Below are 57,671 nucleotides of genomic sequence, written 5' to 3'. Positions count from 1 at the left end.
TCGCGGTCGGCGCGGTGGTCGGTGTGGCAGCGGCCCGGCTGCGCGGCCCCTATCTGGCCGGGGTCACCCTCGCGGTGGCCGTGGTGGTGCCGGCGCTGGCGGTCACCTTCGACGGCGTGTTCAACGGCGAGCAGGGGCTGTCGGTGCCGGTGGAACCGCCGCCGCTGTCGCTCGGCCCGTACTTCCCCTACGAGCGGTGGCAGCTCTGGGTCACCGGCGCGGCCACCCTGCTCGCGTTGCTGCTGCTGGCGAACCTGATCCGCAGCCGGTACGGGCGGACCTTCCGGGCGGTCCGCGACGACGAGGTGGCGGCCCGCCTCGCCGGCATCCACGTGGCCCGCACCCAGGTTCTCGCCTTCGTGGTCAGCGCCGCCACCGCCGGGCTCGGCGGCGCGCTGCTGGCGGTGCTCGCGCAGAGCGTCTCACCCGGCGCGTTCTCGCTGACCCTGTCGCTGTTCCTGCTGATGGCCGTGGTGATCGGTGGCCTGGGTCGACTGACCGGCGCGCTCTGGGGGGCGGTCCTGCTGGTCGCCCTGCCCGATCTCACCCACTCGCTGACCGGGATGCTCACGCTCTCGCCCGCGGTGGCGCAGCGGATGGAGGGCAATCTCCCCCTGGCGATCTTCGGACTCACCCTGATCGTCGTCATGATCGCCGCCCCCGGCGGTGTGCAGGGTCTGCTGTCGCGTCTCGGCCGGGCGTTGCTGGCCAGGCGGCCGACCCGGCGTTCCTGAGCTGTCCTCGGTCCGGCCTCGGCCGGGCGCCCCACCACCACACCGTTCCCCAGAAAACCGGACCGAGAAAGGTCGGTGTCTCCCATGCACCGTAAAGCGCATCGCGGCCTCGCGATCGCCAGCACCCTTGCCCTGCTCATCACCGCTGCCGGCTGTAGCGGCGACGACGGCCCCGGCTCCGGCGGGGCGTCGGTGCCGGGCGTCACCGGCACCGAGATCGTCGTCGGCACCCACATGCCGCTGACCGGGCCGGCCTCGGCCGGCTACTCGAAGATCGCCCCGGCGACGAAGGCGTACTTCGACTACGTCAACGCCAACGGTGGCGTGCACGGCCGCAAGATCACGTACAAGATCATGGACGACGGCTACAACCCGGCGAACACCCAGCAGGTGGTCCGCCAGCTCGTCCTCCAGGACAAGGTCTTCGCCATCCTCAATGGTCTGGGCACGCCGACGCACACCGGTGTGCTCGACTTCCTCAAGAGCAACCGGGTGCCCGACCTCTTCGTCGCCTCCGGCAGCCGCAGCTGGGACCAACCGGACAAGTATCCGGGCACGTTCGGGTTCAACCCGGACTACACGGTCGAGGGCAAGATCCTGGCCAACTACGCGAAGGCGAACCTGGCCGGCCAGAAGGTCTGCTTCCTCGGGCAGGACGACGACTTCGGCCGGGACAGCCTGGCCGGCGTGGAGAAGGTGCTCGGCGCCGGTGCCGTGGCGGCCAAGCAGACGTACGTCACCAGCAACACCAACGTGGCGCCGCAGATCGGCGCGTTCAAGGCGGCCGGCTGCCAGGTCGTCGTGCTCGCCACAGTGCCCGGCTTCACCGCGCTCTCCGTCGGCACGGCGGCGCGGCTGGGCTTCAAGCCGCAGTGGTTGGTCTCCAACGTCGGCGCCGACCACCCGACCCTGGCCAAGCAGCTCGGCGCGGCGGCGCCACTGCTGGAGGGCATGGTCGGCACCAACTACCTGCCGATGCAGAACGACTCCGCCAACCCGTGGATCCAGCTCTTTACGAAGGTCAACAAGGAGCACAACGGGGACGCGCCGTTCGACGGCAACACCGTCTACGGGATGTCGGTCGGCTATCTCTTCGTGCAGACGCTGCTCGCCGCCGGCAAGGACCTCACCCGGGAGAAGGTCCTCGACGCCGTGCAGAAGGGCGGCTTCCAGGGCCCCGGGCTGGTGCCGCTGCGCTTCTCCGCCACTGACCACTCCGGGTACGGCGGCCAGCGGTTGAGCCGGGTGAGCGGGGGAGTGCAGAGCTACTTCGGGCCGGCGTACGAGACGGACGAGGCGGACGGGGCGGTCAACGAGTACACCGTCACTCCGGCTGCGCCCCCGGCGAACGGGGTGCCGACCGTCTCCTGAGGCTCCGCAGCCCCGACGTCCGACCGGGCGTGGTCCCGCCTGACCACGCCCGGTCGGACGGCTGCGCGCGTGCTGCCGGCGCGGCCTGCCGGCCGACCGTCGAAGGCGTTGACCGATACCGATCGATGCTCCTACTATCTGCACCGTGAATGCATATTCGGGCCGGCTCGCGGGCCGGGTCGCCATCGTCACCGGCGCCAGTCGCGGGATCGGTCTGGCCATCGCCCAACGCCTCGTCGCCGAAGGCGCCCGGGTGGGCCTGACCGCCCGCCGCCCCGAAGGGCTGGCCGAGGCGGTCGCCACCCTTGACGGTCCGGCACACGCCCTCGCGGTGCCGGGCCGGGCCGACGATCCCGAGCATCGGGCCGCCGCGGTGCGTGCGGTGACCTCGGCGTTCGGGCCGGTGGATCTGCTGGTCAACAACACCGGCATCAACCCGGTGCACGGCCCGCTGGTCGAGCTGGACCTGGCCGCGGCCCGCAAGATCCTCGACGTGAACGTGGTCGCCGCGCTCGGCTGGGTGCAGGAGGTCTGCGCCGCCGGCATGAGCGAGCGCGGCGGCTGCGTCGTCAACGTCTCGTCGATCGCCGGGCTCGGTCCGGCGTCCGGCATCGCCTGCTACGGGGTCAGCAAGGCCGCGCTCAACCACCTCACCGCCAGCCTCGCCGTGGAGCTGGGCCCCACGGTCAGGGTCAACGCGGTCGCTCCCGGCGTGGTGAAGACCCGCTTCGCCGCCGCCCTCTACGACGGACGGGAGGCCGAGGTCGCCGCGCGGTACCCGCTCGGGCGCCTCGGTCTGCCGTCTGACGTGGCCGGCGCGGTCGCCTTCCTGGCCTCCGACGACGCCAGTTGGATCACCGGGCAGACCATCGTCTGCGACGGCGGCGTCTCGCTGACCGGCCGGGCCGGATGACGGCGTCGGCGGAGCGTCCGGAGCCGCTGATCAACGGCTGTCTAGACTCGGCGGTGCGTCGGGGGACGCCGTGGCGGTGAGGGGGCGAGGGCGGATGGACGCAGTCGATGTGGCGGGTCGGGTCGACGGGCGTACCGCCCGCGCCGAGCGCACCCGCGCCGCCATCGTCGAGGCGCATCTCGCGCTCATCTCCGAGGGCGACCTCCGCCCGACCGGGGAGCGCATCTCCGAGCGGGCCGGCATCTCGCTGCGCACCCTCTGGACCAACTTCAAGGACATGGAGACGCTCTTCGAGGCCAGCGGCGCGGAGGTGCTCCGCCAGCAGGACGCCGCCCACCGGCCGATCTCACCCGGGCTGCCCTTGGCGAAGCGGGTCGACGCGTACTGCCGGCAGCGGGCCCGGCTGCTCCAGCTCATCGCGCCGTCGGCGCGGGCCGCCCAGATGCGTGAGCCGGTCTCCGAACAGCTGCACCGCAACCGTCTCAAGCACATCGAACGGGTCCGCGACGAGGTCGAGGAACTCTTCGCCGTCGAGTTGGCCGAGGCCGGGGCGGGGCGGGAGCAGTTGCTCAACGCCCTGGTCGTGGCGAGCACCTGGCAGGCCTGGTCGATGCTGCGCTACGGGCTCGGTCTCGGCGTGGACCAGGCCCGCGCGGTGATGGCCCGGACCGTGGGCGCTCTGCTGGCCGAGGTCGCGCCCGACTGATTCCGGCCCGGCCCGATATCGCCCCCTCTTTCCATTCGGTTTCCGATGGGTAACACTGACAGGCATGGTTACTGCATCAAGAGTGCAACTAACCGTGCTGCGTGGCCGGGACGACGAGTGCCGGGCTGTCCGGAGCCTGCTCGACGGCATGACCAACGCCGGCGGTGCCCTGCTGTTGCGCGGGGAGCCCGGATCGGGCCGGACGGCGCTTCTCGGCTACGCCCATCGACACGCCGAGGGTGGCTGCACAGTGCTCGCCGGCAGCGGGCTCGCCGAGGAGGCTGCCCTGCCGTACGCCGGCCTGCAACGTCTGGTCGACCCGGTGCTCGACCGGGCCGCCGCGCTCCCTTATGAGCAGCGCCATCTGCTGCGGAGCGCGCTGGCCGGGGAGAGCTGCCCGGCCGACCGGCAGTTGACCCTGTCGATGGCGGTGCTCGGGCTGCTCAGCGCCGCCGCCCGGGACCGGCCGTTGCTCGCCACGATGGACGACATCGACCGAGGTGACCCGCAGACCGCGCAGGTGCTGGCGTTCGTGGCCCGCCGACTGCGGCACCTGCCGCTCGCCGTCCTGCTCACCGCCGACGTCACCGCCAACCTCGACGGGATACCGGCACACCGACTGCGCGCGCTGACCGAGCACGAGAGCCGCGCCGTCCTCACCGATCGACTCGATCGGCTGGCCGCGCGCGAGAGCGCCGACCGGCTTCCCGACCGGCCGGCCGGGTCGGCACTGACCGCGTTGGCCACGGTCGGCGGCGGCAACCCGCAGGCCCTGGTGGACCTCGCCGAGGTCCTCACCGCCGGGCAGTGGCGGGGCGAGGAGTCGCTGCCCGCCGCGCCACCGGCGGACGGAGCGCTGGGTCGCGCGTACCGCGCCCGGCTGGACCGGCTGCCCCCGGAGACCCGACGGGTGCTGTTGCTCGCCGCGCTCGACGAGGACGGCGAGCCGGGCACCCTGATCCGGGCCACGGCGGCGGCGGGCGCCGAGGTCGAGGCGCTCGCCCCGGCGGAGGTCGCCGGCCTGGTCCGCGTCGAGCAACGCGGCGTCACCTTCCCGCAGCCGCTGGTGCGCACGATGATCGCGGCCAGCGCGCCGCTCGCGGAACGCCGCGCGGCGCACCGACTGCTCGCCGAGGTGCTGGTCGCGGACGGGCAACGGCTGCGCCGGGCGATGCACCTCGCCGCCGCGGCCGCGGGTGCCGATCCGGCCCTCGCCGCCGAGTTGGAGCAGGCGGCGGTCGGCGGGTCCGACGGCTGGGCCGCCGCCTCGATGGCCCTGCGGTGGGCCGCCGAACTGAGCGACCAGCCGAGGCTGAAGGCCAGCCGTCTGCTGACCGCAGCCCGGTACGCCTGGGCCGGGGGACAACCCGACGAGGCCCGGTTGCTGCTCGACCGCCTCCGCGCGGTGGGCGTCGACCCGGTCGTTCGGGGCCGCGCCGACCTGCTCCGCGGCGAGCTGGAACTGCGCTGCGGCACCGCCTCGAGTGCGTCGGCCGCGCTGCTGGCTGCCACCGCGGCGGTGGACGGCACCGACCGTGCCCTGGCGTTGACCGGGCTGGTACGCGCCGGCGAGGCGGTCTGCTTCACCGGCGACCAGTACCGCTACGCCGAGGTCGGACGGCGGGCGTTGGCGTTGCGGCGCCCAGGCGACCCGCCGGCCCTGGAGGTCATGGGCTGTCTGATCGCCGGGGTGGCGGCGACCCTGCGGGGCGACCACGAGCGGGCCGGGCCCGCGCTGCGCCGCGCCGTGGTGCTGGGCGACCGGCTGACCGGTTGGGCGTTGACCCCCACCGCGCTCAGCTGTGCCGCGGCGGCCGGTCTGCTGGTGGCCGTGGACGGCGCTGCCCACCGGCTCGCCGAACGCGCGGTCGAGCTGGCCCGGGAACGGGGGGAGCTGTCCATGCTGTCGCGGGCGTTGGAGCTGCGGGCGGTCGCCGAGTACTGGCTGGGTCGACACGAGGCGGCGGCGGAGACCTCCCGCGACGGGCTGCGCGTCGCCCGGGCCACCGGGCAGGTCAACTGCGCCAACGTCCACCTGGGCATGCTCGCCGTCCTCGCCGCGATCCGGGCCGATCGGGAGACCAGCCTGCGGCGGATCCGTGAGATCGGCGAGTCGCCGACGCCGGGCAGCCGCCCGCACGCGCTCGCCGCGTGGGCCCTGGCGGTGCTCGACCTGGTGGACGGCCGGCACGCCGAGGCGGCGGACCGGTTGGCGTCGCTGTCCCGGTTCGGTACGCGCCGAAGTCAGGTCCTCGTGCAGGTGATGGCCACCCCGTACCTGGTGGAGGCGGCGGCGCACCTGGCGCACCGGCCGGCGGCGACGGCCGCGCTCGCCGCGTTCGACAGATGGGCCAGCAGCACCGCGAGCCCGTTGCGCCGGGCCCTGTCCGCGCGGTGCCACGCACTGCTTGCCCCTCGGGGCGGCACCGACGCGGAACGGGACTTCCAGGCGGCGCTGCGCCTGCACCCCACCGAGGCCGGCACGTTCGAGCGGGCCCGCACCGAACTGCTCTTCGGTCAGGAGTTGCGCCGCAGTCGACGCCCTCGCGACGCGCGGACACACCTGCACCAGGCCCGCGAGATGTTCAGCCTGCTCGGGGTGGAGTGCTGGGCCGAGCAGGCCACCACGGAGCTGCGGGCGGCCGGGGAGTCGATCGGTCCGCCGGACCTGCCCGCGGCGCGGTTGTTGACCGGCCAGCAACTGCGGATCGCCGAGTTGGTCGCCGAGGGCTCCACCAACCGGGAGATCGCCGCCCGGATGTTCCTCTCCACCCGTACGGTCGACCACCACCTGCGCAACGTGTTCCACCGGCTGGGTATCCGTTCGCGGACCGAGCTGGCCCGCGCGTTCACGGCCGAACGGCACGTCGGTCTGAGCTCCGACCGGTGAAGGCCCGGTCTGGACGCGTTTAACTATCACCGCTAGTTTGTGCGTCATGGACCTCACCCTCTCCGCCGAGCAGGCGGCGGTCCGCCAGTTGGCCGCCGAGTTCGCCGACCGCGAGCTGCTACCGCACGCAGCCGCCTGGGACCGCCGCGAATCGGTCGACCCCGCCATCGTCGGCATGCTCGGTGACCTGGGCTTCCTGGGGCTGACCATCGCCGAGGCCGACGGCGGTTCCGGCGGCGACCACCTCGCGTACTGCCTGGTCCTGGAAGAACTGGGCCGGGGAGACTCGGCGGTGCGTGGCATCGTCTCGGTCTCCCTCGGCCTGGTCGCGAAGTCGATCGCCGCGCACGGGAGCGCGGAGCAGCGGGCCGAGTGGTTACCAGGGCTCTGCGCCGGCACCGCACTCGGCTGCTTCGCGCTGACCGAGCCGGACAGCGGCTCGGACGCGGCCGCACTGCGCACCCGTGCGGTCCGCGATGGCACCGACTGGTTGCTCACCGGCACGAAGATGTTCATCACCAACGGCACCACCGCCGACGTCGCGCTGGTCTTCGCCCGCACCGGCGGCCCCGGGCACCGAGGAATCACCGCGTTCCTGGTGCCCACCGACAGCCCGGGGCTGACCCGGCGGGAGATCCACGGCAAGCTCGGTCTGCGCGGTCAGGCCACCGGCGAGCTGGGCTTCGACGAGGTGCGCGTGCCCGACGCGGCCCGCCTCGGTGCCGAAGGTGCCGGATTCCGGCTGGCCCTGGCCACCCTCGCCAAGGGCCGGATGTCGGTGGCCGCCGGGTGCGTCGGTATCGCGCAGGGCTGCCTCGACGCGGCGGTCGGTTACGCCGGGCAGCGCACCCAGTTCGGCAAGCCGATCGCGGGGCACCAGCTCGTCCAACAACTGCTCGCCGCCATCGCTGTGGACACCGCCGCCGCCCGGCTGCTGGTGTGGCAGGTGGCCGACCTGATCGACCGTGACCAGCCGTTCGCCACCGAGGCGTCGACGGCCAAGCTCTTCGCCAGTGAGGCCGCCGTCCGCGCGGCCAACAACGCGGTCCAGGTCTTCGGTGGGTACGGCTACATCGACGAGTATCCGGTCGGCAAGTATCTGCGCGACGCCCGGGTGGCCACGCTCTACGAGGGCACCAGCCAGATTCAGCAACTCCTCATCGGACGCGCGCTCACCGGCGTCAACGCCTTCTAGCACCTGTAGGGAGATCCGGCATGAGAGTGTTCACCTCGTTCGAGGAGCTGGCCGCCGCGACCGGCGAGAGCCTCGGGCCCGGTCCGTGGCAGCGCATCGAGCAGAGCCGCGTCGACCTCTTCGCCGACGCCACCGACGACCACCAGTGGATCCATCTCGACCCGGTCCGAGCCGCGGCGGGGCCGTTCGGCGGGACGATCGCCCACGGGTACCTCACCCTGTCGCTGTTGCCGGCGTTGGCGGGCGGGCTCTACCGGGTCGAGGGGGTGGCGATGGGCGTCAACTACGGGTTGAACCGGGTGCGTTTCCCCGCGCCGCTGCGGGTCGGTGCCGCCGTACGGGCCACCGCCACCATCGCCGACGTGTCGCCGGTCAGCGGCGGTGTGCAGCTGGTCGTGACGGTCACCGTGGAGAGCGACAGCGGCGGCAAACCCGTCTGCGTGGCCGAGACCGTGAGCCGGCTCTACGGCGCTGCGCAGCAGTGACCGCTCGACCCCGCGTCGGTCATCGTCCGCGCGGTGCCGAGCCGGTGTGACCCGGCACCGCGACGGTTGGTGTCAGGCGAGCGTGCAGGCGGTGCCGTTGAGGGTGAATGCGGCCGGCCGACCGGTGCCACCCGTGTGGGTGGCCTGGAAGCCGATGTCGACCGAGGTGTTCGGCGCGATCGTCGCGTTGTAGGAGACGTTTCGGGCGGTCACCGCTCCGCTGGACGGGGAGTAGGTGGCGTTCCACCCGCTGGTGATGCTCTGCCCACTGGGCAGCGTGAACGCCAGACTCCAACCGTTCACCGGCGTGCTGCTGGTGTTGGTCACCGAGACCGACGCGGTGAGACCGCTGTTCCAGGCGTTGATCGTGTACGAGACGCGGCAGTCACCGGACGGCGGCGGCGTGGTCGGCGGGGGAGTGGTCGGCGGGGGCGTGGTCGGAGGCGTGTCGCCCCCGATGCTGCCGGGCACCATACGGAGAGCGTCGTACCAGGCGGCGGCCATCTTGCGGTAGCCGGTGGCGTTCGGGTGCACCCCGTCGGCCAGGTCGCTGAGCGTCAGTGCGCGGTACATGTCGACCAGGTGTACGCGTTTGCCGGCGGCGGCCCGGCTCTGCACGATCCCGGGGATCGCGGCGTTGTAGCCCCGGACCTGGTTGTCCGCGCCGGACTTCGGGATGATCGTCGCGACGAACACGTCGGCGTTCGGGGCGGTGTTGGTGATCCGGTCGACGAGAGTGGCCAGCCGGGACGGGGCCCCGGACGTGTCGCCGTACATGTCGTTGGTGCCGATGTGCAGCAGCACGGTCCGCGGATTCGTGGCCCGCAACCAGTTCACCACGTTGGCGTCGATCTGGGCGATCGTCCAGCCGGAGTGGCCCTGGTGGTCGTGGTCGCCGAGGCTGGCTGGTCCGTTGAACTGGGAGCCGACGAAGTCGATCCGGTAACCACCGGACGTGAACCGCTGCCACAACTCGATCCGGTAACCGCCGGGGACGTTGAATCCGTCGGTGATCGAGTCGCCGAGCGGCATCACGCGGACGCCGCCGTTGGACTCCGCGTTGGCGGGAGTGGTCGCGATCGGCACGGCGGCGACAATGGCGGCGACGGCGGCCAGGGCCGTCCACCATCGACGAGCCCGCCGGGGCCTCGACGTCGGTGCGTTGCCGGTCGGTGCGAGAGGGACGGGTTGCACGAGCGTTGGACTGCGCATGGGACTTCCTCTGGTGGGGGTGCGCGACATCAGCGGCCACCGGGGAGACGGCTGCCGTCATGACGCGGTACGCGGAGGTGGGGTGCGCGGCACGACCAACAACCCGGACGTCTGCACTGGCGGTCGTGGCGGTGTACGGCGGGCACCGGCCGTCGAGGATCTGGCGGGTCGGACCGGGAAGCCGTGGCGGAGGTGTGCCCTGCACCTCGCCTGACGCACCATAGCGTGTTATCGCTAACACCGGCAACGCATCAGCATCCGACGATGCCTCAGGCCTTCAGGCCCGCGCTGGCTGGAGGACCGCGCCCAGCCAGCGCAGCTGACGCCGCACGTGCACGGCCTCGCCGCCCTCATGGCCGTTGAACGGGTAGACGTGCATCTCCCGCTCGGGCGGGACCGGCCTCCCGTTCGCGGTGCCGTAGTGGTTGTAGGCGGCGAAGGCGGTTCGCGGTGGGCAGACGGTGTCGCGTCCGCCGACGCCGAAGTGCGCCGGCGCAGTCGCCCGACGCGCGAAGTTCACCCCGTCGACATAGGACAGCGTGCGCCACACCGCCTCCTGGGCCTCCCGGTTCACCGCCAGGTACCGGGCTATCTCGCCGTACGGCGCGAGGTCGGTGAGCGCGACGGCCCGGCGCATGTCGCACAGGAACGGGGCGGTGGTCAGCACCGCGCTGAGATCTTCGACGAGACCCGCCACCGCCAGGGCGATACCGCCACCCTGGCTGTTGCCGACCACGGTGACCCGGTCACCCTCGACCCCCGGCAGCGAGCGGACCGCCTCGACCGCCCGCACCGCGTCGGTTATCAGGCGGCGGTAGTGGTAGGTGCGCGGATCGAGGATCCCCCAGGTGGCCGGCCAGGGCCCGCCGGGCGCGCCGTGCGGGTCGCTGGTGTCCCCGGCGCCGTGCTGCCCCGCCTGTCCCCGGTTGTCCATCAGCAGGTGCGCGTACCCGGCCACCGCCCAGGTCGGGCGTTCGTGGGGCAGACCGCGTCCGCGCCCGTAGCCGGCGTACTCGACCACGGCCGGCAGCGGTTCGCTGACCCCGGCCGGGCGGGTGTACCAGGCGCGGACCGGGTCACCAGCGAAGCCGGCGAACGTGACGTCCCAGGAGTCGAGCAGCCGCAGGTCGGTGGGTTCGGGGCGGACGTCGACGAGCACCGGTACGGCTGCCGCCCCGGTGAGCGTGTCCCGCCAGAACTCGTCGAAGTCGTCGGGTTCGGCGACCTCGGGTGCGTACCGCTGGAGGTCGTCGACGGTGGAGGCGGTGTGGGGCACGGGTCCTCGCAGGGGCCGGGGTCAGTGCGGATGGCCGGGGGGCGCGGTGCTCTCCCGGAGGACCAACTCGGTCACCAGGTCGATCCGGCTGGTCGCCGGCTCGTTCCCCCTGGTCAGGTCGAGCAACATCTGGGTGGCGATGCCGGCCATGTCGCGCAACGGCTGGTTGATCGTGGTGAGCGCCGGGTCGGTCCAGGCGGAGACCGGCAGGTTGTCGTACCCGATCACCGAGAGGTCCTCGGGCACTCGCAGGCCGCACTGACGGGCGGCCCGGAGCACCCCCATGGCCTGGATGTCCGACCCGGCGAAGATCGCCGTGGGTCGGTCCGGCCGCTGGAGCAGTTGCAGCCCGTGGGCGTGCCCCGCTCCGGCGGAGAAACTGCCGTAGCGGATCAGCTCGCGATCGACCACGATCCCGGCTTCGTCGTGGGCCGACTGGAAGCCGGCCGCGCGGGCTCGACTGCACAGCACGTCGGGTGGCCCGGAGATGATGGCGATCCGTCGGTGCCCCAGCTCCAGCAGGTGCCGGGCGGCGAGCAGGCCGCCGTTCCAGTTATTCGACCCGACGGTCGGCACTGAGGCCGAGGTGGCGCTGTCGATGTCGACGACGACGAACGGAATGCCCTGCCGGCGCAGGTGCTGCTGTTGGGCCTCGGCCAGGTGGGAGAGGACGAACACCACGCCCAGAGGGCGGTCGGCGAGTAACGCCTCCAACCATCGTGCCGGCGGGCGGTGCGCGCCGTCGAGCTGGGCGATCGACAGCCCGATGCCGGCCGCGGAGGTCACCGCCTCGACGCCCCGCAGGATCTCCATCGCCCAACCCGTGTCGAACTCGTGGAACACGAGGTCCACCCGGCCGCCGCTGGTCGCCTGTCGCCGGGCGCGGCGCTGGTACTGGTGGCGGTCGAGGCTCGCCTCCACCCGGGCTCTGGTGCCGGGGGCGACATCGCCGCGTCCGTTGAGGACCTTGGACACGGTCGCGACCGAGACGCCGACATCGTTGGCGATGGTCGCGATGGTGGTGGAGGCGGGTGGGTCGAGCGGGCGGTGCTCTGTCATCGCGGCCTCATACAACATCCGAAAGTTTCGGGCGACCTTAACATGATGGGACATTCACGCCAGTAGTTGCCGCACTCGGACTGCGCATTGGCCGGACATCGCGCGGCTCGTCGGCAACGGAACGCCGATCGTGGGCTCACCGTGTGCAGGAAACATCCCCTGGTAGTCCGATTGGGACACTTGACAGGCATCGATGGGGCACTTAGGTTGCCGAAAAGGTTACGCAGGTTTCCGGAAAGTTTCGGATCGTGAGAAACGTCCGCCACGGAACTGGTTCCACCAGGGCACGGGGATGTGGCCGGAGCTAAGGGGTCAGGGCATGAGAAGTCAGTCGCTCGGAGACGGCGGCGCCGCGCCGTGGCGTGATCAGCGGCTGTCGCCGACCGAGCGTGCCGACGCGCTCCTGCCGAAGATGTCCCTCGAAGAGAAGATCGCCCAGCTCGTCGGGGTCTGGGTCGGCGCCGACGCCAGCGGCGAGGGCGTCGCACCGCACCAGTCGGACATGATCAGCGAGTTGCCGCCGTGGAGCACCGTCATCCAGTACGGGTTGGGCCAGCTGACCCGTCCGTTCGGCACCGCCCCGGTCGACCCGGTGTTCGGCGCCCGGTCACTGGCGGCCTCGCAGGCGCAGATCGTGGCCGCCAGTCGGTTCGGCATTCCGGCGCAGGTGCACGAGGAGTGCCTCACCGGGTTCGCGGCGTGGCGGGCCACCGTCTACCCGACTCCGCTGAGCTGGGGCGCGTCCTTCGACCCCGAACTGGTCGAGGCGATGGCCGACCGGATCGGGCGGTCGATGCGGGCCGCCGGTGTGCACCAGGGCCTCGCCCCGGTGCTGGACGTCACCCGGGACTACCGCTGGGGTCGTACCGAGGAGACCATCGGCGAGGACCCCTACCTGGTCGGGACGACAGGTGCCGCCTACGTGCGGGGCCTGGAGCGGGCCGGTGTGGTGGCCACGCTGAAACACTTCGCCGGCTACTCCGCCTCCCGAGGCGGACGCAACCTCGCGCCGGTGCCGATGGGTCGCCGCGAGCTGGCCGACGTCATCCTGCCGCCGTTCGAGATGGCGCTGCGTCTCGGCGGCGCCCGCTCGGTGATGAACTCCTACGCCGAGATCGACGGCCTGCCCGTCGCGGCCGACCGTGGGCTGCTGACCGGGTTGTTGCGGGACGAGTGGGGCTTCACCGGCACAGTGGTGGCCGACTACTTCGCCGTACGGTTCCTGCAGACCCTGCACGGAGTCGCCGAGGATGCCGCCGAGGCGGCCCGGCTCGCCCTGCGGGCCGGGATCGACGTCGAGCTGCCCACAGTGGACGCCTTCGGCGAACCGTTGGTCGAGGCGGCTCGCCGCGGCGAGGTCGACGAGGCGCTGATCGACTGCGCGCTGCGTCGGGTGCTGATCCAGAAGATCGAGCTCGGTCTGCTCGACGAGGGCTGGCAGGAGCTGCCCGACGACGTGGCGTCCCTGCGCTTCGACGACGAGGCCAGCCAGGACATCGCCCTTCGCCTGGCCCGGGAGTCAGTCGTCCTGGTGCGCAACACCGGCGTCCTCCCGCTGGCCGTGGCAAGCCGGGTCGCCCTGGTCGGCCCGGTCGCCGACGACCCGATGGGCATGCTCGGCTGCTATTCGTTCCCCAACCACGTGGGCGTCAACCACAGCGACTTCGGGCTCGGCCTGGCCATCCCCACACTGCGCGACGAGTTGGCCCGGCGCGTCCCGATGCTCACCCACGAGCCGGGGTGCACCGTCACCGGTGACGACACCTCGGGCATCCCGGCCGCGGTCGCTGCTGCCGCCGCCGCCGACGTGTGCGTGCTGGCCGTCGGCGACCGGGCGGGAATGTTCGGCCGGGGCACCTCCGGTGAGGGCTGCGACGCCGTCGACCTGCGACTACCCGGCGTGCAGAGCGACCTCGTCCGCGCCGTCCTCGCCACCGGCACCCCTGTCGTCCTGGTCCTGATGACCGGCCGCCCGTACGCGCTCGGCCCGGAGTTCGACGACGCGGCGGCCGTGGTGCAGGCGTTCTTTCTCGGCCAGCTCGGTGGGCAGGCACTCGCCGAGGTGCTCACCGGCGCGGTCAACCCCTCCGGACGGTTGCCGGTCAGCGTGCCCCGCGACGCCGGCGGGCTGCCGAGCACCTACCTCGCGCCACCGCTCGGCCGGCGCAACAAGGTCTCCTCGATCGACCCGACCCCGGCGTACCCGTTCGGCCACGGGCTGAGCTACACCACCTTCGATTGGTCCGACGCCACAGTGGTCGAACCGCGTGAAGATCCGACTGCCTGGCCGGTCGACGGCGAGGTACGGGTGCGGATCACCGTCGCCAACACCGGTGAGCGGGCCGGCACCGAGGTCGTGCAGCTCTACCTGCACGACCCGGTCGCGCAGACCACCCGTCCGGTGGTCCGGCTGATCGGTTACACCCGGCTGCCGCTGGCGGCCGGCGAGGTGGCGCACGTGACGTTCGGCGTACCTGCCGACGTGGCGTCGTTCACCGGGCTGACCGGCAGACGGATCGTCGAGCCCGGCGACGTCGAGCTGCGGTTCGGCCTATCCAGCGGCGAGGTGGCGGCGGCCCTGCCGCTGCGACTGGTCGGCACCGAACGCCAGGTCGGTTTCGAGCGGGAACTGCTCACCTCGGTGTGGATCGAGCCCCTCGTGGCCGTTGCGCAGTCGGCATAGGAGGCCACGGATGACATCCACCCTGCGGCCACCGCCGCCGGCGCCGCCGAGTCCTCCGCAGCGGGCGCAGAGCCCTGCCCCGCGCTCGCCACGACGCCGTCGCAGTTGGCGGCAGGCACTGCGCCGGGACTGGCAGCTCTACTCCCTCGCCATTCTGCCGCTGCTGTTCTTCCTGGTGTTCCGGTATCTGCCGATGATCGGCAACATCATCGCGTTCCGTCGGTTCAAGCCGGGCGGCAGCATCTTCGGTGAGTACTGGGTCGGGCTGCGCTACTTCCGGATGTTCCTCAGCGACCCGACGTTCTGGGAGGTGTTCACCAACACTCTGGTGCTCGGGGCGCTGACCCTGCTGTTCTGCTTCCCGCTGCCCATCGTGCTGGCACTGCTGCTCAACGAGGTCCGGGCCCGCCGCTTCAAGCGCTTCGTCCAGTCCGTCTCCTACCTGCCACACTTCCTGTCGATCGTGATCGTGGCGGCGATGGTCATGCAGCTGACCTCGATCGAGGGCACGGCCAACCAACTCGTCAGCCTGTTCGGCGGCGACCCGGTGGCATTCCTGCAGAGACCGGAGTGGTTCCGCACCATCTACGTCTCGTCCGAGGTCTGGCAGACGGTCGGCTGGGGCACGATCCTCTACCTCGCCGCCCTCACCACCATCGACGAGGACCTGTACGAGGCCGCCCGGATCGACGGCTCCGGCCGGCTGCGCCAAACCTGGCACATCACGTTGCCCGGCATCCGCCCGACGATGATGACCTTGCTGATCCTCAACATCGGCAGCTTCCTGGCCGTCGGGTTCGAGAAGATCCTGCTGCTCTACAACCCGTTGACGTACCCGACCGCCGACGTGGTCTCCACCTACCTCTTCCGGATGGGCTTCCAGTCGAGCAACTTCAGCTACGCGGCGGCCATCGGCCTCTTCGAGGCGGTGATCGGGCTGATCCTCGTCCTGTCGGCGAACGTCATCTCCCGTCGCACTGTCGGGACGAGCCTGTGGTGACCTTCGGTACGAAGATCGACGCTCCGAAGACGCGCGGGCCGGACGACAGCCGGGGTTACCGGATCTTCCGCGTCGTCAACACTGTCGTCCTGCTCGGCGTCGTGGTCGTGACGCTGTACCCGTTCCTCAACATCGTGGCCCGCTCGCTCAGCGAAGAGGCGTACATCATCGCCGGCAAGGTCACCTTCTTCCCGCGCGGGTTCGACCTGACCGCGTACAAGCTGGTGATGTCCGACTCGATGTTCTGGACGAACTACCGCAACACTGTGGTGTACACGGTGGTCGCGACGCTCATCTCGATCGTGCTGACCACCTGTTACGCGTACGTGCTGTCGAAGCCGCAGCTCAAGGGGCGCGGAGTGCTCATCGGGGTCGCGCTGTTCACCATGTTCTTCTCCGGTGGTCTGATCCCCAACTACGTGCTGGTCACCAGTCTGGGGATGAAGAACACCATCTGGGCCGTGGTGGTCCCCAACGCCATCAGCGTGTTCAACCTGCTGGTGATGAAGGCGTTCTTCGAGAGCCTGCCGAGCGAGCTGGAGGAGGCCGCGGCCGTCGACGGGCTGAACACGTACGGCATCCTGCTGCGGATCGTGCTGCCGCTGTCGAAGGCGATCATCGCGACGATGGTGCTCTTCTACGCGGTCTCCTTCTGGAACTCGTGGTTCACCGCGTTCCTCTACATCGACCGGCAGGACCTGCTGCCGGTCACCGTCTACCTGCGCAACCTGATCGCGGGTGCCACCGACGCACAGCAGTCAGGCGCGGCCGAGGCCGACGTCGTGCAGGCCGCGGCCACACTCCAGGCCGTGACGATCGTGCTCACCACCCTGCCGATCCTGGCGGTCTACCCCTTCGTCCAGCGGTACTTCGTCCGCGGCGTGATGCTCGGCGCGGTCAAGGGATGACGGCGAGCGCGCGGCACCTCCGACCCCCACCATTGAAAGGACGAGCCATGCTCCACAAGACGTGGCGCCGCGTGGCGGTAGCCACAGCGGGTCTGCTAGCGCTCTCCCTCACCACCGCCTGTTCCGAGGACCCCGGTGAGTCGACCGACCTCTCCGAGAACCGGGTCGGCGCGATGGCCAACTACGGCATCGGCGACCAGTTCAAGGCCACCGAGGCTCTCTCGTTCTCCACCCTCTACAACAACCACACGTTCTACCCGCTCAAGGAAGACTGGCTGTTCTGGTCGGAGCTCACCAAGCGGACCAATGTCACGATCGATCCGGTGGCCGTGCCGCTGAGCGACTACGAGCAGAAGCGCAGCCTGCTGATCGGCGCCGGCGATGCCCCGCTGATCATCCCGAAGACGTACCACCCGCAGGAGAACGCCTTCGTGTCCTCCGGGGCGATCCTCCCGGTGAGCGACTACCTGGACCTGATGCCCAACCTCAAGGACAAGATCACCAAGTGGAACCTCCAGCCGGAGATCGACAACCTGCGGCAGTCCGACGGTAAGTTCTACCTGCTGCCCGGCCTGCACGAGAAGCCCACGCAGGACTACACGGTGCTGGTGCGCACCGACATCATGCAGGAGCTCAACCTGGCGGTCCCGAAGACCTGGGACGAGCTGTACACGGTGCTCAAGGCGATGAAGGCCAAGTACCCGAACGTCTACCCGTACTCCGACCTCTTCAGCAAGCCCAACCCGACCGGCGCGTTGCTGAACATCCTCGGCTCGGCCCACGGCACCCAGGCGGGCTGGGACTACCAGCACGCGACCTGGGACCCGGCGGCGAAGAAGTTCAGCTACACCGGCGCGTCCGAGCAGTACAAGCAGATGGTCACCTACCTGCACAAGCTCGTCGCCGAGGGCCTGCTCGACCCGGAAAGCTTCACCCAGACCGACGACCAGGCCCGCCAGAAGCTCGCCAACGGCAAGTCCTTCGTGGTCACCGGCAACGCGCAGACCCTGGTCAACAACCACCGCCCCGATCTGGCCAAGACCCTGCCGAACGCCAAGATGGCCAAGATCCCGCTGCCGATCGGCCCGGCTGGCGAGATCAACCCGTTCCCCCGGTTGGAGAACGGCATCATGATCTCCACGAAGGCTCGGGAGAGCAAGAACTTCGTGGCCATGATGCAGTTCATCGACTGGTTGTGGTATTCGGACGCAGGCCTGGAGTTTGCCCGCTGGGGCGTCGAGGGCACGACCTTCACCAAGGACGCGTCCGGCAAGCGCACGCTCAACCCCGGGGTCGACTTCCTCGGGCTCAACCCGAAGGCGCCCAAGCACCTGCAGAAGGACTTCGGCTTCCACAACGGCGTCTTCGCCTACGGCGGCACTCCCGACCTGGTTCGTGGGTTCTTCTCGCCGGAGGAGCTGGAGTTCCAGAAGGTGATGGACGCCCGCAAGCCGAGGGTGGTGCCCCCGCCGGCCCCGTTGAGCGACGAGGAGCGCGAGCAGGTGTCGCTCTGGGAGACGCCACTGAAGGACTTCGTCACCCAGAACACGCTGAAGTTCGCCCTCGGTCAGCGTCCGCTCAGTGAGTGGGACGCGTACGTGGCCGAGCTGAAGGCCAAGAACTCCGACCAGTACATCGACCTGGTCAACAAGGCGTACGAGCGGTTCCAGAAGAACAACGGCTGATCGGCGGGAGTCCGGTCGGGTCGCCCCTGGCGCGGCCCGGCCGGACCCCCGGTGACCACGGATCAGCTGAGTCGACCGGAGGGAGCGAGCGTGAGTGGCGCGACTCAGACCCGGCGACAGCTCGGCGACGGGCCACTGTCGCGGATCACCTCGCGCGTCTACATCCTGCTCGTGGTCGAGCTGCTCCTGCTGCTCACCACGTTGCCCGCCCTGCTTCCGCTGCTGGTGCTGGGCCGCGATCCGAGCAACCTGCCGCTGGCCGCGCTCCTGCTGGTACCGGTCGGCCCGGCGATCTCCGCCGCCCTGTACGCCCTGCGCCACCAGCGAACCGACCTGACCGACCTGCGCCCGGCCACCCTGTTCTGGCACGGCTACCGGGCCAACGTGCTCGGCGTGCTGCGCGTCTGGGTGCCGACGCTGCTGTGGTTGACAGTGCTCGCCGTGAACCTCGCCTACCGCGACGCTGCCGGCCTGTCGAGCTGGTGGGCGGTGCCGCTGGTGCTGATCGGAGTGGGCGTGACGCTTGGCGCGGCCAACGCCCTGGTGATCACCTCGCTGTTCGACTTCCGCACCCGCGACGTGCTCCGGCTGGCCGTGCACTTCCTCGTGCGTACCCCCGGTGTTCCCGTCGGCAACGCCCTGCTGCTGGCCGCTGCGGCCGGGATCACCGCGGTCTTCTCCGAAGCGGTGCTGATGCTGCTGGCGTCGATCGCGGTGCTGGCGTACCTGCGCGTCGGCGACCCGATGATCCACCTGATCCGGGAGGATTTCACCAGATGAGCCTGCCCCTCAGCGCCAAGGTGCCCTTCGGGGGCGACTACAACCCGGAACAGTGGCCCGAGGACGTGTGGAAGCAGGACTACCGTCTCTTCGACACGGCACGGATCGACCTCGTCACCCTCGGGGTGTTCGACTGGGCGCTCACCCAACCCGCCGAGGGCACCTACGACTTCGCGTTGCTGGACAGGATCGTCGAGCGGGCCAGTGCCGAGGGACGCGGGATCTGCCTGGCCACCGGCACCGGAGCCCACCCACCATGGTTGGCGAAGGCGTACCCCGAGGTGACCCGGACCGACTTCGAGGGCCGCAAGCACCGCTTCGGCCAGCGACACAACTCCTGCCCCAACTCGCCGATCTTCCGCCGGCTCTCGACGGAGCTGGCCCGCCGGGTCGCCCGTCGCTACGCTGACACCCCGGCGGTGCTCGCCTGGCACGTCGGCAACGAGTACGGCGGCGCCTGTTACTGCGCCCTGTGCGCGGCCGGCTTCCGGAACTGGCTGCGTCTCCGCTACGGCACCCTCGACGAGCTGAACGGGGCCTGGTACACCACCTTCTGGTCGCACACCTTCACCGACTGGGACGAGATCGAGCCGCCCTCGGCGCTGACCGAGCACTGGCGCGGCCCGGACCACACCGCGTTCCCGGGCATCACACTGGACTACCTGCGGTTCACCTCCGACGCGAAGCTGACGAACTTCCGCGACGAGAAGGCGGCCATCCGGGAGTCCAGCCCGGCACTGCCGGTGACCACGAACTTCATGGGCATGTACCGCCCGATCGACTACCACCGCTGGGCACCTCATCTGGACTTCGTCTCCTGGGACAACTACCCGCCCGACGACGCGTCGGCGGCCAGGATGGCGCTGACCCACGACCTGATGCGCGGGCTCAAGGACGGCCAGCCGTTCTGGCTGATGGAACAGACCCCGAGCTTCACCGCGTGCCGCGACGTCAACCCGTTGAAGCGCCCCGGTCTGATGCGGCTGTGGAGCTGGCAGGCCGTGGCGCACGGCGCTGACGCGGTCCTCTTCTTCCAGCTGCGTGCCTCCCGTGGGGCCAGCGAGAAGTACCACGGTGCCGTCATCGGCCACGCCGGTCGCTCCGACACCCGCGTGTTCCGGGAGGTCGCCGAGCTGGGCGCCGAACTGGAACGGCTCGGCCCGGCGTCACTGGGCGCGCGGACCCCGGCCCGGGTGGCGCTGCTGTTCGACTGGGACAGCTGGTGGGCGTTGGAGCTGTCCGACGGCCCGTCCCGGCTGGTCCGCTACCAGCAGGTCGTGCTCGCGTACCACCGGGCCCTCTGGGACGCCGGTGTGGACCTGGACGTCGTCGCGGTGACCGCCGACCTGTCCGGCTACGACGTGGTCGTGGCCCCGGCCCTGCACCTGCTCAAGGGTGACCTGCCGCAGCGGCTGGAGGCGGTGGCGACGCGCGGCGGGTCGGTGTTGACCACCTACCTGTCCGGCCGGGTGGACGAGAACGACCAGGCGTTCCTGATGGACGTGCCGGGCCCGCTCGGTCAGCTCATGGGCGTCCGGGTCGACGAGTGGGACGCCCGCGGCCCGGAGGTGGTCAACACGGTCCGCCTCGGCGACGGCGCGGATCAGGTCGACGTCGACGCGAGCCTGCTGTTCGAGCTGGTGATTCCGCAGGGCGCGCAGGTCGTCGGCACGTACCAGGCCGACTTCTACGCGGGCACCCCCGCGGTGACCCGTAACTCCTTCGGCGCCGGCGACGGATGGTACGTGGCCACCGGGCTGGACCAGTCCGGGGTGTCCTGGGTCGTTCGGCGGGTGCTCGCCCGGCACTACCTGCTCGGGCCCTACCCGGACGTGCCGGACCTGGAATCCGCCGTGCGGGTCGCGGCGGACGGGTCGCGGCTGCTGTTTCTGCTGAACCACCGCGCCGAGCCGGTCGAGGTGACCGCCCGGACCGGCGGCGTCGACCTGCTCACCGGCGACCGTACGGCGGCCGGCGGCGCCCTGCGGCTGCCGGCGTACGGGGTTGTCGTGCTGGAGGAGGACCGGTGAACGCCGAAGAGTCGGTGGAGTTGGAGCAGCTGATGTTCGTCGAGGAGTCGATGGACGGTGACGAACCGCGCGTCCACCCGGCCTGGCTGCCGCCGGAGGCGTTCCGGTCGCTCGGCGCGCGTCGCATCCTCCTGCACGGCGAGGGGCTGCTCGTCGACACCGTCCTCAACGAGGTCTCGCGCGCCTGCGCCCGTTACGGCGGACGGGTGTGGCACTCCCCGTCCTGGGACGTCGACGTCGACCTGGTGCTCGCCCTGCGCGATGCCGCCGAGCTGCCCAATCCGGCGGTGGAGGCGGCCCGCGCCGCCGGCGAGGCGGCGCTGGTCGAGCTGGGCGACGGCGGGACGCTCGGCGACGAGGGTTTCGTGTTGGCGCGGGCCGGCGACGTGACGGCGGTGCTGGCCGACGCACCCGCCGGCCTGCTGTACGGGCTCTTCCAGGTGGTCCGGCTCTGCGCGGCGGCCTTCGACCCGGCCCGACCCCCGGAGCGGCACCGGCCGGCGCTGCGCCGACGAATGCTGAACCACTGGGACAACGTGGCAGTGCACCCGGTGATGGGCCAGGTCGAACGGGGGTACGCGGGCGGCTCGATCTTCTGGCAGGACGGCCGTCCGCGCGGCGACCTGGCCCGGGTGCGGGAGTACGGGCGGCTACTGGCCTCCTGTGGGATCAATGCGATATCGGTGAACAACGTCAATGTGGCCCGTACCGAGGCGCTGCTGCTCACCGAGCGGCTCGGTGACGTGGCCGAGATCGCGGACGCGCTGCGCCCGTACGGCATCCGGGTGCACCTGTCGGTCAGCTTCGCCGCGCCGGTGCTCCTCGGTGGCCTGCCGACCGCCGACCCCCTGGACGAGAACGTACGCGTCTGGTGGGCCGGCACCACCAGACGCCTGTACGACCGGATCCCGGACTTCGGCGGCTACCTGGTGAAGGCAGACTCGGAGGGGCAACCCGGCCCGTTCACGTACGGCCGTGACCACGCCGACGGGGCGAACCTGCTGGCCGAGGCCCTCGCCCCGCACGGGGGAGTGGTGCACTGGCGGGCGTTCGTCTACAACCACCACCAGGACTGGCGGGACCGGTCCACCGACCGGGCTCGGGCCGCGTACGACCACTTCGCCCCGCTCGACGGGCGGTTCCGCACCAACGTGGTCGTCCAGGTGAAGTTCGGCCCGGTGGACTTCCAGCCGCGCGAGCCGGTGTCACCGGTGTTCGCCGCGATGCCGGCGACCCGGCTGGCGGTGGAGTTGCAGGTCACCCAGGAGTACACGGGCCAACAGCGGCACGTCTGCCACCTCGGCCCGTGGTGGAGTGAGGTGCTCGGCTTCGCTCCCTGGGGGCCGGACGGGCGGACGATCGCCGACGTGGTCACGGGGGAGTCGGCGGCGGGCGGCGGGATGGTCGCCGTCGCCAACGTCGGCGACGACATCTTCTGGACCGGGCACCCGTTGGCGCAGGCCAATCTGTACGCGTTCGGCCGGCTGGCCTGGGACCCTCGGCGGGACCCGACGGCGATCCTCGACGAGTGGATCACGTTGACCTTTCCGCCGTCGGCGACCGCCGACGCGGAGCTGGTGCGGCGGGTCCTGCACGAGATCATGGACGACTCGTGGCGCACGTACGAGCGCTACACCGCCCCGCTGGGTGTCGGTTTCATGGTCAACCCCGGCGACCACTACGGTCCCGGCGTCGACGGGTACGAGTACACCCGGTGGGGCACCTACCACTTCGCCGACCGCGACGGCGTCGGCGTGGACCGCAGCCGAGCGTCCGGCACCGGCTTCGCCGGCCAGTACCCGCCGTACTGGGCGCAGGTGTACGAGTCACCCGAGACCTGCCCCGACGAGCTGCTGCTCTTCTTCCACCACGTGCCGTACGGGCACGTGCTGCACAGTGGCTCGACGGTCATCCAGCACATCTACGACACCCACTTTGCCGGGGTCGAGGAGGTGACGGCGATGCGACGCAGGTGGCAGACGCTGACCGGGATGATCGACCCGAGCGTGTACGAGCGGGTCGCCGAACGCCTCGACGAGCAGGTGCGCTGCGCCACCGAGTGGCGCGACCAGATCAACACGTACTTCTACCGCAAGTCCGGGGTGCCGGACGAGCGAGGGCGCGACATCTACTGAGCGGCGGTGCGGGCGGCCGGGTCATCCGGTCGGGTCGCCGTTGTGCCGTGTGCCCAGCGGCAGCCTGGCAGGTTCCGAAAACCTGCCGATAATTCATCGCCACCCACCGGCTCTGAAGAAGCCCGTCGATGCCCATTGTCGCGCAGGTGGCCGCCAGAACCGTTGCGGCGAAAGGTTTCCGGAAGTCTTGACAATCGAGTGGGCTCGATTGAAGCTGACATGGTCACGCGAGCCGCGGTCAAGGTCGGGCGAAGGGCAGTCCTCGACTTAAGTCCCCTTCCACGCGCCTTTTTCCGCAAAGGATCGCGACGATGACACTGAAGACGAGAATGCTTGGCGTCGTCATGGCGGCCGTGACACTGGCCGCCGCCGCATTGACGTTCGCCGCTCCCGCGTCGGCGGCGACGCTCACGCAGGTGACCAACTTCGGCACCAACCCCACCAACCTGCAGATGCACCTGTACGTCCCGGACCGGGTAGCCACCCGACCGGCGATCCTCCTGGCCATGCACTACTGCACCGGGACGGGCCCCGCGTTCCACTCGGGCACCCAGTACGCCTCCCTCGCGGACCGCTACGGGTTCATCGTGATCTACCCGTCGGCAACCCGCAGCAGCAAGTGCTGGGACGTCTACTCACCGCAGGCGTTGCGCCGTGGCGGCGGCAGCGACCCGGTCGGGCTCATGTCGATGGTCGACTACGTGAAGCAGCGCTACTCCGCCGACCCCGCGCGGATCTTCGCCACCGGCACCTCGTCCGGCGCGATGATGACCAACGTCATGCTGGGCGTCTACCCGGACGTGTTCGCGGCGGGCGCCTCGTTCGCCGGGGTGCCGTTCGCCTGCTTCGCCACCGGCGGCACCTCGGAATGGAACAGCCAGTGCGCCAACGGGCAACTCATCCGGACCGCGCAGCAGTGGGGTGACCTGGTCCGGGAGGCGTACCCCGGCTACACCGGCCAGCGACCCCGGATGCAGATCTGGCACGGCACCAACGACGAGACGCTGCGCTATCCGAACTTCGGCGAGCAGGTCAAGCAGTGGACCAATGTGCACGGGTTGAGCCAGACCCCGACGTACACCGACTCCCCGCAGTCCGGCCACACCCGCACCCGGTACGGCAGCAGCGGCCCGATGGCGCCGGTCGAGGCGATCAGCATGCAGGGTGTCACGCACAACCTGCCGGTCGACGCCGCGCAGGTGATCCGCTTCTTCGGGCTGGACGGCACCGCGCCGCCGACGACCCCGCCCCCGACCACCCCGCCGCCGACGACTCCGCCCCCGACGACTCCGCCCCCGACGACTCCGCCGCCGACGACTCCGCCCCCGACCACGCCGCCGCCGACCGAGGGCGCCTGCCGGGTCGGCTACACGGTCAACGCCTGGAACAGCGGCTTCACCGCGAGCGTGGTCATCACCAACACCGGTGCCACCGCCGTGAACGGCTGGGCGCTGACCTTCACGCTGCCCAGCGGACAGCGCATCACCAGCGGCTGGAACGCCCAGTACGCCCCGGTGAGCGGCGCGGTGACCGCCCGCAATGTCTCCTACAACAACACCATCGCCCCGAACGCGTCGGTCGAGATCGGCTTCCAGGCCACGCACGAGGGCGGCACCGGCAAGCCCACCTCGTTCGCGCTCAACGGTGCCGCCTGTTCGGTGTCCTGATCTCCCCTTCCCACCCCACCACCCTCAAAGGAGTCACACGATGAGAAGTCCGAGATGGAAGGCGGCATCCAGAGCCGCCGTCGCGCTGGCCGGCGCGGGTGCCCTCGCCGCCGGCATGGCGCTGTTCGCGACGGCGCCCGCCTCCGCCGGGACGACGCTCGGCGCGTCCGCCGCCGAGAAGGGTCGCTACTTCGGTACGGCGGTGGCCGGCTTCAAGCTCTCCGACAGCGCGTACACCACGATTTTGAACCGTGAGTTCAACATGGTGACCGCCGAGAACGAAATGAAGATGAACGCCACCGAGCCGCAGCAGAACCAGTTCAGCTACGGGGCGGCGGACCAGATCGTCAACCACGCCCGCAGCCGCGGGATGAGCGTGCGGGGTCACACCCTGGCGTGGCATTCGCAGCAGCCCGGCTGGATGGAGAGCATGAGCGGCAGCGCGCTGCGGCAGGCGATGCTCAACCACGTCACGCAGGTGGCCACCTACTTCCGTGGCAAGGTCGTGGCGTGGGACGTGGTGAACGAGGCGTTCGCCGACGGCAGCTCCGGAGGCCGTCGCGACTCCAACCTCCAGCGCACCGGCAACGACTGGATCGAGGCGGCGTTCCGGGCGGCGCGTGCCGCGGACCCGGGCGCGAAGCTCTGCTACAACGACTACAACACCGACAACTGGACGCACGCCAAGACCCAGGGCGTCTACAACATGGTGCGCGACTTCAAGGCCCGTGGCGTGCCGATCGACTGCGTCGGGTTCCAGTCGCACTTCAACAACGACTCACCGTACGTGAGCAACTACCGCACCACCCTGTCGAGCTTCGCGGCGCTCGGTGTGGACGTGCAGATCACCGAGCTGGACATCCAGGGCGCTTCGGCGAACACGTACCGCAGCGTCGTCGAGGACTGCCTGGCCGTTGCCCGCTGCAACGGCATCACGGTGTGGGGCATCCGCGACAGTGACTCGTGGCGCGCTTCGCAGACCCCGCTGCTGTTCAACAGCAACGGCTCGAAGAAGCCTGCGTACGACGCTGTTCTCGCCGCGCTGAACAACGGCACCACGCCCACGGACCCGCCGACCGACCCGCCCACCGACCCGCCGACCGACCCGCCCACCACGCCGCCGCCGGGCACGGGTGGCTGCACCGCCACGGTGTCGGTGAACCAGTGGAACGGTGGCTTCGTGGCGAACGTGCGGGTGACCGCGGGCTCGTCGGCGCTCAACGGGTGGACGGTGTCGATCGGACTGCCGTCCGGTGCCACGGTCACCAACGCCTGGAGCGCCAACCGCAGTGGTAACACCGGCACGACGAACTGGACCAACGTCGCCTACAACGGTCAGGTCGGCGCCGGGCAGTCCACCGAGTTCGGGTTCCAGGCCAACGGCACCGCCGGCAGCCTGAGCCCCACCTGCTCCGCAGGCTGACGCACCCACCGGCCGGTGCGGGGGGCAGGGCCCCGCACCGGCCCCACCCTCTCCTGCCTCGTTGATCAAGAGGTTTCCGTCAGGACACGCCAGACCGGATGACGGAAACCTCTTGATCAACAAGGAGGCTAGCCGTCGATGCGGGTGATGTTGCGGATCTTGTTGGACGCGTCCAGGGCGGCGACCTTGTACGCCTCGGCCAGCGTCGGGTAGTTGAACACCGCGTCGACGAGATAGTTGATCGTGCCCCCGCAGCCCATCACCGCCTGACCGATGTGGACGATCTCGGTGGCGGCGGTGCCGAACACGTGCACCCCGAGCAGTCGACCGTCGTCGGGGGAGACGAGCAGCTTCAGCATGCCGTACGAGTCGCCCACGATCTGACCCCGCGCCAACTCCCGGTAGCGGGCGATGCCCACCTCGAACGGTGTCGAGCTTTCGGTGAGCTGCGCCTCGGTCTGCCCGACGAAGCTGATCTCCGGAATCGTGTAGATGCCGATCGGTTGCAGGCCGTGCATCTCCCGGATCGGCTCGCCGCAGGCGTGCTGCGCGGCCAGCCGACCCTGCTCCATCGAGGTGGACGCGAGCGCGGGAAAGCCGATCACGTCGCCGACGGCGTAGATGTTCTCCACCGCGGTGCGGTAGTTGGCGTCGACGGTGATCCGGCCGCGTCGGTCCGCCTCCAACCCGGCCGCCTCCAGCGCCAGGTCGTCGGTCTGGCCCTGCCGGCCGGCCGAGTACATCACCGTGTCGGCGACGATCTTCTTGCCGCTCTTGAGGATGCACAGCGCCGCCGTCTGGTGCTTCTCCACGGCGGCGACCTCCTCGCCGAAGCGGAACGCCACGGACAGGTCGCGCAGGTGGTACTTGAGTGACTCGATGATCTCGTCGTCGCAGAAATCCAGCATCCGGTCGCGGCGTTCCACCACCGTCACCTTGGTGCCGAGCGCGGCGAACATCGAGGCGTACTCCATGCCGATAACGCCGGCGCCGACCACGACCATGCTGCGGGGTACGGCCTGGAGGTTGATGACGCCGTCGGAGTCCACGATCGTCCGGTCGTCGAAGTCGACGCTGTCCGGGCGGGCCGGGCGGGTGCCCGCGGCGATGACGCTCTTGTCGAAGGTCACCTTGGACTCGCGGCCGGAGCCGCCGTCGACCCAGATCGAGTGCGCGTCGGCGAAACGCCCGGTGCCGGTGATCATCGTGACGCGGTTGCGGGACAGTTGGTTGCGGATGACGTCGGTCTGCCGGGTGATGACGTGCTGGGTCCGGGCCGCCAGGTCGCTGACGGTGATGTCCTCCTTGACCCGGTAGCTGCTGCCGTACAGGTCGCGCTGGCTCAGGCCGGTCAGGTAGAGCACGGCCTCGCGCAGGGTCTTGGAGGGCACGGTGCCGGTGTTGATGCACACCCCACCGATCATGTCGCGGCGGTCCACGATGGCGACCCGCCTGCCGAGTTTGGCGGCGGCGATCGCGGCCTTCTGACCGCTGGGCCCGGAGCCCAGCACCAACAGGTCGTAGTCATACACAGGCGCTAGCGTCGCAAGATGTCGCGGCGCACGCCAGACCCCGGCGCCGAGCGTTACTCGTCTGCCACCGTGCACAGGCCGCCGTTCAGCGTGATTTCCTCCGGTAGTTGCGTGCCGGTGGCGACCAGCCCCACCGACACGGTGCCGCCGGGCGGGATCAGCTTGTCGTGGCGCACGTTGCGCACCCGCAGGTAGCTGCTGTCGCGGTCGACCACCTCCGCGCCCCACAGGCTGCGCAGCTGCTGGCCGGCGTAGAACCGCCACCTCATCGTCCACCCGTCGATCGCCGTCGGGCCGGTGTTCGTGACCGCCAGCCGCGCCACGAACGCGTCGGGCCACTGCCCCACGATCGACCGGACCGCGCAGCTCGGCGGCGGCGGCAGGGTGGTGACGGTGACTGGTGCGGACAGCGCGGACAGCAGTCCGACCTCGTCGCGGGCCCGCACCACGAAGGTGTACGTGGTGTTCGGCGCCAACCCGTTGATCGTGGCACTGTTGACCGGCGGGTACTGGGAAACGTCGCGGACCAGCGTGAGAGCGCCGCCGGCGTCCACCCGGAACACCTCGTACCGTTCGAGCGCCGCGTTCTCCACCGAGTGCGCCCAGCGCAGCCGGACCGCCGTGGCGGTGACGTCGAACGCCACCGGTTGACCCGGCGCGCCCGGCGGTTGGTCGTCCCCCGGTGGCATCGTCAACCGCAGGCTCGGGTTCGACGCTGAGCCGTTGCCGGCCGCGTCCAGCGCCGACACGAAGAAGGTGTACGTGCGCGACGGCCGCAGGCCGGTGATCCGAATACTGTTGGTGTCGGTCGACCAGGTCAGACCGTTGTCCTCGAACTGCGCGGAAACCGGGTAACGGACCACCCCCACGTTGTCGGTCGAGGCAGCCCAGGTCAGCTCGACCCAGGTGGTGTCGATGGCGGCGACAGTGATCGGGCCGGGGGCGGTGGGGGGCTCGGTGTCGTCAGCGGCCGCGTACGCCGGGGTCGCGCCCGTCGCCACCAGGACTGCCGTGAGCGTGCAGGCGGTCAGTGCGGCGGCCCTGGACCGGGCGCCGCGCCTCGGATGATCGCGCATGGTTGATCGCCTCGCCTTCGAGTGACCGCAGCGGACCAGTCATCGACTGATGACGATGATAGGTCGGCGGTGGTCAGGGCGTTGTCCCGTCAGCCGACGAGGCGGCGTTCCCAGGCCCAGGCGGCGATCTCGACCCGGTTGCGGGCAGTGAGCTTCATCTGCACGCTCGCCAGGTGGGTCTTGACCGTGCCCACGGCGATGAAGAGCTGGGTGGCGATCTCGGCGTTGGTCAGGCCCCGGGCGACGAGCTTCACGACGTCGAGTTCCCGTGGCGACAGGCCGCCGTCGTCGCGCGCCGGGGCCGGCGAGCTGAGGTGCTCCAACAGCCGTACCGTGATCGAGGGGCTGATCAGCGCGTCTCCGGACACGGCCGCGCGGACGGCCTCCACCAGCAGGGCCGGGCCGGAGTCCTTGAGCAGGAAGCCGCACGCGCCGTTGGACAGCGCCGTGTGCACGTACTCGTCGAGGTCGAAGGTCGTCACGACGACCACCCGGATCGGGTCGGCGACGCCCGGCCCCGCGAGCAGCCGCAGTGCCTCCAGACCGTCGAGGCGGGGCATCCGGATGTCCAGCAGCACCACGTCCGGACGCAGTCGTCGGGCCAGCTCGACGGCCTGGACACCGTCTGCGGCCTCGCCGACCACCTCCAGGTCCGACTGGGCGCCAATGATCATGCCGAAGCCGGTCCGGACCATGGCCTGGTCATCGGCGATCAGCACCCGGATCACCGGGCCACCGCCACGTGGAGCGGGAACGCCGCGTCGAGCACCCAGCCACCGGCGACGCCAGGCCCGGCGGTGATCGTGCCGCCGAGGGCGCGTACCCGCTCGGTGAGGCCGATCAGGCCGAAGCCGTGCCCCCGGGCCGGCGCGGTTCGCGGCGACGCGCCGTCGTCGGCGACCCGGACCAGCAACCAGTCCGGGGTACGCCGCACGGCCACGGCCACGGACCGCGCGTCCGGCGCGTGCTGGCGGGTGTTGGTCAGCCCCTCCATCACCACCCGGTACGCCGACGTCGAGACCTCCACCGGCAGTCCGTCCAGGTCGCCGTCGACGTGCAGTCGGGCCGGCGCGTTCGCCGCGCCGTTGAACCCGGTCAGCAGCGGTTCCAGCTCGGTCACCCCGGCCAGTGGCGCCAGCGGCGCGTCCGGCGGGGCCTCCGGGTTGCGCAGGATGCCGACCATCCGCCGCATCGAGGCCATCGTCTCCGCGCCGGCCCGCTCGATCTGCTCCAGGGCGACGATCACCCGCTGCGGGTCCTGCTCGGCGACGAACCGGGCGCCCTGTGCCTGCACCACGATGCCGGTGACGTGGTGGGCGATGAAGTCGTGCAGGTCCCGGGCGAACTCCGCACGCTGCTCGGCCCGCACCAGGGCGATGGCCCGCTCCCGTCCGGCGGCCACGACGCGCAGGTAGAGCCCCACCCCGGCGGCGCCGGCAGCGGCGATCACCTGAAGCAGGCCGAAGATCACCAGGAGGCTGTCGGCGCCGGAACGCAGCGGCAGCGCGGCGACGGCGAGCCCGGCGACCACCGCCGCCGCTGGGGCGAGTCGAGGCGCGCCCCAGCGCGTCACCACGAACACCACCCCGATCAGCCCGGCCGACTCGGCGAGCCCCCAGCTGCCGCCACCGAGCCCGTAGCGGCCGTCGGGAATGATCACGATCGCCGCGGTCACGACCAGTGACGCCGAGGCGAGTATCAGCGCGGCCAACGGCAGCCGGCGGGAGCCCGGTCGGTGCACCGGCAGCCAGAGCGGGACCGTCGCCACCGCCAGCCCCACCCGTACCAGCAGGAGCAGCAGGGCGGCCAGGCCCGTGGGCGAGCTGTACCGCAGGTCGAAGAGGGCGAGCAGCCCCATGGCCACCAGCCCGGCGGTCTGGGCCAGGCGTACCCACCATCGTCGAAGATCCGGCGTGCTCATGGTGACCCAGCGTAGCCAGCCGGACGGAGGTGCCGGATCGGCCAAAAGGCAGACCCGGCACCGGCGATACCCGGCCCCGGGCCGATGCGCCGGCCCGCCGGTCGCGGCGAGGCTTTCCCGGTCACCACGCAGCCACTGGAGGAACGATGACAACCCACGCCCCGCCGGAGACCAGCCACGCCGCGGTAGCCGCGGTCGACCTGGTGAAGGTGTACGGCAGCGGCGACACGGCCGTCCGTGCCCTGGACGGGGTCTCGGTCGGCTTCGGCCGGGCCGAGTTCACCGCCATCATGGGCGCGTCCGGATCCGGCAAGTCGACCCTGATGCACTGCCTCGCCGGCCTCGACACGGCCACCTCCGGTCGCGTCCTGCTCGGCGGCACGGAGCTGACCGGCCAGTCGGACCGGACGCTGACCCGGGTACGGCGGGAACGGATCGGGTTCGTCTTCCAGTCATTCAACCTGCTGCCACAGCTCACCGCCGCGCAGAACATCACCCTGCCGCTGGACCTCGCCGGTCGGCAGCCCGACGCCGAACTCCTCGCGCACCTGGTGCGGATGCTGGGCCTCGGCGACCGCCTGAACCACCGGCCCAGCGAGCTGTCCGGCGGTCAGCAGCAGCGGGTCGCGCTTGCCCGGGCGCTCGTGGCGCGCCCCGAGGTGGTCTTCGCCGACGAACCGACCGGCAACCTCGACTCCCGCTCCGGCGCGGAGGTGCTCACCATCCTGCGCGACTCGGTACGCGACCTCGGCCAGACTGTCGTCATGGTCACCCATGACCCGATCGCCGCCGCGTACGCCGACCGGGTGGTGCTGCTCGCCGACGGGCGGCTGGCCGGTGAGATTGACAAGCCGAACCAGGTGTCGGTCACCGACGCCCTGCGTGACCTGGCGGCCCGCCGATGAGGGCGACAGTGCTGCGTACCCAGACGACCGCCGCCGCCCGGCGGCCCGGCCGGCTGATCCTGACCGGCCTGGCGATCCTGGTCGCGTCGTTCGTCGTCTTCGGCACCGTGCTGGTGCAACAGATCACCGAACGGACCGTGCGGGACAACCTCAGCGGCACCCCGGCCGTCACCGACCTGGTGATCGGCAGCGTCGACGTGCCGCCACCCACAGTGCGGGACGTGCAGCAGATCCGGGCCGTGCCCGGGGTGGCCGAGGCGGTCGCCCGGGTCTCGACCGGGGTCTCCATCGGCGAGGGATACCTCAACCTGCAGTCCGATCCGGGCGCCGGCCCGCTGAGCACGGTCCGGGTCGTCGAGGGCAGGTACCCCGACGCCCCGGGCCAGATCGCGATCACCCCGCGCACCGCCGAGCGGCTCGGACTGTCGGTCGGCACCACCACCAGCGGTACCGGCGGCGAACTCAGCGCGCCCGCTCCGCTCACCGTGACCGCCATGGTGGAAACCACCGCCGACGCCGGCTACGACGCGTACGCCCCGGAGAGCGCCGTGATCGGCTGGGCGCGACTGACGGCAGTGGATCGAGTGGACGTGCGGGTCGCGCCCGGCACCGAAGCCGACGCGGTCCGCCAACGGGTGACCGCCGTGGTCGCCGCCCAGCCGATCCGCTCCGGTGTCGAGGTACGCGACGCCGAGGCCAACGCGGTGGCCGAGCAGGTCGGGAAACTCTTCATCCTGGTCGGCATGTTCGTCTCCATCGCGGTCGCCGCCGCCGCGCTGGTGGTCACCTCGACCTTCCGCATCGTCTTCGCCCAGCGGATGCGGCAGCTTGCGCTGCTGCGGGCGGTCGGCGCGAGTCGGGCCACCCTGGTGGGGGCCCTGACCGCCGAGGGCGCGCTGACCGGGCTGGTCGCCGGCGTCGTCGGGGTCGCCGCCGCACTCACCCTCGGGTACGCGCTGCCGCCGGTCCTGCGCGCCGCCGGCCACCAGGTCTCCACGCCGGGCCTGCCGCTGGCGGCGGCGGTCACGGTCGTGATCGGCGCTGTCGTGATCACCGTGCTGGCCGTGCTGGCACCGGCGCTCTCCGCCGCCCGGGTCTCCCCGCTGGAGGCCCTACGGTCGGCGAGCACCACCGCCGGCCGCCGCGGCATCGGCGTGCTGCGTCTGGCCTTCGGGCTGCTCCTTGCCGTCGGCGCGATCCTGGCGGCGGTCGGGACGATCAGCCGGTTGCCGAAGCCGGAGCAGTCGAACTACGACGCGTCGATGCCACTGCTCCTGCTGATCGGGTCCGGCACGTTGGCGTTCTTCGCGCTGGTGGCCCTCGGCCCGCTGCTGGTGCGCCCGGTGCTGGCCGTGGTGGGTTGGCCGCTGCGCCAGCTCGGGCCGATCGGGCGGATGTCGGTCGGCGGGATCGGCGGTGCCCCACGCCGCGCCGCTGCGGTCTCCGTCGTGGTCGCCCTCGGCGTGACCCTGATCTCCGGGGTGGTCATCGGCGGCGCGTCGTTGCAGATCCTTGCCGACCGCGAGATGGCGCTGTCGGCTCCGACCGACTTCGAGGTCACGACCAACGGTGGGACCCTGCCGCCGGCCGTGGTGACCCGGGCCGAGGCGGCGCGCGGTGCGCTGGCCCGGGTGGTGCCGTACCGGAGAGTCGACGACGCCCGGCTGCTGCGCGGCGCGGACAAGCTCGGCGACGTCGAGGCCGGTTATCCGACCAGCGACCTGGACCTGGCTGCGTTGCCGAGCACCAAGGCCCTGGACGTGGCCCAGGGCGCCCTGACCGATCGTGGCCCCGGCCGGATCGCGGTCAACAGCTGGGTCGCGCGGGACGCGGGCCTGCGGGCCGGCGACACGGTCACGCTCGCCGTCGCCACCGCCCGGGTCGACGTGCGAGTGGCGGCGGTCCTGCCCGGTGACGGGCCGCTGCACGCGGGCATCCTCGCCGATCCGGCGGACCTGGACCGGCTCGGTGTGCCGGCCGCGTACACCGGTCTGCTGGCCGACGCGGCCGGGGCCGGCGAGGACGGTCGCACCGCCGGGGTGCGGGCGCTGCGGCAGGCGATCGGCGGCAGCGACGGGGTGGGCCTCGCGGTGCTCGCCGACGAACGGGACCGCAACGACGCGTTGGTGCGAACCCTGGTCTGGATCGCGGTCGGTCTGGTCAGCCTGACCGTGCTGATCGCTGTCGTCGGCGTGGGCTCCACGACAGCGCTGTCGGTGGTGGAGCGGGTCCGCGAGTCCGGTCTGCTCAGGGCGATCGGGCTGTCCCGGACCGGTCTGCGCACCATGCTGACCGTCGAGTCGGGCCTGTACGGGGTGATCGGCGCGACCATCGGCCTGGTGCTCGGCATTCCGTACGCCTGGTTGGCCGTCCAGACCCTCGGGATCGAGGCACCGCTGACCGCGCCGCTGCTGCCGCTGGCCGGACTCTTCGTGGTGCTGGTCGGGCTGACCGCGCTGGCCGGGGTGCTGCCGGCCCGTCGGGCGTCGCGGGTCAGCCCGGTGGAGGCGCTGGGGGCCGAGAACTGAGCACCGCCGTGGGGGGGGGGCGGGGCGGGGGCGCCCCCCCCCCCCCCCCGGGGGGGGGGGGGGGCTCCCGGGGGGGGGGGGGGGGCGGCCGGCGGGGGGGGGGGGGGGGCCCCGCGGGGGGGGGGGGGGGGGGCCCTACACGGCCCCCGGGGGGGGGGGGGGGGGGGGGCGGGGGCCCCCCCCCCACGACGACCTGGTCAGTTGGGGTTGTTGGCGTGGGTCAGCGTCTCCCAGGCGACGAAGAGGTTGTTCGTCCCGGCCGGACGTTGTTGCAGCGTGAGGGTCTGGGTGTTGGTCATGACGTTGCCCAACCGGGTGCTCATCGCGTTGAAGCCAACCTCGGTGATCGGCCCGAGGCCCCGGGTGAGGCTGCCACCGCAGAGCCAGGAGGGCGGCGCTTCGCCGAGCTGGTAGCGCGAGTGGAAGCCCAGCGCCTGGCGCAGCCGCTCACCGACCTGCGGGTACAGGTCCCGTCCCTGGATCCGGGAGGTTTCCGCGACGTGCGAGATGGCGGAGATCCCGTACCCGGTGTGGACGAAGTCGCGGCAGGTCTCCTGGGCGAGGCCGGCGACGAAGGTGGACTGGCCCTGCCAGTAGCCGATGATCTCCGCGCTGGTGTCCAGGCCGCTGCCGGGCATCGTGTACGGCAACGCGCCGTCGCTGGGCAGGTAGATGAAGGCCCGGGTGCGGTTGAGGAAGCGGGTGACCGCCGCGTCGTAGGCGCTCCGGTCGTCCAGGAAGACGGCGATGCCGACTGCGGCCTCCATCATGGTCAGTTCCCAGTTGCCGTTGCTGTTCGAGCCGTTGCGCACCACCGGCAGGTAGACGTTGCGCAGCATGGTGGCGAAGCGGTTGGCGTTGGGCCAACTCGTGTACGTGTACTTGATGATCTCGGCCGCCCGGGGCCAGACCGAGGCGGCCCAGCCGGTCTGCAGGGGACCGTTGCTGCCGGTGTGTGCGGTGATCGTCGCCGACCAGGCATCCATGATCTGGATCGACTTCTGCGCATACCGTGCGTCCCCGGTGACGTACCAGGCGAGTGCGTCGGTGTACGCCGCGATCGCGTCCTCCCGCTCGTCGGTGCAGCCGTTGTTCGGGTTGGAGTAGGAACCACACTCGACCACCGAGCGGGGCGCCGGGGTGCGCGACAGGGAGGCGTACCGGCTGCCCATCATCTGGCTGTAGGCCGACGCCCACGGCTGCGCGCCGGCCTGCACCCGGCCGCGGACGAAGTCGAGCTGACCCCGGCTGACCAGCACACCGGGGTGCGTGAAACCACCGGAAGGGGGTGGTGTGGTGCCGCCGCCGGTGGGCAGCGTCCAGGTCTGGTTGGCGGTGCCGGTGCAACTCCAGATCTGCAGCGGGGTGCCGTCGGCGGAACTCTGGCCGGTCGCGTCGAGGCACTTGCCCGAGGTCGGGTTGACCAGTTGCCCGGCGTTGGGCGACCACTGCTGCGCCCCGGTGCCGTTGCAGTCGTAGATCTGCACCCGGGCACCGTTGGCGGTGCTGGCGGCGGCGATGTCCAGGCACTTGCCCAGCGCCCGGATCGTGCCGTCGTCGCCGACCGTCCACTGTTGCGCGGTGGAGCCGTTGCAGGTGAAGAGCTGAACCGGTGTGCTGTTGGCCGAGCTCGCGGCGGCCACGTCGACGCACTTGCCGCCGTAGCCGGTGATGCTGCCCGTCGCGGCCGCCACGGCGGGCGATGCGCCGACGACCAGGCCGGTCGGTACGGCGAGCAGGGTCGCGGCGAGCGCGGAGATCAGTCTGATGCGGGGGTGGCGGGGCGTGAGCCCGGCCGATCGTCGCGCCATGTGGGGGTCCTTCCGGGGCGGCGAAACAACTGTAAAGTGTGTTAATCATTACAGTCATACAGGCCGATATCAATGTCTTCGTCGCCACGGATGCCATTACGGGTGCATGGACGCACCCTTGAGCACCTTGTCCACCACGTTGCGCGGCGCGTGCAACGCCAGGCCCACCAGGTCGAGCTTCTCCCGTCCGACTGCCTGGACGGCGGCCCGGTTGTCCCGGTCGTTACCGGTGGCGAACAGCTCGGAGGTGAAGATCGCCAGCCGCAGGCCACGAGCGAGGCCGCGCGAGTGCGCGCCGACCAACGTCGCCCCGTCCCCGGCGAAGACCAGCACCGGCTGACCGAACATCGGCAGGTAGCCGGTGCCGTCCGCGTCGCGGTACTCCTCGCCGACCAGCTCCGGCAGCGTGCTCGCGATGCCGCTGACCAGGAAGGCGGTGACGTTCAGCCGTTGCCAGCCCGCCAGGTCGTTGCGGAGCAGCACGGCGATCTTGGTGGGAAAGCGGATCGGTTCGGTCATGGCGACGAGCCTGCCCGCCGAACACCTACCGGTCTTGTACGTTCTTAGCGTGGACACCCGCCCGGCGGGCTCGCACGTCAGCGCGTGGCGACCCGCGGTAGCCGGGGTCGCCGAGGTCTTCCACGCCCATTTCGTCGACCACGCCTACCCCCGGCACATCCACGAGGTGTGGACGCTGTTGATCGTCGACGACGGCGCGGTCCGCTTCGACCTGGACCGGCACCGGCACGGCGCGCTGCGCACGTCGGTCACCCTTCTGCCGCCGTACGTGCCGCACGACGGCAGATCCGCCACACCCGACGGCTTCCGCAAGCGCGTCCTGTACCTCGACACCTCGGCGCTCGACGCCGAGCTGGTCGGGCGGGCCGTCGACGAGCCGGACCTTGCCGATCCGCGGCTGCGCGACCGGGTCCACCACCTGCACCAGGTGCTCGCCACACCTGGCGACGAGTTCGAGGCCGAGAGCCGGCTCGCGTTCATCCTGGACCGGGTCCGCCGCCAGCTCCGCCAGCGCTGCCCGGTCGGTGTCCAGCCGGCCGGACACGGCCTCGCGGTGCGCCTACGAGAGCTGCTGGACGCCCGGACCGTCGAGGGCGTCACCCTTCGGGAGGCCGCGGAGCTGCTGCACGCCCACCCGACCCACCTGGTCCGGGCGTTCACCCAGGCGCACGGTGTGCCACCGCACACGTACCTGACCGGCCGTCGGGTCGAGCGGGCCCGTCGCCTGCTCCTCGCCGGGCAGCGGCCCGCCGAGACCGCCGTCGCGGCCGGTTTCTTCGACCAGGCGCACCTGACCCGCCACTTTCGGCGCTACCTGGGGGTCAGCCCGGCCCGCTACCCGCATCCGAGCTGATCGCGTTCAGACGACCTGGCCACCGATGACGGCGAGCAGGCGCAGCTTCTCGTCGCTCGGCGACCCGGGTACGGCGGTGAAGACCAACAGTGTCTGTGACTGGTCGGGATCCACGAGCGTCTGGCAGTGCAGCTCCAACGCCCCGACCTCCGGGTGCAGGAAGTGCTTGGGCGGGCAGTAGCCGGCGGGCACCGGGTGCTCCCGCCAGAGCTGCGCGAACTCCGGGCTCCTGGCCAGCAGGCCGTCGACGAGCGCGGCGGCTCGTGAGCCGCGCCCGTCACGGGTGTACGCCGCGTGCAGGTGCGCCACGAGCAGGCGACTCTGTGTCTGGTGATCCTGCGCCGGGTGCAGCTGCCGTGCCGTCGGGTCGGTGAACCAGCGGTGGTGCGCGCTGCGCGCCAACCCGGTGTACCGGGTCTCGTCACCGAGCAGGGCGACGGCCGGCGCGGTCTGCGCCAGGGTCTCGCCGAGGTGGTTCACCACCTGGGCCGGGGTGTCGTGCATCCGGTCGAGGATGCGCATCATCCCCGGGTTCACGTGGTCGGCCCGCACCGCGCGGCGCGGAACGGCGTGACCGGCGAGCTGGAACAGGTGGTCCCGTTCGGCGAGGGAGAGCCGCAGGCCCCGGGCCAGGGCGGCGAGCATCTGCTCCGAGGGGTGCGGCCCGCGCTGCTGCTCCAACCGGCTGTAGTAGTCGGTGGACATCCCGCTCAACGTGGCGACTTCCTCACGCCGCAGCCCTCCGGTGCGCCGACGGGGCCCCCGGGGCAACCCCACGTCCTCGGGCTGCAGGGCCTCCCGGCGGGTACGCAGGAAGCTCGCGAGTTGGGCGCGGTCCACGGGTGTCTCCGTTCGGTGGGTGCCGGCGAATCGACCGGCACATCGAGTGCAACAGACCAGCCCCGCCCCGCTGTTCCACCCCACCCCAAGATCGCACTCCCGGCCCGCGCCCTGCGCCCTGCGCCTGCGCCTGCGCCCAAGATCGCACTAAATCCTGGTTGTAGTGGTGTGCGGGGCGATCGAGGCCACTACATCCACGATCTAGCACGATCTTGGGGCGGGGCGGGGCGGGGCGGGGCGGGGCGGGGCGGGGCGGGTGTCCGGGTCCCGACTTCGACCGACAGGTGTGGGTCGGGGCCGTCTGGGGCGGTCAGCGTTGGATGGACTTGGTCTCCAGGAACTCCTCCAGCCCAAAGCGGCCGAACTCGCGGCCGTTGCCGGAGTGCTTGTAGCCGCCGAAGGGGGCGAGCGGATTCCAGTGGCCGTCGTTCACGTCGACCTGGCCCACGCGCAGCCGCCGGGCGATCGCCAGCGCGTGCTCCGGCTCACCGAAGACGCCGCTGGTCAGGCCGTACAGCGTGCCGTTGGCGATGGCAACGGCCTCCTCCTCGTCGGCGTAGGGGATGATCGTCAGCACCGGGCCGAAGATCTCCTCCTGGGCGATCGCGGAGGCCGGGTCGACGTCAGCGAAGATCGTCGGCTGGACGTAGGCCCCGACGGTCAGCCCCTCGGGCCGCTGCGGGCCGCCGAACACGAGCCGAGCGCCGTCGGTGGTACCCCGCTCGATGTAGCCGACGACCTTCTGCCGGTGGGCCTCGGACGCCATTGGGCCGATCCGGGTGGCCTCGTCGCCCGGGTCGCCGACGGTGTACTGCTTCGCGGCCTCGACGGCCAACGCCACGACCTCGTCCTGACGGGAGGCGGGCACCAGCATCCGTGGCCACGCGCCGCAGACCTGACCGCCGTTGCTGAACGCCATCATCACGCCCCGCTCGACAGCGGTGGGCAGGTCGGCGTCGTCGAGGATGATGTTCGCGCCCTTGCCGCCCAGCTCCAGCGCGACCCGCTTGACGGTCGCCGCGGCCACCGCGGAGATCCGCTGTCCGGCCCGGGTGGAGCCGGTGAACGAGATCATGTCGATGTCCGGGTGGGCGGAGATCGCCTCGCCGACGGTCGCGCCGGTGCCGTAGACCACGTTGAAAACACCCGACGGTACGCCGGCCTCGGCGGCGACCTCGGCGAGGATGCGCGCGGTCAGCGGGGCGTTCTCGGACGGCTTGAAGACCATCGTGTTGCCGGCGAGCAGAGCCGGTGCCAGCTTGGAGACGATCTGCTGAAGCGGAAAGTTCCACGGCGTGATCGCGCCGACCACGCCGATCGGCTCGCGGACGATGAGCGAGTTGCCGACCTCCTCGGTCCAGGTGAAGTCGTCGGCCAGGCCGGCGATGGACTCGACCACGGCGGCCGGGAACGCGACCTGGGCGGTCCGGGACATGCCGATCGGAGAGCCCATCTCGGCGGTGATCGCCTGGGCGATCTCCTCCGTGCGGGCGGCGAGGCCGGCGCCGAGGCGGCTCAGCACGTCTGCCCGGTGCCTAGGGGAGGTCGCCGACCAGGCCGGGAAGGCGGCTCGGGCGACAGCGACGGCGCGGTCGACGTCGGCGGCGGTGCCGGCCGGGGTCTCGGCGACGACCTCGCCGGTGGCCGGGTTCACGACGGGAAGGGTGCCGGCGGAGCCGGTGACGGTCTCGCCACCGATCCAGTGGCCGGCAACGGTGTAGGTGGAAGGTGTCATGGACCGACCGTCGCACCGCTGCCGAACCCCAACCAGGTGCGGTTCATCCACGGTTCCGCGATCCCTGGCTGGGGCCCGGCACGTCGGGTTGGCCGTGCCCCCAGCAGCGGCGTAGCTGGGTGGCGTGTATTGCCGATCATGAGCTTCGCGGACTGCTCGGGGCAACGCCGACACCCGACCGGATGTCATAGTGCCGCGATGAAGGCGGACCTGCTCAGTTACTTGAAGGGCGGCCGTGAGTCGCACTGCACGACGTAGGCCACGTGCCGTGGTGGGGCGATGCGGCGGTCACGTTGCACCACGTCCTGGTCCACGTCATCGCGGAAACCCAGCGGCACGCCGGCCACGCTGACATCGTGCGCGAACTCATCGACGGCACGGCCGGCCTGCTGCCCAGGCACGACAACCTGCCCCCCGTGGACGAGTCATGGTGGCGGGACCACCGTCGGCGAGTGGAGCAGGCTGCCCTCGACGCCAGCCGGGGCAGCAGCTAGTTCTCTGCCGGCCATCGGTGACGCCTCAGCATCTGGGCCGCCCGCCGCCCCGATCCCGCGCGGCCACCGACGCGAAGAGGGCGGCGGCGCCGGCTACGCAGGGGGCACCAGCTCGCGGCTGTGCCGGCTGATTGCCACCCCGACGTCCGGCCACAGTTCGCACGGCCGATCGGATACGCGGCCGGTCCGTCACGAAATCCGGCGGCGGATCGTCACAGAGGGCGGTTAGTCTTCCTCCGCGCGTCGTCGTCCTGGCACGTCGCGCCCCGCGCCCGGTTGGCGCGGCATCGCCGCCACCGCCCACCGTCGGCCGGCTCAATCGACTTCAGGAGAGTTAGTGACACAGCAATCTCTCGCGACATCGGACAAACTCGACTCCGCGGTGCTCAAGGTGGCGGGCGTCGTCGTCCTTGGCGCGATCATGTCGATCCTCGACGTGACGGTGGTCAGCGTGGCGCTGCCCAAATTCCAGAGTGAGTTCGACGCGTCCTACGCCCGCGTCGCCTGGACCATGACGGCCTACACCCTTGCGCTCGCCACCGTGATCCCGCTCAGCGGGTGGGCGGCGGACCGGTTCGGCACCAAGCGGCTCTACATGGTGGCGCTTACCCTGTTCACGATCGGGTCGGGGCTCTGCGCCATGGCCGACACGATCGGCGAGCTGATCGGTTACCGGGTCCTGCAGGGCCTCGGTGGCGGCATGCTCATGCCGCTGGGCATGACCATCATGACCCGGGCGGCCGGTCCGCACCGGATCGGTCGGTTGATGGCCGTCCTCGGCATCCCGATGCTTCTGGGGCCGATCGGCGGTCCGATCCTCGGTGGTTGGCTGATCGACACCGCGAGCTGGCACTGGATCTTCTTGATCAACTTGCCGATCGGCCTGATCGCCCTGATCTACGCGCAGGTCGCGCTGCCGAAGGACGCGCCCGAGCCGTCCGAGTCGTTCGACTTCGTCGGCATGCTCATGCTCTCGCCGGGTCTCGCGCTGTTCCTCTACGGCGTCTCGTCCCTGCCGGAGGCCGGCACCTTCGCCGAGGCCAAGGTCTGGGCCCCGATGCTGGTCGGCGGCGCGCTGGTGGTGGCGTTCGTGCTCTACTCGTTCAAGCCCCGGCACCCGCTGCTCGACCTGCGGCTGTTCCGCAACCGCAGTCTGACCATCGCGTCGGTGACGATGTTCGTGTTCATCATCGCGTTCATGGGCGCCGGCCTGCTGTTCCCGAGCTACTTCCTGCAGGTGCGCGGTGAGTCGACGCTGGCCGCCGGCCTGCTGATGGCCCCGCAGGGCATCGGCGCGATGATCACCATGCCGATCGCCGGCACGTTGGCCGACCGGGTGCCGATCGGGCGTACCGTCCCGTTCGCGCTGGGGCTCATCGTCGTCGGGTTCTTCGGTTTCACCCAGGTCGACCCGCAGACCTCGTACTGGCTGCTCGGCGGTTCGCTGTTCGTGATGGGTCTGGGCATGGGCGGCACGATGATGCCGATCATGACGTCGGCGCTGCGGACGTTGCAGGCACAGGAGGTGGCCCGTGGCTCGACGCTGGTCAACATCCTCCAGCAGATCGGCGGTTCGGTCGGCGCCGCCGTGATGTCGGTGATCCTCACCAACGAGCTCAACGGCTCCCGGCCGATCCCCGGCCTGGTGGACGAGAGCGGCAAGCCGATCACCGAAGCCGGGCTGGCCATCGCCTCCCAGCAGCGGCCGGAGCTGCTCCAGCAGATGCCGGTGGACCCGTCGATCATCGAGCGCGGGTTGGACTTCGCCGCCAAGTCGTTCGCGAGCACGTTCTGGGTCGCGTTCGCGCTGGTCGTGCTCACGATCATCCCGGCGGCGTTCCTGCCGCGCCGACGTCAGCCGGCGCAGCTCGACGACCCGCAGGGCGAGCAGGTCAGGACGCCCGTCGTCATCCACTGACCGACCCCGCCGCGCTCGTCACCCCACCGGGTGCCGAGCGCGGCGGGTACGGCGTCAGCGCAACGGACCGTCGCCGGGCCCGTCCGGGTCCTCGACCAGGTGGATCGCCGCTTCCTCCGCGCTGGCGGCACCCGCGTCGATGCCGGCGTCCCACGCCACCGACTCGGCCTCGTCGTCCTCGCGGACGCCCTCGTCGTAGGCGACGAGACGGCCAGCGCGTGCCTCCGCCTCGTACCCCCGGCGGGTCAGCTCGTCCTCGTCGTCGCCACCCTCGGCGTACGGGTCCACATCCGGCACCTCCTGGGCGAGGTGCTGCTCCAGGGACTCGCCCGCCCGCTCCTCGGCCGGCGTGGTGCCGAACCGGTTTGCCGCCGTCCAGTGGTCCTCGGCGATGATGCCGGTGTCGAGGGGGTCGCCGACCCGGTCGTCGTCGAGGGTGTCGGAGGCGTCCAGGACCCCGTCGTCCTCGGCCACGTTCCACTCGTCAACGGAATCCATCCGTTCGGTCTGGCTCACGGTGGTCTCCTCTTCGTCACGGTGCAGCAAAGCGGTCAGCTTATGACCGTGCAACGCGCCCGCACCCCGAGGTCTGCCCGCTGTGACGAACGGACCTCGGGACGGGCGGCACCGCGGTCGGTCAACGCTTCAGCAGCTCCGCCACGGCGTCGGTGAACTCCACCGGCTGCTCGATGTGCGCGAAGTGTCCGCTTCGCTCCAGCGTCACCCGTCGCGAGTCCGGAAGCCCCGCGTGCAACTGCTCGGCCCAGCGAGGACCACAGATGAAGTCGTACATTCCGACGATCACCACGACGGGCACTGTGATCTCACCGAGGTTTTCCCGCACGTCGAAGGGTGTGGGGTCCTGCGCGCCGGCCGGCGTCGCCCAGATCCGGACAGCCGCCTGAAACGGGGCGAACTCGTCCTGTCGGCCCCAGAAGTCCGCGAAGTACACCGGCAGGGCGGCGCGCAGTGCGGCCCCCAACGACTCGTCGTCCGTCGCGCCGCCGATCTGCGCGAAGGCAGCCGGGACCGCCGCTGCCTCCGGCCGGTCCGGGTGCCGCTGCGGGTAGGCGGCGAGGCCGGCCATGGCCTCGCCCCAGAACTCGGCGCCGGTGACAGGTGAGGTGTCGTACAGGGCGAGGCCGGAGATCCGGTCCGGGTGGGCGAGCGCGTACCGCTGGACGACGAAGCCACCGTGCGAGTGCCCGAGGAGGTACACCCGGTCTTCGCCGAGGTGCTCGACGACGGCGTGCAGGAACCGGACGTACGTGTCGAGACGGTAATCGGCGGGGTTGTCGAGCTGCCCCGACGCGCCCGTGCCCACCGGCTCGACGTAGACCATCGTGAAGTGCGTCTCAAGGCTGGGGGTGCGCAGATACGCCCACTCGATGCCTGGGCCACCCGAGTGCGCCACGCAGACCGGACCGGTGCCGGCGACGTGGTAGACCTGCCGAACGCCATCCACTGTGAACGTGTGGGCACCGGGTGCGAGGGCGCCGACGTCGTGGCTGGTGAAACCCATGAACTATCTCCCGATCCGAGACCCGCGCGGCGTCCGCCGACACGGCAACTGGTGCATGACGCAGACCAGATGCGCGGGTCGCGGGAAAAGTTCGCTCGGTCGGAGAAAGTTTTTCAGACCAGCGCGGGCACGGGGTGGAAGAGGGTGAGTTGGCGTACGCGGCCCTCGCGCAGCACCTGCAACCAGAGTGCAGCGGGTGGGCAGTGTTCCGGGTCGTCGGGTGGGCTGATCAGGTCGGTTTCCCAGATCAGCACGTCGCCGCTGCCCACCACGTTGCGCAGCCGCTGACGTACCCCGGCGGCCAGGTCGCGGTCCATGCCGTTGATCGCCAGGTCACGGCCACCGCGTGGGCCGCCGGGCACGATCATCTCGGCGTCCGGCCACCAGCTCTCGCGGACCACCCGCTCGAAGTCGCCGCCCATTGCCGTGGTGATCATGTCGCGGCCCGCCCGCCACCGCGAGTCGTTCGAGGCGGCGACGTCCGTGTGCGCGGCGTCCGCCGCCGTCCGCAGGCCGCCGGCGAGCGCCCGGCGGGCGTGGCTGAGGCGGCTGCGGACGGTGCCGACCGGCACGCCACACACGGCCGCGATCTGCTCGTACGAGGACGCGTCGCTGAAGTACCGCAGCAGGGTGACGAGCCGGTCAGGTTCGGACAGTTGCCCGATGGAGTGCCACAACCAGTCGCGCATCGCGGCCCGGTCCAGCGCCTCCTCCGGGGTGGGTGTGTCGGCGGGGCGGCTGAACCACTCGGGTTCGGCGACCGGGAGGGCTCTGGGCCCGCGCAACGCCATCCTGCTGTTGTTGCGGACGATGGCCCGCAGCCAGGGGCCGACAGCGCTCGGGTCGCGGACCTCGCCGATGCGACGCAGGGCGATGACCATGGTGTCCTGCACCGCGTCGTCGGCGTCCGGCCCGTAGCCGAGGACGCTCAGCGCGACGGCCCGCATCCCGGCCTCGTGCCGGGCCAGCAGCGCCCCCAGCGCGGCCGCGTCTCCCGCCTGCGCGAGTACGACAAGCTCCCCGTCGCTCTGCGTCACGCCCAGTTCCTCCCCGAAACACCTGTTCTGAACGCTTGTGCTCCATCAAGCGTACGGCGGACCGGCGTGCCGATGCCCCGGGCCGCCGGCCGTCCTACGCTGCGGACGAGCTGGCGGCGCGGGTCGCCCGCGAGCCGATCTGCCGCAGGTGCGCGATCAGCTCGGGAGGCTCGTGCACCTCCATGTCGCACCCGAGAGTCAGCAGACGCCACGCCAGCCACTCCAGGGTGTCGGCGTCGCTGCGTAACCGGCACGAGGTCGCGTCGATCGGCTCCAGATCGACGCCGGTGCCGCCGAGCGGGCCCACCATCCGTTCGATCGGCGCGTGCAACGTGACCACCGCCCGGTAGACGGGCGTCAGCTCAAGCAGCTTCTCCGTCATGAACGAGGCGGCGTCGGACGCCGGCAGTGGCCGGGCGGTGACCCGGATCCGGGTGGGGCGCAGGTCGGTGATCCGGTCGAGCCGGAAGATCCGCCAGTCGTCGCGGTCGTTGTCGTAGCCCACCAGATACCAGCGCCGACCCGCCGACACCAGCTTGTACGGCTCGACGAGCCGTTCGGTGTCCACGCCGTCGCGACGGCGGTAGGTGAACCGCAGCTGCTCACGATTGTTGACGGCGGCGGCCAGCGCGCTCAGGTGCTCCGGGTCGACAGTCGGTCGGTCCCAGGTGAGCAGGGGTTCGGTGGCCGCCCCCAGGGCGCTGACGCGGTGCCGCAGCCGGGACGGCAGCACCTGTTCGAGCTTCGCCAGCGCCCGTACCGAGGACTCCTCGATGCCGGCCACCGCGTGACCGGCGGCGGTGCGCAGACCGACTGCGATCGCCACCGCCTCGTCGTCGTCGAGCAGCAGCGGCGGCATCGCCTTGCCGGCGACCAGGCGGTATCCGCCGATCGCGCCCATCGTCGCCTTTACCGGGTAGCCGAGGTCGCGCAATCGCTCCACGTCGCGGCGGATGGTGCGCAGGCTGACGCCGAGTCGGGTGGCCAACTCGCTGCCGGGCCACTCGCGGGGCGTCTGCAACAGCGACAGCAGGCCCAGCAGTCGGGCGGGGGTGTCGGACATGGTCCCAGAATGCCAGCGATGTGTGCCAGAAGCTGTCCTATATGGGCCGTAGCGTTCCCGGCATGACGCCCTTTCGCATCGACATTCCCCAGGCGGACCTCGACGACCTGCGTGACCGGCTCTCCCGAACCCGGTGGCCCCGCTCGTTGCCCGGCGCCGGCTGGAGCCGTGGGGTGCCGGTGACGTACCTTCGCGAGCTGACCGAGTACTGGGCGAATGGTTACGACTGGCGGGCCCACGAGGCGCGGCTGAACGACTTCCCCCAGCTCGTCACCGAGATCGACGGCTTGGATGTGCGTGTGCTGCACGTCCGCTCGCCGGAGCCGGACGCGCTGCCGTTGTTGCTGACACACGGCTGGCCGAACTCCGTGGTCGAGTTCACCGAGCTGATTGGCCCACTGTCCGACCCACGCGCTCACGGCGGGGATCCCGCGCAGGCGTTGCACGTGGTCGTGCCGTCGCCGACGATGGCGGTTTCGCCTGGCCGACGGGCCAGCGGCGGGTGCCATCCGGTGTGTACGGCGGCGGGTCCGCGCTGATGCGCCGCCTCGCCGAGCGAGACAACACGATCGTCCACTGGCCGCAGGGCAACCCGGGCAGCCACTTCGTGGCGATGGACGAGCCGCTGGCGCACGCGGCGGACATCCGCGCGTTCTTCGAGGGCCTGCGATGATCGAGCTGAGCTGGGCGCAGGTGTCCGCCCGACGACTGGCGCGGCACTGGCTCTGCACGCCGGCGGCGGACGCGGCACCGGACGCCGGAAGCGTCGCCGACGTGGTGTCGGCGATCAGCGGCGCGCACGCCCAGATCGCGTCGGCAGCCGAGCTGTCCATCGGACTGCGGGTGCCGGGCGCGACCCGTGCCCTGGTACGCCGGGCACTGTGGACCGACCGCACCCTGGTCAAGACCCGTGGGCCACGCGGGACCGTGCACCTGCTCGCCGCGGCGGACCTGCCGATGTGGGTCGGGGCGCTGACCGCGTTGCCGGCGCCGTCCTGGGAGCGGAGTGCTGTCCTGCTGACGCCTCGGCAGACCGAGCAGGTCCTCGCGGCCATCGCTGACGCGGTCGCCGAGGCCGACCTGACCACCGCCGAGCTGACCGAGGAGGTCGTCGACCGTACCGGCCCGTGGGCGGGTGACCTGGTCATGGAGGCGTTCCAGGACAAGTGGCCCCGGTGGGTCGCGGCGATGACCGCCGCCACCCGGGGTGGGGTGGTCTGCTTCGGCCCGAATCGCGGCCGGGCGAGCACGTACACCAGCCCGACCCGGTGGCTGCCCGACTTCGCGCCGATGCCCGGTCCCGCCGCCCTGGCCGCCCTCGTCCGCGGCTACCTGCACGCGTACGGGCCGGCCACCCCGGCACAGTTCGCCCGGTGGATGGCGGTGCCCCCGGCGTGGGCGGCGTTGCTGTTCGACTCGCTCGACCTGACCGAGGTGACAGTCGAGGGCACCCGGGCCTGGGTGACCGCCGACGACACCGAATTCCCCGACGACCGGCCGTCCGGGTTGCGGCTGCTGCCGTACTTCGACGCGTATGCGGTCGGCTGCCACCCCCGCGAGCGGCTCTACCCCGGCGCTGCCGCCGAGCGGGCGCTCAACGGTGGCCAGGCCGGCAACTACCCGGTGCTGCTGATGGACGGTGTGGTCGCCGGTGTGTGGCATCAACGCCGATCCGGGCGCTCGATCCACGTCACAGTCGAGCCGCTGCGGACGCTCGGTGCCGCCCGGCAGCGCGCGCTGGGGGAGGAGGTCGAGCGGGTCGGCGAGATCCTGGAGGGGGAGGCGTCGCTGACCATCGGCACCGTCAGTGTCGGCCCGCACGCCTGAGACCACGCCGGCCCACCGCCTGGGCGAGGATGGGGGCGTGCACCCCGAACCGGTCGACCACGCACCCCGGCAGGCGTTCCCCTGGGCGCTCCTACGCCAACGCTGGGAGGACCTCACCTTCCTGCACTGGGCAGTTGCTCCGGAGGTGGTCGCGCCGTTGCTGCCCGCCGGCACTCGTCCGGACACCCTGGACGGGGTCAGCTACGTCGGCCTGATCGGTTTCCGGATGGTCGGGCTGGGCTTCGGCCGTGGCCCGGGGGTGCCGTACTTCGGCACCTTCGCAGAGACCAACGTCCGGCTCTACTCCGTCGACGACGCCGGCCGCCGAGCGGTCGTGTTCCGGTCGCTCGACGCGTCTCGCCTGCTGCCGGTGCTGGTGGCGCGGGCGACGCTGCGTCTGCCGTACCTCTGGTCGTCGATGCGGTTGGATCGCGACGGCGACCGTCGCACCTATCGCTGCCGGCGACGGTGGCCGGGGCCGGCGGGCGCGTCGAGCCGGATGGTGGTGCGGGTGGGGGAGCGGATCGTCGAGCCGACCCCGCTCGAACACTTCGTCACCGCCCGCTGGGGGCTGCACACCCGGGCGTACGGGCGCACGCTGCACCTGCCGAACTGGCATCCGAGCTGGCCGCTGCACCGGGCCGAGGTGCTGCACCTGGATGACGAGTTGGTCGCCGCCGCCGGGCTGCCGGCACCGGTCGGGCCACCGGTGAGCGTGCTCTACTCGCCAGGTGTCGGGGTCAGGTTCGGCCCGCCGGTGGCGGCCCGGCCACGCGGTGCCGGGCCGCCGGAGCGGTACTAGTAGCGGCCACCCTCGGGAGCCGGCAGCGCCTCCAGGTCCGCCAGGTCCTCTGCGCTGAGCCGCACGTCGGCGGCAGCGCAGTTGTCCACCAGGTACTTCGGGGTCTTGGTGCCGGGGATCGGAACGACTCGGTCACCCTGGGCGACCACCCACGCGAGGGCGACCTGCGCGGGGCTGACGCCGGCTCGGTCGGCGATCTCCCGGACCCGGGCGACGATGGCGAGGTTGGCGCGCAGCGCGTCCTGCTGGAAGCGCGGCAGGCCACGCCGGAAGTCGTCGGCGGGCAGGTCGTCGAACGAGGTGAACCGGCCGGCGAGGAAACCGCGACCGAGCGGGGAGAACGGCAGGAAGGCGATGCCCTGCTCGGCGCAGTACGGCAACACCTCGGTCAACGGGTCGCGGGTCCACAGTGACAACTCGGACTGCACCGACGCGACCGGGTGCACCGCCTGGGCCCGCGCGATCTGCGCGACAGTCACCTCGGACAACCCGAGCTGCCGGGCCTTGCCCGCCGCCACGACCTCGGCCATCGCGCCCCAGGACTCCTCGATGGGCACCTCCGGGTCGACCCGGTGCAGCTGGTAGAGGTCGACGTGGTCGGTGCCGAGCCGGCGCAGGCTCTCGTCGATCGCCGCTCGGATGTGCTCCGGGCGACCATTGTTGCCGATCTTCGGTGAGTTGCCGGGGCCGCCGGTGGGGGAGGTGGCCACCAGGCCGACCTTCGTGGCCAGCACGGCCCGCTCCCGGTGCCCGCCGGCAAGCGCCCGCCCGACCAGCTCCTCATTGGTGTACGGCCCGTACACGTCGGACGTGTCGATCAGCGTCGCGCCCAGGTCCAGTGCCTGTCGGATGACGGCGATCGACGTGTCGTCGTCGCGAGGGCCGGTGATGTCGTAGCCGTGGCTCATGCCCATGCAGCCGAGGCCGATGACGCCGACCTCGGGCCCGGTGCTGCCCAGCGTGGTGGTTCGCATGCGCCCCACGCTACGACCGGAGCGGCGGACCCGCACCCGCCGTGGCGGGCACAGCCGCTTCCTGGGGTACGTGACGACACTCACCGGAAGTGGACTCGGGAGTCCGGTACGGTGGACGTTAAGCGGACCCACGAGTCCGGATGTGTCCCACTGTGACCCACGAGGAGCCTCATGAAACCGGTACTGATCAGCGACGCCCTGCGCGCGGTGGTCTTCGAGCCGACGCGCGACCTGACCGCGGCGCTCGACGAGTTCTACGCCCCCGACTACACCCACCGCAGCGACGGCGAGACCCTCGACCGGGCCGGATTCGTCGAGATGGTGACCCAGGTACGGGGTCAGATCGTCAGCGGCACCGTGCGGGTCCTCGACGAGCTGCGCGACGGTCTCCGCTACGCCGAGCGACACGTCTTCGAGATCACCATGGCCGACGGGTCGACCGCCAAGCGGGAGATCGCCATCTTCGGGTCGTACGCCGAGGACGGTCGGTTCCGCCACCTCAGCGAAACGGGCTTCGACCTGCCCGCCTGACCCACCTCGACGACCAGAGACAGGAGAGATCCATGCCCCGCCTTACCGACCCCGACCCGAACGTGATTCCCACCGACGTCCGCGACTTCCTGTCCGCCCTGCCGCCCGATCCGATGGTCAAGATGCTGACCCACTCGGTCGGCACCGTGAAGCTCTTCATCCAGCTCGCGAGGGCGCAGTTCACCTCGTTGGAGCTGCCCGCCCGCTCGCGGGAGTTGGTCATCCTGACAGTGGCCGAGTACGCCGGGTGCGAGTTCGTGGCGGCCCAGCACGGCCCGATATCAGCGGCGGCCGGTGTCGACGAGGACACCCGGAAGATCATCAGCAGCCGGGACATCGACAACCCGGACCTCCCGGCGTACGACCGGACGCTCATCCGGTTCGCCGCCGAGGTGGTGCGGTCACCACGCGTTTCCGACGACCTCTTCGACCAGGTGCGGCACATCCTCAGGGAGCGCGAGATCGTCGAGGTGCTCCAGGTGATCGGCTACTACTGGTCGTTCGGCCGGGTTGCCACGGTGCTCAACGTCGAACTCACCACCGTGTACGGCGACGAGCCGTTGCTGACCGACGAGACCGAGCGGGCAGACTGAGGCCATGACCCCGCCGACGCCGAGCGACCCGGAGACTCCCCATCGGCGTCTGGACGCCCGTCGCAACCAGGAGCGGGTCATCGCCGCCGCCCGGGAGCTCTTCACCGAGCAGGGTCTCCAGGTGACGGTGCCGCAGGTGGCGGAGCGGGCCGGGGTGGGTCGCGCGACGGTCTACCGCAGCTACCCCAGCAAGGAAGACCTGATTGTCGCGGTCGTTCAGCGGCAGTTTCAGGAGTTGGAGCAGCGCATCCGGGCGGCGCTCGACGGCGCCGACGCGTACCGGGAGTGGTGTTCCTTCGTGCCCGACCTGTTCGGACGCCTCGCCCGCGACCGGGTCCTCGCCGACGCGTTCTTCGAGGGCAGGCTGGTGCCCGCCGCGCGCATCCTGGCCCTGATCGGGCAGCTGGTGGCGGCAGCCCGAGCGTCCGGCAGGATCCGCCCGGACGCCGGCGAGCTGGACATCCGGGTGATCCTCTGCGGAGCTGTCCGGCAGCTCATCGTGCTCGACGAGCGCGACCCGGCGGTGTGGCGCCGGTACGCCGACCTCGTGCTCAACGCGCTGCGTCCCTGACGGCCTCGGTCGACACTGGGGGAAAGCTCGGCCGACGTGTCGAGGACGGTGCGCCGGCTTCGACCTTGGGTTGAGGGCCGGAGCAGCCGGCCTCGCCGACGAGCCGACACGGCACGGACCGAGGAGTGGATCGATGACGAAGGTGACGACCGGGGCGACGATGTCGTTGGACGGCTACATCGCGGACGCGTCCCACGGTGGCTTCGAGTACCTCTTCCAGTGGTACGAGAACGGCGACGTCGAGACGCCGACGGCCGACCCCGAGCTGACCTTTCGGACCTCCGCCACGAGCGCCCGGCACCTGCGGACCCTCACCGAGCGGACCGGCGCGCTCGTCGTCGGCCGGCGGCTCTTCGACATCACCAGCGGGTGGGGTGGTCGGCATCCGTTGGACGTACCCGTCGTTGTGGTCACCCACAGCGTGCCGGAGGGCTGGGCAGCCGAGAACGACTCCTTCGTCTTCGTCAGCGACGGCATCGAGAGCGCGATCGCCCGGGCGAAGGCGATCGCCGGGGACAAGGAGGTCGGTGTCAACGGGGGCACCATCGCCGCCCAGGTCGTCGAGGCCGGCCTGCTCGACGAGGTGCACATCGACCTCGTCCCGGTCCTGCTCGGTGCCGGCGTCCCGCTCTTCGCCGACCTGAAGATCGCCCCACTTCAGCTGGACGGCCCGTTCAGCGTCGTCGAGGGCGACGGCGTCACGCACCTGGCCTACCGGGTACGCCGAGCCTCCTGAGCGCCGCTGGGGCCGGCCTGATCGGGGCCGGGCCTGGTGTGGGACGCCGGTGCTGAGCCCTCCGGCCACTGCCCCCACCTTGCTCCCATAGTCATTGATCGATATTGTGCGCCCAGGCGCCGCCCCGCCTCAGACCACCACCGTCGATCCGAAGCGGGTTCCGCATGCGCACACCGAGACTTGTCACGACCCTGGCCGTCACCGGCCTGCTCGCCGGTGGGGCGGCCCTGGCCGCCGCCACACCGGCAAGTGCGGCCACCGCCGTGTTCTCCGTGACGAACAACTGGGGCAACGGCTACCAGGGGCAGGTCACCGTCACCAACAACACCACCGCCCAGATCACCAGTTGGCGGGTCGAGTTCGACCTGCCGGCCGGCACGAGCATCAACCAGTCGTGGAACGCCGAGCAGACGACCTCAGGCAGCCACTACACCTTCGCAAACGTGGTGTGGAACGGCACTCTGGGTGCCGGCGCGTCGACGTCGTTCGGCTTCCTTGCCAACGGCACCGGCACCCCGCTCAACTGCACGGTGAACGGCGCGTCCTGCGCCGGCGGTCCGCCCCCGACCACCCCGCCCCCGACCACCCCGCCCCCGACCACCCCGCCACCGACCACCCCGCCACCGACCACCCCGCCCCCGACCACGCCGCCGCCGACCACCGGCACGCCGGTCGAGCGGCACGGGCAACTGCGGGTCTGCGGCACCACCATGTGCGACAGATCCGGCGCGCGGGTGCAGCTGCGGGGCATCAGCAGCATGTGGCTCAACTGGGAAACCGCCCCGTACGCCGAGAACCTCTCCGCGCTGCGCTGGATGCGGGACAACTGGAACCTCCAGGTGATCCGCGCGGCCATGGGGGTGGAGCCGGCGGGGGCGTACCTCAGCGACCCGAACAAGGCCCGCGCGCAGGTGGAGACCATCATCAACAACGCGGTCACCGCCGGGGTCTACGTGATCGTCGACTGGCATGCGCACGAGGCGCAGAACAACCAGTCCCAGGCGGTGGCGTTCTTCGGTGACCTGGCCCGCCGGTACGGCCACCTGCCCAACGTCATCTGGGAGCCCTACAACGAGCCACTCCAGGTCAGCTGGACCAACGTCATCAAGCCATACCACCAGGCCGTGGTGTCCGCGATCCGCGCCGCCGACCCGGACAACATCGTCGTGCTCGGCACCCCGACCTGGTCACAGGACGTGGACGTCGCGGCGGCCAGCCCGGTCACCGGCACCAACCTGATGTACACCCTGCACTTCTACTCCTGCACGCACGGGGCGTCGCTGCGCGCCAAGGGCGACGCGGCGATCCGCGCGGGTCTGGCGCTGTTCGTCACGGAGTGGGGGGCCAGCAACGCCGATGGCGGTCTCGACGGCCGGGCCTGCCTGCCGGAGGCGCAGTCCTGGATCGACTGGATGAAGGCGAACGGCGTCTCCTGGACGGCCTGGAAGCTCGACGTCGGCACCGACACCACCAACCTGCTCAGCCCGGGAGCGCCGGTGACCGGTGGGTGGACCAACTACCTGCACGGCCACGCGCCGTTCGTGGTGGCCAACATGAGGTGAACCCGGCGGCTCCTTGACCGGGATTGATCGAATCGAGACTGCAGGTGTCGGGGTGTCCAGGCCGGTGGGACACCCCGACATTCCCGGCTGTCACCACCACCGCGCCGGCCACCGTCGGAGGGTCACTGTGTGAAGGCCCGCCGGTACGCGGTAGGGGTGGTGGCGAAAGCCCGCTGGAAATGCGCGCGGAGGTTTGTCGCCGTGCCCAGGCCGGTACGCCGTGCGACCTCGTCGATGGTGATCCCGCCGTTCTCCAGCAGGGCGCAGGCGGCCCGCAGCCGTTGCTGGATCAGCCACGCGCGTGGGCTCATCCGGAACCGGCTCCGGAAAGTGCGGTGCAGCGTACGGCTGGACATCACACCCTGCCGGGCAAGGTCCGCGACGGTGATCGGGCGGTGCAGGTTGCTGCTCGCCCACGTGATGACCTCGGCCAACTCGTCGTCCTCACCCGGAACGCCGACCGGGATGAACTGGGCCTGACCACCGGCTCGGTGCAGCGGTGTGACCATGTGGCGAGCCCGTTGGATGGCGGCAGCCTGCCCGTGGTCGCGGCCGACGAGATAGAGGCACATGTCCAGACCGGCGGCGAGCCCGGCGCTGGTGATCACCTCACCCTCGTCGATGTACAGCGCACTCGCGTCCACGACGATCCCCGGATGCTCCTGGGCGAGCGCGTCGGCGTGCGCCCAGTGGGTCGTCGCGCGGCGGCCGTCGAGCAGACCGGCCTGGGCCAGCGCGAAGGCGCCGGTGCAGATCGACGCGATGCGGACGCCCCGGCGGTGTGCGTGCCGCAACGCCTCGAGGGCGCGCGGCGGTGCCGGGCCACGACGGAATCCGGGCACGATCACCGTGTCGGCGTCGTCGAGCGCGTCGAGCGTCGCGGCGACGGTCAGCTCCAGGCCCGCGGTGGTGGTGGACACCGAACCACCGTCCACTGCGCACACCGTCATCGCGTACCGGCCGTGGCCCTCATGGCCGAACACCTGCGTCGCGATTGTCAGATCGAAGGCGACAACCCGGGGTAGGGCGAGGACGACGACCCGATGCTTGGCGGGATGCTTACGCATGGTGGCAAGGATGCCACTCGCCGCCGCCCGGTCGGCAGGAGATCCTGGGCCGTATGCGGATCGAGATCGTGGTGTTCGACGGCTTCGACGAACTGGACGTCTTCGGACCGTTCGAGGTGTTGTCGATGGCTGGCTTCGACGTGGCGCTGGTCGCGGTCGAACGATCGGGGCTGGTCACCAGCATGCGTGGTGTCCAACTCCAGGTGCCCGAGCTGCTGGGTCAGGCAGACGGCGTGATCGTCCCAGGTGGCGGTTGGCTGAACCGGGCACCCGAGGGTGCCTGGGCGCAGGCGCAGCGGGGTGTGCTGCCGGCGAAGCTGGCCGCAGTGGCGGCATCGGCGCAGTGGATGGCGTCGGTGTGCACCGGCGCGCTGTTGCTCGCCGCCGCCGACCTGCTGACCGGCCGGCGGGCGACCACCAACCGCAACGCGTACGACGAGTTGCGCGCCCACGACGTCACCGTCGTCGACGAGCGGGTGGTCGACGACGGTGACCGGGTCACCGCTGGCGCGCTGTCGGCCGGCCTCGATCTGGGGCTGTGGCTCACCGAACGGGAACTGGGCGCCGCCACCGCCAACCGGGTCGCCGCGACCATCGAGTACCGGGCCGCGCAGCGCTGAGCAGCGCGGGCAGAACGGGCGCGTCACCTTAACGCGCCGGAAACACCCCCGGTACCAACCCTGGGAACGCTCGTCGGACAGCCAGACCACCGACACGCGAACCGGGGTGACCATGGCCGACAACACCACGAACGCGCCGACGTACGACGAGCCGGTCAGCCGGTCCGGCAACGGCCGGACGCTGCCCGCTCCCCGTCCGAATCCGGTCCTGTCGCTGGACGACGGTGACCCGGCGGACCTGGCCACGATCGGGGTGGAGGAGGAGTTCCACGTCGTCGATCTGCACACCCGGGAGTTGGTGCCCCGTGCCGGGGAGTTGCTCGACCGGTTGCCGGCGGCCTCGTTCACCGCCGAGTTGCACCGCAGCGTGGTGGAGACCAACACCGCGGTCTGCCGCACCCTGGACGAGATCCGCGCCGAGCTGACCGGGCTGCGTCAGGCGGCCGTCCAGGTCGCCGACCGGGCCGGTCTGGGCATCGTGGCGGCCGGTACGGTGCCGCTGCGCGCCGACGGCGACCCCAGCGTCACCCCCACCTCCCGCTACCGGCGGATGCTCGACGAGTACCAGATGCTCGCCCGGGAGCAGTTGATCTGCGGAGCGCAGGTGCACGTCGGCGTCTCCGACCGCGACCTGGCGGTGGCGGTCACCCGCCGGGTCCAGCCGTGGCTGCCGGTGCTGCTGGCCCTCTCCACCAGCTCGCCGTACTGGATGGGTCAGGACAGCGGTTACGCCAGCGTGCGGTCCCTGGTCTGGCAGCGGTGGCCCACCGCCGGTGACCCGGGCGAGGTGACCAGCGCCGCGGACCACGAGGCGCTGGTCGCCGAGCTGATTTCCTCCGAGACCATCACCGACCCCGCCATGATCTATTTCGACGTTCGGCCGTCGGCGCACGTGCCCACAGTGGAGCTGCGGATCACCGACGCCAACGCCGATGTGGAAACCATCGTCCTGCTCACCGGTCTGTTCCGGGCGCTCGTCCGACGGGAGGTCGCCGCCCTGCGCGCCGGGGTGGAGCGTACGGCCGTGCGACCACCGGTGCTGCGCGCCGCCGTGTGGCGGGCGGCCCGCTCCGGGTTGGAAGGTGACCTGCTCGACCTGCCCCGGTCGGCCCGACCGGTGCCGGCCGTCCGGGCGGTAGGCCGCCTGGTGAGCGACCTGCGCCCACAGTTGGAGGCGACCGGGGACTGGGAGCAGGTCAGCGAGCTGACCCGGTACGCGCTGGAACGCGGCAGCTCCGCCGCCCGGCAGCGGCGGGCGTACGAACGACGGGGCCGGTTGGCCGACGTGGTCGACCTGCTGCTCGACGAGACCCGGGGCCGGGTCCGCGGCCCGCTGCCGGGTACGCCGACGCCGCCGGCGCTGCCCACGTACGCCGACGCCGGCGACGAGGTCTTCGGACCGGCCGGACCGCAACCGGCGTACGCCCCGATGCTCGCTGCCCTACGCCAACTCGGCGCCGGGGCCCTGCGTCGCCGCGAACACGACCGGGACGAGGAGCAGCGGGCCCGGGGCGTGACGTTCAGCGTTGCCGGCGAGGCGAGCACCCGGCTCTTCCCGGTGGACCTGGTGCCCCGGGTGGTGCCCGCCGCCGACTGGCGGACCCTGCGTACCGGCCTGGTGCAACGCGCCCGCGCCCTCGACGCCTTCCTGCGCGACGTCTACGCCGACCGGGCGGTGGTGGCCGACGGCGTGGTGCCGGCGTGGGTGGTGGAGTCCTCACCCGGCCTGCGCCCGACCGGGGCGCTGATGGGCCGGCGGGGTACCCGCGCCCAGGTGTCCGGCACCGACCTCGTCCGGGACCCGGACGGCGGCTGGTACGTGCTGGAGGACAACCTGCGGGTGCCCTCCGGGATCGGCTACGCGGTGCAGAACCGTCGGCTGACCCAGGCGGTGTTGCCGGAGCTGCCGGTGCCGGCGGATCTGCTGCCCGCCGACGAGACGCCGGCGATGCTGTACCGGGCGCTGGTCGCCGCCGCGCCCGCCGCTGCCGACGACCCCGCCGTGGTGGTGCTCAGCAGCGGCCCCGGTGACCCGGCGTGGTTCGAGCACCGGCTTCTCGCCGACGAGATGGGTGTGCCGCTGACCGAGACCAGCGACCTGCTGGTGGAGGAGGGGCGGGTCCGGCTGGTCCGCGAGGGCTGCCGCCGCGAGGTCGACGTGATCTACCTGCGGATGGACGAGGAGGCGCTGCTGCACGCGCCCGGCGCGGACGGGGTGCCGCTGGGCTGGCCGCTGCTCGCCGCCGTGCACGCCGGGCGGCTCACACTGGCCAACGCGCTGGGCAACGGCGTCGGTGACGACAAGGCGCTGTACGCGTACGTGCCCCGGCTGATCGAGTACTACCTGGGCGAGAAGCCGCTGCTCGGGGACGTGCCGACGTACCTGTGTGGGCTGCCCGAGCAGCGGGCCGAGGTGCTGGGCCGGCTCGACGAGCTGGTCCTCAAGCCGGTCGACGGGTACGGCGGTGACCGGGTGGTGATC

48 protein-coding genes and 1 pseudogene (2 of these 49 cut by a window edge) are annotated in these 57,671 nt (G+C 71.2%); 32 read left to right on the top strand and 17 right to left on the bottom strand.

Going from position 1 to position 57,671, the window contains the following annotated elements:
- The 7 genes from ACGF3C_RS26340 to ACGF3C_RS26310 form a co-directional block, all read left to right on the top strand.
- A protein-coding gene (locus ACGF3C_RS26340; protein WP_393226175.1) for a branched-chain amino acid ABC transporter permease crosses the window boundary here: on the top strand, nt 1-734 show its 3' portion. 379 nt of this gene lie to the left of the window's left edge; only the last 734 of its 1,113 coding nucleotides appear in the window; its start codon lies off the left edge, out of view; the stop codon is at nt 732-734.
- Nucleotides 735-818: 84 nt separating this feature from the next.
- A complete protein-coding gene (locus ACGF3C_RS26335; RefSeq protein WP_393226173.1) occupies nt 819-2,105 on the top strand; it encodes an ABC transporter substrate-binding protein in 1,287 nt (428 codons plus the stop codon).
- Nucleotides 2,106-2,250: 145 nt separating this feature from the next.
- Nucleotides 2,251-3,018: an SDR family oxidoreductase gene (locus ACGF3C_RS26330; protein ID WP_393226170.1), complete on the top strand. Its 768-nt coding sequence runs from the start codon at nt 2,251-2,253 to the stop codon at nt 3,016-3,018.
- Nucleotides 3,019-3,112: 94 nt separating this feature from the next.
- Nucleotides 3,113-3,724, top strand: a complete 612-nt coding sequence (locus tag ACGF3C_RS26325; RefSeq protein WP_357203488.1) for a TetR/AcrR family transcriptional regulator — start codon at nt 3,113-3,115, stop codon at nt 3,722-3,724.
- A gap of 64 nt (nt 3,725-3,788) precedes the next feature.
- Nucleotides 3,789-6,614, top strand: coding sequence for an AAA family ATPase (locus ACGF3C_RS26320; protein WP_393226167.1), 2,826 nt, complete (start codon nt 3,789-3,791; stop codon nt 6,612-6,614).
- Nucleotides 6,615-6,660: 46 nt separating this feature from the next.
- Nucleotides 6,661-7,809 carry an acyl-CoA dehydrogenase family protein gene (locus tag ACGF3C_RS26315; RefSeq protein ID WP_393226164.1) on the top strand — a complete coding sequence of 383 codons (1,149 nt, stop codon included), beginning with the start codon at nt 6,661-6,663 and terminating at the stop codon, nt 7,807-7,809.
- Between the two features lie 20 nt (nt 7,810-7,829).
- A complete protein-coding gene (locus ACGF3C_RS26310) occupies nt 7,830-8,294 on the top strand; it encodes a MaoC family dehydratase (protein ID WP_357258570.1) in 465 nt (154 codons plus the stop codon).
- A 72-nt stretch (nt 8,295-8,366) separates the two neighbouring features.
- Here ACGF3C_RS26310 and ACGF3C_RS26305 read toward each other — a convergent pair whose 3' ends face one another.
- The 3 genes from ACGF3C_RS26305 to ACGF3C_RS26295 form a co-directional block, all read right to left on the bottom strand.
- Nucleotides 8,367-9,506 carry a cellulose binding domain-containing protein gene (locus ACGF3C_RS26305; protein WP_393226161.1) on the bottom strand — a complete coding sequence of 380 codons (1,140 nt, stop codon included), beginning with the start codon at nt 9,504-9,506 and terminating at the stop codon, nt 8,367-8,369.
- A gap of 277 nt (nt 9,507-9,783) precedes the next feature.
- Nucleotides 9,784-10,782 (bottom strand): acetylxylan esterase, encoded by a 999-nt coding sequence (locus tag ACGF3C_RS26300; RefSeq protein ID WP_393226159.1) that lies wholly within the window; start codon nt 10,780-10,782, stop codon nt 9,784-9,786.
- Nucleotides 10,783-10,803: 21 nt separating this feature from the next.
- Nucleotides 10,804-11,841 carry a LacI family DNA-binding transcriptional regulator gene (locus ACGF3C_RS26295; RefSeq protein WP_393226156.1) on the bottom strand — a complete coding sequence of 346 codons (1,038 nt, stop codon included), beginning with the start codon at nt 11,839-11,841 and terminating at the stop codon, nt 10,804-10,806.
- Nucleotides 11,842-12,160: 319 nt separating this feature from the next.
- Here ACGF3C_RS26295 and ACGF3C_RS26290 point away from each other — a divergent pair, with 319 nt between their 5' ends.
- The 9 genes from ACGF3C_RS26290 to ACGF3C_RS26250 all read left to right on the top strand — a co-directional run bounded on the left by ACGF3C_RS26290 (nt 12,161) and on the right by ACGF3C_RS26250 (nt 26,152).
- Nucleotides 12,161-14,524, top strand: coding sequence for a glycoside hydrolase family 3 N-terminal domain-containing protein (locus ACGF3C_RS26290; protein ID WP_393226153.1), 2,364 nt, complete (start codon nt 12,161-12,163; stop codon nt 14,522-14,524).
- Nucleotides 14,525-14,534: 10 nt separating this feature from the next.
- Entirely contained in the window at nt 14,535-15,524 is a 990-nt protein-coding gene (locus tag ACGF3C_RS26285) for an ABC transporter permease subunit (protein ID WP_357231563.1), read from the top strand.
- Nucleotides 15,521-16,432 (top strand): carbohydrate ABC transporter permease, encoded by a 912-nt coding sequence (locus tag ACGF3C_RS26280; protein ID WP_357231566.1) that lies wholly within the window; start codon nt 15,521-15,523, stop codon nt 16,430-16,432. Before ACGF3C_RS26285 ends, ACGF3C_RS26280 begins: the two co-directional genes overlap by 4 nt.
- A gap of 47 nt (nt 16,433-16,479) precedes the next feature.
- Nucleotides 16,480-18,117, top strand: coding sequence for an extracellular solute-binding protein (locus tag ACGF3C_RS26275; RefSeq protein ID WP_357231569.1), 1,638 nt, complete (start codon nt 16,480-16,482; stop codon nt 18,115-18,117).
- Nucleotides 18,118-18,207: 90 nt separating this feature from the next.
- Nucleotides 18,208-18,897: a DUF624 domain-containing protein gene (locus ACGF3C_RS26270; RefSeq protein WP_393226149.1), complete on the top strand. Its 690-nt coding sequence runs from the start codon at nt 18,208-18,210 to the stop codon at nt 18,895-18,897.
- Nucleotides 18,894-20,927 carry a beta-galactosidase gene (locus ACGF3C_RS26265; protein ID WP_393226146.1) on the top strand — a complete coding sequence of 678 codons (2,034 nt, stop codon included), beginning with the start codon at nt 18,894-18,896 and terminating at the stop codon, nt 20,925-20,927. The genes ACGF3C_RS26270 and ACGF3C_RS26265 overlap by 4 nt, the downstream gene beginning before the upstream one ends.
- Nucleotides 20,924-23,062, top strand: coding sequence for an alpha-glucuronidase (locus tag ACGF3C_RS26260; protein WP_393226143.1), 2,139 nt, complete (start codon nt 20,924-20,926; stop codon nt 23,060-23,062). The genes ACGF3C_RS26265 and ACGF3C_RS26260 overlap by 4 nt, the downstream gene beginning before the upstream one ends.
- 311 nt (nt 23,063-23,373) lie before the next feature.
- Nucleotides 23,374-24,729 (top strand): PHB depolymerase family esterase, encoded by a 1,356-nt coding sequence (locus ACGF3C_RS26255; RefSeq protein ID WP_393226140.1) that lies wholly within the window; start codon nt 23,374-23,376, stop codon nt 24,727-24,729.
- A gap of 40 nt (nt 24,730-24,769) precedes the next feature.
- Nucleotides 24,770-26,152, top strand: coding sequence for an endo-1,4-beta-xylanase (locus tag ACGF3C_RS26250; RefSeq protein ID WP_393226137.1), 1,383 nt, complete (start codon nt 24,770-24,772; stop codon nt 26,150-26,152).
- A 128-nt stretch (nt 26,153-26,280) separates the two neighbouring features.
- On the opposite strand, the gene sthA is transcribed toward ACGF3C_RS26250, so the two are convergent.
- The 4 genes from sthA to ACGF3C_RS26230 form a co-directional block, all read right to left on the bottom strand.
- On the bottom strand, nt 26,281-27,684 hold the full coding sequence (gene sthA / locus ACGF3C_RS26245; RefSeq protein WP_355006606.1) for a Si-specific NAD(P)(+) transhydrogenase: 1,404 nt from the start codon (nt 27,682-27,684) through the stop codon (nt 26,281-26,283).
- A 53-nt stretch (nt 27,685-27,737) separates the two neighbouring features.
- Complete coding sequence (locus tag ACGF3C_RS26240; protein WP_393226134.1) at nt 27,738-28,760, bottom strand: fibronectin type III domain-containing protein; 1,023 nt, start codon at nt 28,758-28,760, stop codon at nt 27,738-27,740.
- A gap of 89 nt (nt 28,761-28,849) precedes the next feature.
- On the bottom strand, nt 28,850-29,488 hold the full coding sequence (locus ACGF3C_RS26235; RefSeq protein ID WP_357233974.1) for a response regulator transcription factor: 639 nt from the start codon (nt 29,486-29,488) through the stop codon (nt 28,850-28,852).
- Nucleotides 29,485-30,681 (bottom strand): sensor histidine kinase, encoded by a 1,197-nt coding sequence (locus ACGF3C_RS26230; protein WP_393226131.1) that lies wholly within the window; start codon nt 30,679-30,681, stop codon nt 29,485-29,487. The genes ACGF3C_RS26235 and ACGF3C_RS26230 overlap by 4 nt, the downstream gene beginning before the upstream one ends.
- A gap of 146 nt (nt 30,682-30,827) precedes the next feature.
- Here ACGF3C_RS26230 and ACGF3C_RS26225 point away from each other — a divergent pair, with 146 nt between their 5' ends.
- Both ACGF3C_RS26225 and ACGF3C_RS26220 read left to right on the top strand, forming a co-directional pair.
- A complete protein-coding gene (locus ACGF3C_RS26225) occupies nt 30,828-31,586 on the top strand; it encodes an ABC transporter ATP-binding protein (RefSeq protein ID WP_357207221.1) in 759 nt (252 codons plus the stop codon).
- Between the two features lie 8 nt (nt 31,587-31,594).
- Nucleotides 31,595-34,114, top strand: coding sequence for an FtsX-like permease family protein (locus ACGF3C_RS26220; protein WP_393226128.1), 2,520 nt, complete (start codon nt 31,595-31,597; stop codon nt 34,112-34,114).
- 197 nt (nt 34,115-34,311) lie between these two features.
- Here ACGF3C_RS26220 and ACGF3C_RS26215 read toward each other — a convergent pair whose 3' ends face one another.
- Complete coding sequence (locus tag ACGF3C_RS26215) at nt 34,312-35,925, bottom strand: ricin-type beta-trefoil lectin domain protein (RefSeq protein WP_393226125.1); 1,614 nt, start codon at nt 35,923-35,925, stop codon at nt 34,312-34,314.
- 96 nt (nt 35,926-36,021) lie between these two features.
- Nucleotides 36,022-36,444, bottom strand: coding sequence for a DUF2000 family protein (locus tag ACGF3C_RS26210; protein ID WP_393226122.1), 423 nt, complete (start codon nt 36,442-36,444; stop codon nt 36,022-36,024).
- Nucleotides 36,445-36,493: 49 nt separating this feature from the next.
- Between ACGF3C_RS26210 and ACGF3C_RS26205 the strand changes: the two genes are divergently transcribed.
- On the top strand, nt 36,494-37,297 hold the full coding sequence (locus ACGF3C_RS26205; protein WP_393226119.1) for an AraC family transcriptional regulator: 804 nt from the start codon (nt 36,494-36,496) through the stop codon (nt 37,295-37,297).
- 6 nt (nt 37,298-37,303) lie between these two features.
- Here ACGF3C_RS26205 and ACGF3C_RS26200 read toward each other — a convergent pair whose 3' ends face one another.
- Nucleotides 37,304-38,137, bottom strand: coding sequence for a helix-turn-helix transcriptional regulator (locus ACGF3C_RS26200; RefSeq protein WP_393226116.1), 834 nt, complete (start codon nt 38,135-38,137; stop codon nt 37,304-37,306).
- Between the two features lie 310 nt (nt 38,138-38,447).
- Nucleotides 38,448-39,872, bottom strand: coding sequence for an aldehyde dehydrogenase family protein (locus ACGF3C_RS26195; protein WP_393226113.1), 1,425 nt, complete (start codon nt 39,870-39,872; stop codon nt 38,448-38,450).
- Between the two features lie 245 nt (nt 39,873-40,117).
- Here ACGF3C_RS26195 and ACGF3C_RS26190 point away from each other — a divergent pair, with 245 nt between their 5' ends.
- Together ACGF3C_RS26190 and ACGF3C_RS26185 are read left to right on the top strand one after the other, a co-directional pair.
- Nucleotides 40,118-40,366: a DUF664 domain-containing protein gene (locus ACGF3C_RS26190; protein ID WP_393226345.1), complete on the top strand. Its 249-nt coding sequence runs from the start codon at nt 40,118-40,120 to the stop codon at nt 40,364-40,366.
- Between the two features lie 337 nt (nt 40,367-40,703).
- Nucleotides 40,704-42,284: a DHA2 family efflux MFS transporter permease subunit gene (locus ACGF3C_RS26185; RefSeq protein WP_357233871.1), complete on the top strand. Its 1,581-nt coding sequence runs from the start codon at nt 40,704-40,706 to the stop codon at nt 42,282-42,284.
- 54 nt (nt 42,285-42,338) lie between these two features.
- On the opposite strand, the gene ACGF3C_RS26180 is transcribed toward ACGF3C_RS26185, so the two are convergent.
- The 4 genes from ACGF3C_RS26180 to ACGF3C_RS26165 all read right to left on the bottom strand — a co-directional run bounded on the left by ACGF3C_RS26180 (nt 42,339) and on the right by ACGF3C_RS26165 (nt 45,906).
- Nucleotides 42,339-42,800, bottom strand: coding sequence for a DUF5709 domain-containing protein (locus tag ACGF3C_RS26180; protein WP_355423851.1), 462 nt, complete (start codon nt 42,798-42,800; stop codon nt 42,339-42,341).
- A 121-nt stretch (nt 42,801-42,921) separates the two neighbouring features.
- Nucleotides 42,922-43,806, bottom strand: a complete 885-nt coding sequence (locus tag ACGF3C_RS26175; protein WP_393226109.1) for an alpha/beta fold hydrolase — start codon at nt 43,804-43,806, stop codon at nt 42,922-42,924.
- Nucleotides 43,807-43,919: 113 nt separating this feature from the next.
- Nucleotides 43,920-44,843, bottom strand: coding sequence for an RNA polymerase sigma factor (locus ACGF3C_RS26170; protein WP_393226107.1), 924 nt, complete (start codon nt 44,841-44,843; stop codon nt 43,920-43,922).
- Nucleotides 44,844-44,937: 94 nt separating this feature from the next.
- Entirely contained in the window at nt 44,938-45,906 is a 969-nt protein-coding gene (locus tag ACGF3C_RS26165; RefSeq protein ID WP_393226104.1) for a helix-turn-helix transcriptional regulator, read from the bottom strand.
- Between the two features lie 62 nt (nt 45,907-45,968).
- Here ACGF3C_RS26165 and ACGF3C_RS26160 point away from each other — a divergent pair.
- The 4 genes and pseudogenes from ACGF3C_RS26160 to ACGF3C_RS26145 all read left to right on the top strand — a co-directional run.
- Nucleotides 45,969-46,367, top strand: a pseudogene (locus tag ACGF3C_RS26160) (epoxide hydrolase N-terminal domain-containing protein); the annotation flags it as partial.
- 77 nt (nt 46,368-46,444) lie between these two features.
- Complete coding sequence (locus tag ACGF3C_RS26155) at nt 46,445-46,579, top strand: hypothetical protein (RefSeq protein ID WP_357235352.1); 135 nt, start codon at nt 46,445-46,447, stop codon at nt 46,577-46,579.
- Complete coding sequence (locus ACGF3C_RS26150; protein WP_393226101.1) at nt 46,576-47,733, top strand: winged helix DNA-binding domain-containing protein; 1,158 nt, start codon at nt 46,576-46,578, stop codon at nt 47,731-47,733. The genes ACGF3C_RS26155 and ACGF3C_RS26150 overlap by 4 nt, the downstream gene beginning before the upstream one ends.
- A gap of 37 nt (nt 47,734-47,770) precedes the next feature.
- Nucleotides 47,771-48,535 carry a DUF2071 domain-containing protein gene (locus tag ACGF3C_RS26145; protein WP_357229703.1) on the top strand — a complete coding sequence of 255 codons (765 nt, stop codon included), beginning with the start codon at nt 47,771-47,773 and terminating at the stop codon, nt 48,533-48,535.
- Here ACGF3C_RS26145 and ACGF3C_RS26140 read toward each other — a convergent pair.
- On the bottom strand, nt 48,532-49,509 hold the full coding sequence (locus tag ACGF3C_RS26140) for an aldo/keto reductase (RefSeq protein WP_357229705.1): 978 nt from the start codon (nt 49,507-49,509) through the stop codon (nt 48,532-48,534). The genes ACGF3C_RS26145 and ACGF3C_RS26140 overlap by 4 nt on opposite strands.
- 171 nt (nt 49,510-49,680) lie before the next feature.
- On the opposite strand from ACGF3C_RS26140, the gene ACGF3C_RS26135 reads away from it, so the two are divergent.
- The 5 genes from ACGF3C_RS26135 (at nt 49,681) to ACGF3C_RS26115 (ending at nt 53,502) form a co-directional block, all read left to right on the top strand.
- The gene (locus ACGF3C_RS26135; protein WP_357229707.1) at nt 49,681-50,040 is read left to right on the top strand and encodes a hypothetical protein; all 360 of its coding nucleotides are present in this window, start codon (nt 49,681-49,683) and stop codon (nt 50,038-50,040) included.
- 32 nt (nt 50,041-50,072) lie between these two features.
- Nucleotides 50,073-50,633: a hypothetical protein gene (locus tag ACGF3C_RS26130; RefSeq protein ID WP_357229710.1), complete on the top strand. Its 561-nt coding sequence runs from the start codon at nt 50,073-50,075 to the stop codon at nt 50,631-50,633.
- Nucleotides 50,634-50,637: 4 nt separating this feature from the next.
- Nucleotides 50,638-51,204: a helix-turn-helix domain-containing protein gene (locus ACGF3C_RS26125; RefSeq protein WP_357229712.1), complete on the top strand. Its 567-nt coding sequence runs from the start codon at nt 50,638-50,640 to the stop codon at nt 51,202-51,204.
- Nucleotides 51,205-51,337: 133 nt separating this feature from the next.
- Entirely contained in the window at nt 51,338-51,940 is a 603-nt protein-coding gene (locus ACGF3C_RS26120; RefSeq protein WP_393226096.1) for a dihydrofolate reductase family protein, read from the top strand.
- 164 nt (nt 51,941-52,104) lie between these two features.
- Entirely contained in the window at nt 52,105-53,502 is a 1,398-nt protein-coding gene (locus ACGF3C_RS26115) for a cellulase family glycosylhydrolase (protein ID WP_393226093.1), read from the top strand.
- Nucleotides 53,503-53,624: 122 nt separating this feature from the next.
- Here the strand turns inward: ACGF3C_RS26115 and ACGF3C_RS26110 are convergent, their stop codons facing one another.
- Nucleotides 53,625-54,569, bottom strand: coding sequence for a DJ-1/PfpI family protein (locus ACGF3C_RS26110; protein ID WP_357229716.1), 945 nt, complete (start codon nt 54,567-54,569; stop codon nt 53,625-53,627).
- A gap of 53 nt (nt 54,570-54,622) precedes the next feature.
- On the opposite strand from ACGF3C_RS26110, the gene ACGF3C_RS26105 reads away from it, so the two are divergent.
- Nucleotides 54,623-55,189: a DJ-1/PfpI family protein gene (locus tag ACGF3C_RS26105; RefSeq protein ID WP_357229718.1), complete on the top strand. Its 567-nt coding sequence runs from the start codon at nt 54,623-54,625 to the stop codon at nt 55,187-55,189.
- A 112-nt stretch (nt 55,190-55,301) separates the two neighbouring features.
- Nucleotides 55,302-57,671 carry the 5' portion of a glutamate--cysteine ligase gene (locus ACGF3C_RS26100; RefSeq protein WP_393226089.1) on the top strand. Its footprint extends 300 nt past the window's final position, so the window shows 2,370 of its 2,670 coding nt (coding positions 1-2,370); its start codon is at nt 55,302-55,304; its stop codon lies beyond the right edge, outside the window.

The organism is Micromonospora sp. NPDC047762 (assembly GCF_043204655.1).
In the GTDB taxonomy this organism is placed as follows: domain Bacteria; phylum Actinomycetota; class Actinomycetes; order Mycobacteriales; family Micromonosporaceae; genus Micromonospora.
Note: the sequence above shows the minus strand (reverse complement) of the source record. Positions and strands in the feature narration are given on the sequence as shown.

Bases quoted from the DNA above. Each gene is read 5' to 3' on its own strand.
- ACGF3C_RS26120 (WP_393226096.1), top strand. From the start codon at position 51,338: ATGACGAAGGTGACGACCGGGGCGACGATGTCGTTGGACGGCTACATC.
- ACGF3C_RS26275 (WP_357231569.1), top strand. From the start codon at position 16,480: ATGCTCCACAAGACGTGGCGCCGCGTGGCGGTAGCCACAGCGGGTCTG.
- ACGF3C_RS26125 (WP_357229712.1), top strand. From the start codon at position 50,638: ATGACCCCGCCGACGCCGAGCGACCCGGAGACTCCCCATCGGCGTCTG.
- ACGF3C_RS26310 (WP_357258570.1), top strand. From the start codon at position 7,830: ATGAGAGTGTTCACCTCGTTCGAGGAGCTGGCCGCCGCGACCGGCGAG.
- ACGF3C_RS26225 (WP_357207221.1), top strand. From the start codon at position 30,828: ATGACAACCCACGCCCCGCCGGAGACCAGCCACGCCGCGGTAGCCGCG.
- ACGF3C_RS26295 (WP_393226156.1), bottom strand. From the start codon at position 11,841: ATGACAGAGCACCGCCCGCTCGACCCACCCGCCTCCACCACCATCGCG.
- ACGF3C_RS26105 (WP_357229718.1), top strand. From the start codon at position 54,623: ATGCGGATCGAGATCGTGGTGTTCGACGGCTTCGACGAACTGGACGTC.
- ACGF3C_RS26315 (WP_393226164.1), top strand. From the start codon at position 6,661: ATGGACCTCACCCTCTCCGCCGAGCAGGCGGCGGTCCGCCAGTTGGCC.
- ACGF3C_RS26175 (WP_393226109.1), bottom strand. From the start codon at position 43,806: ATGGGTTTCACCAGCCACGACGTCGGCGCCCTCGCACCCGGTGCCCAC.
- ACGF3C_RS26140 (WP_357229705.1), bottom strand. From the start codon at position 49,509: ATGCGAACCACCACGCTGGGCAGCACCGGGCCCGAGGTCGGCGTCATC.
- ACGF3C_RS26165 (WP_393226104.1), bottom strand. From the start codon at position 45,906: ATGTCCGACACCCCCGCCCGACTGCTGGGCCTGCTGTCGCTGTTGCAG.
- ACGF3C_RS26135 (WP_357229707.1), top strand. From the start codon at position 49,681: ATGAAACCGGTACTGATCAGCGACGCCCTGCGCGCGGTGGTCTTCGAG.
- ACGF3C_RS26130 (WP_357229710.1), top strand. From the start codon at position 50,073: ATGCCCCGCCTTACCGACCCCGACCCGAACGTGATTCCCACCGACGTC.
- ACGF3C_RS26285 (WP_357231563.1), top strand. From the start codon at position 14,535: ATGACATCCACCCTGCGGCCACCGCCGCCGGCGCCGCCGAGTCCTCCG.
- ACGF3C_RS26250 (WP_393226137.1), top strand. From the start codon at position 24,770: ATGAGAAGTCCGAGATGGAAGGCGGCATCCAGAGCCGCCGTCGCGCTG.
- ACGF3C_RS26240 (WP_393226134.1), bottom strand. From the start codon at position 28,760: ATGCGCGATCATCCGAGGCGCGGCGCCCGGTCCAGGGCCGCCGCACTG.
- ACGF3C_RS26325 (WP_357203488.1), top strand. From the start codon at position 3,113: ATGGACGCAGTCGATGTGGCGGGTCGGGTCGACGGGCGTACCGCCCGC.
- ACGF3C_RS26305 (WP_393226161.1), bottom strand. From the start codon at position 9,506: ATGCGCAGTCCAACGCTCGTGCAACCCGTCCCTCTCGCACCGACCGGC.
- ACGF3C_RS26110 (WP_357229716.1), bottom strand. From the start codon at position 54,569: ATGCGTAAGCATCCCGCCAAGCATCGGGTCGTCGTCCTCGCCCTACCC.
- ACGF3C_RS26230 (WP_393226131.1), bottom strand. From the start codon at position 30,681: ATGAGCACGCCGGATCTTCGACGATGGTGGGTACGCCTGGCCCAGACC.
- ACGF3C_RS26320 (WP_393226167.1), top strand. From the start codon at position 3,789: ATGGTTACTGCATCAAGAGTGCAACTAACCGTGCTGCGTGGCCGGGAC.
- ACGF3C_RS26195 (WP_393226113.1), bottom strand. From the start codon at position 39,872: ATGACACCTTCCACCTACACCGTTGCCGGCCACTGGATCGGTGGCGAG.
- ACGF3C_RS26335 (WP_393226173.1), top strand. From the start codon at position 819: ATGCACCGTAAAGCGCATCGCGGCCTCGCGATCGCCAGCACCCTTGCC.
- ACGF3C_RS26155 (WP_357235352.1), top strand. From the start codon at position 46,445: ATGCGCCGCCTCGCCGAGCGAGACAACACGATCGTCCACTGGCCGCAG.
- ACGF3C_RS26255 (WP_393226140.1), top strand. From the start codon at position 23,374: ATGACACTGAAGACGAGAATGCTTGGCGTCGTCATGGCGGCCGTGACA.
- ACGF3C_RS26265 (WP_393226146.1), top strand. From the start codon at position 18,894: ATGAGCCTGCCCCTCAGCGCCAAGGTGCCCTTCGGGGGCGACTACAAC.
- ACGF3C_RS26290 (WP_393226153.1), top strand. From the start codon at position 12,161: ATGAGAAGTCAGTCGCTCGGAGACGGCGGCGCCGCGCCGTGGCGTGAT.
- ACGF3C_RS26150 (WP_393226101.1), top strand. From the start codon at position 46,576: ATGATCGAGCTGAGCTGGGCGCAGGTGTCCGCCCGACGACTGGCGCGG.
- ACGF3C_RS26210 (WP_393226122.1), bottom strand. From the start codon at position 36,444: ATGACCGAACCGATCCGCTTTCCCACCAAGATCGCCGTGCTGCTCCGC.
- ACGF3C_RS26115 (WP_393226093.1), top strand. From the start codon at position 52,105: ATGCGCACACCGAGACTTGTCACGACCCTGGCCGTCACCGGCCTGCTC.
- ACGF3C_RS26215 (WP_393226125.1), bottom strand. From the start codon at position 35,925: ATGGCGCGACGATCGGCCGGGCTCACGCCCCGCCACCCCCGCATCAGA.